Here is a 55,690-nt window from a genome sequence, read left to right on the forward strand (position 1 = left end):
CGACGAGGCCGGCCAGGTCGTCCGTCCCGCCCTGCTCTGGAACGACACCCGGTCCGCCGGCGCGGCCACCGACCTGATCGCCGAGCTCGGCAACGAGCGCGGCGGTGGGGCGGCGGCCGGCCGGCAGGCCTGGGCGGACGCCGTGGGCCTGGTGCCCGTGGCGTCCTTCACCGTCACCAAGCTGCGCTGGCTGGCGCAGCACGAACCGGAGAACGCCGCGCGCACCGCCGCGGTCGCCCTGCCGCACGACTGGCTGACCTGGCGGCTCGCCGGCTCCCCGGGCCTCGACGCGCTGGTGACCGACCGCGGTGACGCCAGCGGCACCGGCTACTGGTCGGCGGCGACCGGCGAGTACCGCACCGACCTGCTGGAGCGGGCGCTGGGCAGTACGCCCGTCGTCCCGCGCGTGCTGGGCCCCGCCGAGCAGGCCGGCACCGTCGGCTGGGACGGCACCGGCACCGGCGCGCTGCTGGGCCCGGGCACCGGCGACAACGCCGCGGCCGCCCTCGGCCTGGCCGCCGAGCCCGGCGACGTGGTGCTGTCGATCGGCACCTCCGGCGTGGTCTCCATCGTCTCCACCACCCCGACCGCGGACCCCACGGGCACGGTGGCCGGCTTCGCCGACGCGACCGGCAACTTCCTGCCGCTGATCGCCACCCTCAACGCCGCCCGGGTGCTGGACGCCACCGCCCGGCTGCTCGGCGTCGACCACGCGGAGCTCTCCCGGCTGGCGCTCACCGCGCCGGCCGGTGCGGGTGGCCTCGCGCTGGTGCCCTACCTCGAGGGCGAGCGCACCCCGGACCGGCCCACGTCGACCGGCGCGCTGCACGGCCTCACCCTCACCACCGCCGACCCCGCGCACCTGGCCCGCGCCGCCGTCGAGGGGCTGCTGTGCGGCCTCGCCGACGGGCTGGACGCCGTGGCCGCCGGGGGCACCCCGGTGCGCCGGGTGTTCCTCGTCGGTGGTGGCGCGGCGTCGGAGGCGGTGCGCCGGCTGGCGCCCGCCGTCCTGGGCGTGCCGGTGCTGGTGCCGCCGCCGGGGGAGTACGTCGCCAACGGCGCCGCCCGGCAGGCCGCCTGGGTCCTGCGCCGCCAGTCCGACCCCTCCGCCGACGCACCGGCGTGGCCGGTGCCCGGCACCGAGGTCTACGAAGCGTCTCCCGTGCCGTCGGTGCGGGAGCGGTACGCGGAGGTCCGGGAGATGACGGCCGAACGCGTGTGAGCAGGGCCGCCGCGACGAGGCGGCAGAACGTCCAGTGCACCACCCACTCGGATCGTCCGGCACGTTCCTGCCGGTAGGAGGACACCATGGCCACCGTCACCTTCGACCACGCCACCCGGCACTACCCGGGTGCCGACCGCAACGCGGTCAACGAGCTGCAGCTGGAGATCGCCGACGGCGAGTTCCTCGTCCTGGTCGGCCCGTCCGGCTGCGGGAAGTCGACCTCGCTGCGGATGCTCGCCGGGCTGGAGGACATCGACGAGGGGCGCATCCTCATCGGTGGGCGTGACGTCACCGACGTCGCCGCCAAGGACCGGGACATCGCGATGGTGTTCCAGAACTACGCGCTCTACCCGCACATGTCGGTCGCCGACAACATGGGCTTCGCGCTGAAGATGGCCGGCACCCCCAAGGAGGAGATCGCCAGCCGGGTCCGCGAGGCCGCGAAGCTGCTGGACCTCGAGCCCTACCTGGAGCGCAAGCCGAAGGCGCTGTCCGGTGGCCAGCGCCAGCGCGTGGCCATGGGCCGGGCGATCGTGCGCAAGCCGCAGGTCTTCCTGATGGACGAGCCGCTGTCGAACCTCGACGCCAAGCTGCGCGTCTCGACCCGCACCCAGATCGCCCAGCTGCAGCGCCGGCTGGGCATCACCACCGTCTACGTCACCCACGACCAGGTCGAGGCCATGACCATGGGCGACCGGGTCGCGGTGCTCAAGGACGGCAACCTCATGCAGGTCGGCTCGCCGCGCGAGCTGTACGACCGCCCGGCGAACGTCTTCGTCGCCGGCTTCATCGGCTCCCCGGCGATGAACCTGTTCGAGCTGCCCGTCGCCGACGGTGGCGTGCTGCTCGGTGACCAGGTCGTCCCGGTCTCGCGGGAGGCGCTGGGCGCCGCCGAGGCGCCGCGGGTCACCCTGGGCGTGCGCCCCGAGGACCTCGACGTCTCCGAGACCGGTGTGCCGATCGAGGTGGACGTGGTCGAGGAGCTCGGCGCCGACGCCTACGTCTACGGCCGCAGCAAGCTCGGCGACGGCGAGCACCAGGTCATCACCCGCGTCGACGGCCGGCGCCCCCCGCTCAAGGGCGACACCATCCACGTCACCCCGCGGGTGGGCCACCTGCACCTGTTCCGCACCACCGACGGCGAGCGGCTCCCCGCCTGAGGAGACCCGTCCGGCCGGCCGGGGCCCCGCGCCCCGGCCGGCCGGACGGCCACCCCGCCGCCGCGGCGGGGGAGTGGCACGCGCTCCGTAGACTCGTCCGAGGTGCACGGCGACCCGTGTGCCGAGATCGAGCGAGGAGAGTCCAGTGGCCGTGCGTGCCATCCGCGGCGCCACCCAGGTGTCCGCCGACGACCGGGACGAGGTCCTGTCGGCCACCCGGGAGCTGGTGACCGAGGTGATGGAGCGCAACGCCCTCACCTCCGCCGACCTGATCAGCATCCTGTTCACCGCCACCCCGGACCTGGTGTCGGAGTTCCCGGCGCTCGCCGCCCGCGAGCTGGGGCTCGGCGACGTCCCGCTGATGTGCGCGACGGAGATCGCCGTCCCGCACGCGCTGCCCCGCGTGCTGCGGCTGATGGCGCACGTCGAGACCCCGCGGGAACGGACCGACATCAGCCACGTGTACCTGCGCGGCGCGGTGGCCCTGCGACGGGACATCGCCCAGTGAGCGGGTTCACGGGCCAGGTGACCCTCGACGGACCGTCGGGCACCGGCAAGAGCAGCGTCGCCCGCGGGGTGGCCACCCGGCTGGGCGCGGCCTACCTGGACACCGGCGCCATGTACCGCGCCGCCACCGTCGCCGTGCTCGACGCCGGTGCCGACCTGGGCGACCCGGCGGCCATCGAGCGCGCCGTCGCCCGGGCCGACATCCAGGTCGGGACGTCGGCCGCCGCCGAGGTGGTCACCGTCGACGGCGTGGACGTCGCCGAGCGGATCCGCGGCACCGAGGTCACCCGCGCGGTGTCGCCGGTGTCCGCCGTGCCGGCCGTGCGCCGGCTGCTCGTGGACCGGCAGCGCCATCTGGTGGCGGCCGCCGACGCGGTGGTCGTCGAGGGTCGTGACATCGGCACCGTGGTGCTGCCGGACGCGACGGTGAAGATCTACCTGACCGCCGCCCCGGAGACCCGGGCGCAGCGGCGGGCCGGGCAGCTCGGGGTCACCGACCCCGCCCGGATCGCGGAGATCGCCGCCGACCTGCGGCGCCGCGACGAGTACGACAGCAGCCGGGAGGACAGCCCGCTGCGCCCCGCCGCCGACGCCGTGGTCGTCGACAGCACCGGGCTGGACCAGGAGGCCGTGGTCGAGCGTGTGCTCGACCTGGCCCGCGCAGCAGTGGGAGAACCGGCATGACCGACATCCAGTCCACCGAGCAGACCGGGCCGCTCCCGGTCGTCGCCGTCGTGGGGCGCCCCAACGTCGGGAAGTCGACGCTGGTGAACCGCATCCTCGGCCGGCGCGCCGCCGTCGTCCAGGACGTCCCGGGCGTGACCCGGGACCGCATCTCCTACCAGGCGCTGTGGAACGGCAAGAGCTTCACCGTCGTCGACACGGGCGGCTGGGAGCCCAAGGCCAAGGGGATGGCCGCCTCCATCGCCCGGCAGGCCGAGTACGCCATGGACACCGCCGACGTGGTCGTGCTCGTCGTCGACGCCTCGGTCGGGGTCACCGACACCGACCTGGCCGCCGCGCGGGTGCTCCGGCGCGCCGACCGCCCGGTCATCGTCGTCGCCAACAAGGTGGACGACGAGCGCTCCGAGGCCAGCGCGGCCGAGCTCTGGCGGCTGGGGCTGGGGGAGCCGCAGTCGGTCAGCGCCCTGCACGGGCGCGGCTCCGGTGACCTGCTCGACGTGATCCTCGATGCGCTGCCCGAGGCGCCGCGCGAGACCGAGGAGGAGGGCGGCCCGCGCCGGGTGGCGCTGGTCGGCCGGCCGAACGTCGGCAAGTCCAGCCTGATCAACCGGCTGTCGAAGGAGGAGCGCTCGGTCGTCGACTCGGTGGCCGGCACCACCGTCGACCCGGTGGACTCGATCGTCACCCTGGGCGGCGAGGAGTGGCGGTTCGTCGACACCGCCGGCCTGCGCCGGAAGGTGAACACCGCCAGCGGCACCGAGTACTACGCCAGCCTGCGCACCGAGGCCGCGATCGAGGCCGCGGAGGTCGCCGTCGTGCTGCTCGCCGCCGACGAGGTGATCAGCGAGCAGGACCAGCGGGTGATCACCCAGGTGATCGAGGCCGGCCGGGCGATGGTCATCGCGTTCAACAAGTGGGACCTGCTCGACGAGGACCGGCACGCCCAGCTGGAGAAGGAGATCGACCGCGACCTGGCCCGGGTCAAGTGGGCCACCCGGGTGAACATCTCCGCGCAGTCCGGCCGCGGCGTCGGCAAGCTGGCCGACCACCTGCGTGCCGCGCTGGCGTCCTGGGAGACCCGGGTGCCCACCGCGGAGCTCAACGCCTACGTGCGCGAGCTGGTGCAGGCCACGCCGCCGCCGGCCCGCGGCGGCCGCGCTCCGAAGATCAAGTACGTGACCCAGGCGGACGTCCGCCCGCCCCGGTTCGTGGTGTTCTCGACCGGGTTCCTCGAGGCCGGCTACCGGCGCTTCCTGGAGCGCAAGCTGCGCGAGCGGTTCGGCTTCGAGGGCACGCCGCTGGACATCTCGATTAAGGTCCGGGACTCGAAGGCGCGCGACCGCAAGGGCTGACCCCGCGACGGGGTGGCGATCCCCGGTGGGGTAACCTGCTCCAGCAGCGATCGAGGGGCCCAGCCCCCCGGAGCTCGGGCTGTAGCGCAGCTTGGTAGCGCACTTGACTGGGGGTCAAGGGGTCGCAGGTTCAAATCCTGTCAGCCCGACAGAGCAGGTCAGGGACAAAGCAGGTCAGAGGCCGTTTCCGGGGCACCGGGAACGGCCTCTGACGCGTCTCGGCACGGTGCGACCACCTCAGGAGCGGCCGGGCCGGCCTGGTCGTGGGCGTCGGCGGAGCCGTCCTCGCCTGCTGGCCGGTCGCGGCAACGTCGACGTGGCAGTCGCTCCTCAGGAGCCGGCCGACGGCCGCGGGCCGGGCGCCGTCACCCGCACCGGCCCCGTCATGGTCGCCGACAGCTCAGTCCCCGCCGGAGCGTGTCCCCCGCTGCAGCGCAGCGGCATCGAGGGAGCCGGTGACGATGCCGGAGGCGATGGTCGTGAGCAGGCTCCCGCTGCGCCTGGCGTGGGTGCGCATCAGGCGGAAGGCCTCTTCCACGCTCGTCCCGGCGCGCTCGGACAGCACACCCTTGGCCTGCTCGATCAGGATCCGGCTCTGCAGGGCGCTCTGCAGCTGCTCCGACAACGCGAGCTGGTCGCGTGCTGCCCGCTCGTGCAGCAGACCGATGGTGGCGATGTCGGCCAGCCCCTGGGCGACGGCGAGATGGTCCGCGCTCAGCGGGGCCGGCCGGGTGGAGAACAGGTTGAGCGCCCCGATCACCTGACTGCGCAACCGGAGGGGCAGCGCGTGCGAGCTCGCGAACCCGAGGTCTCGCGCTGCCGTGGCGAACTGCGGCCAGCGGTCGGTGGTCAGGGCGAGGTCGATGTCGGTGATGCGTTGACCGGTGGCGAAGCAGTCGAGGCAGGGTCCCTCGCCCCGCTGGAGCTCGAAGAGCTCCAGGAGCCGGGCGGACTCATCGGTGTAGGCGACCGGCTGCAGGGTGCCGCGTTGGTCGTCCAGCATGAGACCGGCCGCGTCGGCGTCGACGAGCTCGACACAGCGCTCGGCGAGGGTGTGCAGGAAGTCGACGACGTCGAACTCCTCGATCAGGGTGTCGGCCAGCTCCACGAAGACGTGCACCAGGCGTTGTTCTCGTTCCACGTCGCTCCTCCTCCGATCGGTCCGCGGTTGCCGGCTGGGGCGGCGAGCTGCTCGTCATCCACCCTCGACGTCGTCGTCGAAGTCGACCACCCCGCTCAGCACGTCCCGGGCCAGTGCGTCGATGGGACGTTGCTCGGCGTAGGCCCGGGCCCGGAGCAGCAGCAGCGCCTCCTGGAGGGGCACGCCCGCCTGGACCGAAACCACCCCGGTCGCCTGGTGCACCTCGGCGTGGTCGTCGAGCACGGCCAGGGAGCCCAGCGGCGGACCGCGGCCGGCGGCGCGGGCCTGCAGGTGCAGCAGCACGGCCGTGGCCGCATCGGCGAACGACAGCGCGAGGCCCAGCTCGTCCGCGGCGAGGACGCCCGCCGTCGTCCGGTACAGGTCCAGCACACCGAGGCGGATCCCGCCCACTCGCAGCGGGAACGCGAAGACGGCGGCCAGGCCGGCGTCTGCCGCCGCGGCGGCGAAGACCGGCCAGCGTCGCCCTCCTGTCTGCGCAAGATCGGGTTGGAGGACCGGTCGGCCGCCCTGCGAGGCGTCGACGCAGGGTCCTTCCCCGAGGGAGAACTGCAGGTCCTCCAACGTGCGTGCCCGGGCGTCGGACGCGGCCAGGGTCCCGGCCGGCCCGGCATCGGTCATCAGGGCCATGCCCACACCGCCCACCGCGAGCGACCGAGCGCACAAGGCCACCAGCCCTGCCGGCAGCGGAAGGCCGCCGCGGTCGTGGTCGGACAGCAGCGCGGCGAGGATCTCGGTCACCTGGGTGGGCGTTGCGCTCACCTCTCTCCGGTGCGTGGTGCCTGACCCGGGACGCCCGCCCTGCCCGCTCGACCGGTTGGGGGGCGCTGGGTTCCCCGGATCGTGACCGTGGTGCCGTCGCCACCCGTCGCCACGCTGGTGTCGGTCAACGCGTGCATCATCTGCAGGCCACGGCCGCGGAAGCCGCCCGCCGTGGGCGCGAGCGAGCGTCCGTGCTCCGTCACCGTCGCCTCGTCGACCCAGGCGACGATGTCGAGGAACGCCGCCTCGCGCGGCGCCTGCGCGTGTTCCAGGGCGATGCCGGCGGCTTCGAACACCGACAGGAGCAGGTCGTAGGACTCGTCCTCGGACAGCCGGCTCGTGCGCAGGAGTGCGCTGAGCTCCCGACGCAGGGTGGGCAGCGAGCTCGGCACGGCGGGCACGCGCCACTCGTGCCGGCACGCCCACGGATCGGGTTTCGGAGCGCGCGGGTGGTCCTTCACCAGCGGGCCGGCGCACGCCGACGGGACAGGGCCGCGTGACTCGAAGCGGAGCCTCGTTCGGCCCGGCGGACGACGAACACCAGCGCCAGGCGCACGTGCCGGCGACGGATGCTGGCGAGCACGTGCGGATCCGACCTCGCCCGCAGGGGTGCCGCCGTGGCACTCAGGGACGACGGCAGTGCGGCGCGGACGAGCACCTCGACGTCCGGGTCCGGCGAGGCACCCTCGGTGTCGGCAGCAGATCGGCGCACGTCGAGGAGCGGAACCGCAACATGATCAAGAGCAACGGTTGATGAGGCGGGCACGACCGACTCCCCAGGGAGGTGAGGTCGCCGGGTCCGGGGCCACCAGATGAGCTGGACGAACGCTCCGCCCTCCACGGTAGCCCCAGGGGCCCTACCGTGCCGATCAGGGCCCGTGCGCCGTCACGGCACCCCCGTGTCGCCGTGCCGGGCTCCCCAAGAACCCGGCACCCGGCAGGGGAAGGCAGCCCCGCCCGGACAGGCCGGTGACCGCATCAATCCCGGCCATGGCGTGGATCGCCATCATCGATCACCAGTGCCGAGCCGCAGTCCACGTCGAGGAGATGACGCGCGACCGCCGACGACACCGACGCCAGCCGCAGATCCCCTTGCCGTGAGCGCATCGACGCGTCGGCGTCGTGGATCGGCGCCATCCCCGCGGCATCGACCGTGATGACGGCCGAGAGATCGAGCACCAGTTGTTCCGGGCCGCCCGCACCGGTGAACATGGACAGGAACATGCCGACCCGGCCTGCCGTGTCGGCGTTCAGCATGCCGCCGATGGTGAGCACCACGGACCGCTGGTGGAGACTGAGGACGAGGCGGCGGGTGTCCACGGGCACCGATTCAGCCATCGGGGCCGCGCCGGCCTGGACCACGTGCATGCCGTGCCGTGACCGTCTAGCCATGCGCTGCCTCGTCCCCTGAGCGGTGGATACCTTCGCTGCCGGGTCCGGGGCAGGGGCCGACATGGCGGACCCGCCGCTGACCTTAGGCGCTCAGGTCAGCAGCGCGGGACCGGACCCGCTCCGGACGTGCCACACTCGAGGGACCGAGGACACCCCGCACGTCAGCGACCGAGCCGACGCCGTCCGCGGTCGCAGGGTGCGCCTCGGCGCCCCTGCAAGAGGGGACGACCGCCATGGTCACCGCATCGCACGTGTCCACGACATCCGCCACCGTCCGCGTCCGCGGGCGGTGCTGACCGTGCCGGTCGGCTGGACGTTCGCCGGTGAGCCCCCGGCACTGGGTTCCCCGGGCGGGACCGTCACCCTCGTCGAGGGAGCAGGTTTCTGCGTGTGCGGTCGCACGGGGGACATCGACCCCGACCAGCCGCACGGACTGTTCTTCCGTGACACCCGACTGCTGTCGCGCTGGCGGCTGCTGGTCGACGACGCACTCCCGGAGCCGCTGGCCACGATGGAGGCCGAGCCCTTCGCCACCACGTTCGTAGCCAGGGCCCAACCGCGCGAGGGGCGGGCGGACAGCACGCTCCTGGTGCTGCGGCACCGCTACGTGGGCGATGGCATGCGGGAGGACGTGGTGCTGCGGAACCTCACGGCCGAGCCCGTCACGTGCACGGTCGCGTTGACTGTCGGCGCCGACTTCGCGGACCTCTTCGAGGTCAAGGAGAGCCGGGTCCAACCCCGTGGGGAGCACCGGCTGGACGCCGGCGCCGCCGGACTCCGGTTCCAGCGGACCTGGTTCGGCGACGTGCGTGGCGCACGGGTGCACGCCGACGGGTGGACGGCGCACCCCGACGCGACCTTGACCGTGGACGTCGTCGTGCCGGCCAGGGGGGAGTGGACCAGCTGCCTGCAGGTGCAGCCGACCCTGGACGGGGAGGAGCTGCCCTCGCGCTACCGGTGCGACGAGCCGGTGGAGCGCACCGTCCCCTCCCAACGCCTGCGTGAGTGGCGGCTGGCCCACCCGGTGGTGCACACCGGCCACCGCGGCCTGGCCGCGCTCCTGCAACGCACCGAGGAGGACCTGGGCGCGCTGCGCATCTTCGACCCCGAGCATCCCGACCGGGTCGCCGTCGCGGCCGGGGCGCCGTGGTTCATGACGGTGTTCGGGCGCGACTCGCTGCTCACCGCGTGGATGGCGCTGCTGCTGGACCCCGCTCTGGCGCTGGGCACGCTGCGCACGCTCGCCCGCTTCCAGGGCACCGAGGTCGAGCCCCGCAGCGACCAGGAGCCGGGCAAGATCCTGCACGAGATGCGCTTCGGGCCGGACTCGGCGCACTCGCTGGCCGCCGGGAGCGTCTACTACGGCAGCATCGACTCCAGCCCGTTGTTCGTGATGCTGCTGGGCGAAGCGGGCTCCTGGGGCGCCGACCCGCGGCCGTGGCCGAGCTGCTGCCCGCGGCCGACCGGGCGCTGGAGTGGATGGAGTCCTACGGCGACCGGGACGGGGACGGTTTCCTCGAGTACGAGCGGGCGACCGACCGGGGGCTGCGCAACCAGGGGTGGAAGGACTCCTTCGACGGGTCACCTTCGCCGACGGCCGGATCGCCGACACCCCGATCGCGCTGGCGGAGGTGCAGGGCTACGCCTACGCAGGCCTACGTCGCCCGGTCGCAGCTGGCCGTGCGGGCCGGCGACGAGGTCACGGCGCGTCGCTGGACCGAGCGCGCCGAGGCCCTGCGAACCGCGTTCAACCGGCACTTCTGGCTGCCCGAACGGGGGTGGTTCGCCCTGGGCCTGGACCGGGACAAGCGACCGATCGACAGCCTGGCGTCGAACATGGGGCACTGCCTGTGGACCGGGATCATCGACGAGGACAAGGCCGCCGCGGTGGCCGAGCACCTGCTCTCGCCGGAGATGTTCACCGGGTGGGGGGTGCGGACGCTGGCGTCGTCCATGTCGGCCTACAACCCGATGAGCTACCACAACGGCTCGGTCTGGCCGCACGACAACGCGCTGCTCGCCGCAGGGCTGATGCGCTACGGGTTCGTCGAGCACGCCCAGCGGATCGCCGGGGGCCTGATCGAGGCCTCCAGCCACTTCGACGGCCGGCTCCCGGAGCTGTTCTGCGGGTTCGACCGCACCGAGTTCGAGTCGCCCATCCCCTATCCGACCTCGTGCTCCCCCCAGGCGTGGGCGGCGGCCAGCCCACTGCTCCTGCTGCGCACCCTGCTCCGACTCGACCCAGCGGTGCCCGACGCCCGGGTGTGGCTGGCACCCGAACTCCCCGCCGAGCTCGGCGACCTGACCCTCGAGCGGCTGGCCCTGGCCGGTGCGCGGCTGACGGTCGGCGTGACCAGCGGGGTCGCGGACCTCCAGGGTCTCCCGACTGCGCATCGCGATGATCGCCCCGCCGTGGTTCACGGTGCCGCCGCACGGCTACGGGGTGTCGAGGACGTGTGCGCGGACCTGGTCGACGGCCTGGTCGCCCGGGGTCACGAGGTGACCCTGATCGGCGCCGGGCCCGCCGCCACCCGGGCCGGCCGGGACCTGACCTCCTACCCCGAGCCGCCCAGCGGGCGGCTCGGGGAGCCCCTCCCCGAGGTCCTGCACACCGCGGCCACCGCCCGGATCCTGGCCGAACTGGACGTCGACCTGGTGCACGACCACACGCTGGCCGGTCCGCTGCTGGCCCGCGGTCGGTCCATGCGGACGGTCGTGACGATGCACGGACCGGTGGTCGGCGAGCCGGGGGAGTACTACCGGCAGCTCGGCGACACCGTCTCGCTGGTCGCGATCTCCGCGGCGCAACGGCTGGCCGCCCCGGACCTGGCCTGGCGGGGGACCGTCCTGGGCCGCATCCACCCCCACAAGGGCGTGCACCTGGCCATCGACGCCTCCCGGGCGGCCGGACTGCCCATCGTGGTCGCCGGGAAGTGCACCGAAGCGGTGGAACTCGAGTACTTCCGCAGCGCCATCGAGCCACGGCTGGGCCCCGACGTGACGATGTTCGGCGTCGCGGACGCGACCGCCAAGCGCGAGCTCCTCGCCCGGGCTGCGGTGTTGGTCTTCCCGATCCTCTGGGACGAGCCCTTCGGCATGGTCATGATCGAGGCCATGGCGTGCGGCACCCCGGTGGTGGCGCTGCGACGCGGTGCCGTGCCCGAGGTCGTGGACGACGGGGTGACCGGCGTGCTGTGCGATGACCCGGTGGAACTGCCGGCCGCGATCGCGACCGCCCGCGGCCTGTCCCCGGCGGCCTGCCGCCGGCACGTCGCCACGTGTTTCGACGCCCGGACGATGGTGGCCGGCTACGAGGCGGTCTACCGCGATGTGCTCGCTGCACCCGAGCCCCTCCGGCGTGGCATCGGCACCCCGGCAGCTCGCCGCCCCGTCACCCCCGCCGCGGCCTGATCCCGGGCCCGGCGCGCAGGGTCTGCCGGTCCGACGGGAACGCCCCGACTGATCGGGTGCGGCACGCGGTCTCGAGCGGTCGAGCCGGAGTTCCGAACCCCTCCGGCCTGCGAGCGGATCGACGCCGGGCTACGGTGGTGCCGCTGCCCCGGACCCGGCGGTTCCCCCCGCCGGTTCCCACGAAGGTCGGTACGTGACCACCCAGTCCGATGCAGCAACTCTGCCCACCGACCCCTCACCCGGTCGACCCGTTGGCCGCGCCCGCCCGACGAGCAGCTACACGCAGCTGTCGTCCCAGGTCCTCGCCGCCGGTCTCCTGCAGCGCCGCCTGGGGTGGTACTGGACCCAGATCCTCGTCTGGACCGCGGTGTTGGCCGGCGTGTGCGTGCTGTTCGCCGCACTGGGCAACTCCTGGTCCCAGCTGGGAGTGGCAGCGGTGCTCGCGGTCGTCACCACCCAGTTCGGCTTCCTCGGCCACGACGCCGCGCACCGGCAGATCTTCGCCTCGACGCCCTGCAACGACTGGGCGGCGCGGCTGATGGCGGGCGCGTTCGCCGGTCTCAGCGCCGGATGGTGGTCGCACAAGCACAACAGGCACCACAGCGGCCCGAACCAGGAGGGCCGCGACCCGGACATCGGACCCGGGGTGCTGGCCTTCACGCCGGCGGCAGTTGCGGCCAGGTCTGGCTGGGCCGCCTGGTTCGCCGCACGGCAGGGCTGGGCGTTCTTCCCACTGCTCACCCTCGAGGGGCTCAACCTGCACGTGGCCAGCGTCCGGGAGCTGGTCAGCCGCCGGGACCTGCCGCACCGGCGGGTCGAGCTCGCCCTCGTCGCCGGTCGGCTGGCCGGGTTGGTCACCGCGGTCGTGGTCGTCCTGCCGCCCGGGAAGGCCGCCGCGTTCCTCGCCGTCCAGCTCGGGGTCTTCGGGTTGCTGCTCGGGGGGTCGTTCGCGCCGAACCACAAGGGGATGCCGCTGGTTCCCGCGGAGGCCCGGGTCGACTTCCTCCGGCGTCAGGTCCTCATGTCGCGCAACATCGACGGCGGGCCGCTGACCGACGCGGCCATGGGCGGGCTGAACTACCAGATCGAGCACCACCTGTTCCCGAGCATGCCGCGACCGAACCTCCGCCACGCCCAGCCCCTGGTCCGCGAGCACTGCCGCCAGGAGGGGGTGCTCTACACCCAGACCAGCCTGATCGGCTCGTACGGGATCGTCGTCCGGTACCTCAACGCGGTCGGGCTCTCCGCCCGTGACCCCTTCAGCTGTCCGCTGGTGCAGACACTCCGCAACTGATCGCCGACCTGACGTCGATCACCCGTGCCGATGGTGGAACCGGGCCCTGACCCTGCCCGGCTCCACCAGCCCTCCGCGGGGGTGCCGACGGCGCCGGTGCCGCGACCCGGGGACGGCGGTCGATGCACTGCGCGTCAGGGACCCGCGCTGCGGCTGGTCGCGGTGGCCGAACGGGACGAGCTCGTCGACACGGACCCGCAAGCGGGCCGCGTCGTCCTGCGACGCATCACCGGTCGACCGCGTGGCGTTCGAACCGGCGACCACCGGCGGCGTCACCGCGGTGCCGGGCGTCGCGCTGCCCGCCGGCATGGGCAGGAGGCCGAGTCCCGTCACCAGCACGCACAACGGGCAGCTCGCCGTCCCGTCCCGGCCGGCCCGCGCCCAGTCCCGGTAGACCTGGGCGGTGAAGACGACGTTGCGGTGGGTGTTCATCGCGCCCTCGGGGACGCCGGTGGTCACCGACGTGTACGTGAGGAACGCGACGTCGTCCGGTCCCAGGGAGACCGGTGGCGGCACCTCGCCCCGGTGCGCGGCGAGGAACTCGCCGAGATCGGTCGTGCCCTCGCTGCGCTGCCGGGTGATCCCCGCGAACAACCGCGGGTCGGCGCGGGTCTGGTGCTCCAGCTCGCTGGTGGTCAGCACGAGGCCGACGTCGGTGCCCGGCACCACCGCGGCGCCGACCGCCGGGTGAGCGCGCCGTCGAAGTAGCGCAGCGCCACCGCGCCGGGGTCTCGGGCCACGCCGGCCCGGAACATCTCCAGGGCGCTGCCGAACTCGGGGGTGCAGTCGGCCGGCTGGTCGCCGTAGCGCGCCAGCCACGGCCGCTCGTCGTAGCCGCTCATCGCGTCCCCCTCGCGCCGGCAGGGCCTACTTGATGACGACGGGGTTCACGGGCGAGCCGGCGGCCTGGGCGATGTTCAGCGGTGCGGCGACGTAGAGGAAGTCGTACCGGCCGTCCTCGGCGCAGTCCGCGGCGAGCCGCTCGAGGTCGGCGATCTCGGTCAGCGCGACGCCGAGGTTGCGCATGAGCGCGTTGTGCAGCACGAGCGCGACCCCGTTGTTCGGGTCGGTCGTCACCTCGTTGGCGATCGTGTCGGTGACCAGGTTGGGGATCTCCATCTCCTGGAACCACCGCACCAGTTCGGGGCTGTAGACCAGGCCCGGCTCGTTGAACCCCTCGTAGAAGGCATCGCCCTGCTCGTGGAACAGCTGCAGGAAGTTGGTCCGGATCACCAGGATGTCCCGCGGCCGGATCTCCACGCCCTGCGCCTGCGCGCACGCCAGCAGGTCCTCGTGGGTGAAGGTCTCGCCCTTGTCCAGCGTGTCCTTGCCGCGGAAGCGCGCCATGTCCAGCAGCACGGCCCGCCCGACGACGCCGCGCTCGGCGATGGGCTGGACGCTGGCCCGGTCCAGCCCGCCGACCGTCGTCCGGGCGTCGTAGCCGTTCCAGATCTGCCCGCCGTACCAGAGGTGGCCGAGGGCGTCGTACTGCGTCGAGCCCTGCAGGTAGGCGTCGATCTTGTCGTCGGCGTAGTGCAGGCCGCCGGGGTAGGACGGGCCGCTCCCACCCTCGTCCCAGTTGCTCTCGTCGAGGACCTGGATGCGCTCGGCGGGGGTGCGACCGGGCCAGACCGGGTCGCCCTTCGGGTCGCCGATCACCCGCTGGAGCGTGAACACCTTGCCCGAGCTGACCAGCCGGACCGCGGCGAGGACCTGCTCGGGGCCGAGGTAGTTGAGTGCGCCGACCTCGTCGTCGGGCCCCCACTTGCCCCAGTTGGTGGGCGCGTCCGCCAGCAGGTCGGCGAGGTCGGGGACGGCGGTCGGGTCGGTCACGGGACCTCCAGCATCGGCGGTGGGGGTGCGGGTGACTGGACCCTGGCCCGCACCAGCTGTGCTGTCAATCACCTGCGGGCGCTGCCCGGACGGCGGTCGCGGACGGGTTGCCGTGCCCCTGCCCGGGGTCCTAGCGTCCGGCGCGGGCGGCCGCCCGCGCCGACCGAGGGGGACGTCGATGAGCACCGTGCAGCCCGCCAACCCCGAGTCCGTCTTCACCTACGGGGCGCCGCTGCTGAAGTTCGGCACCGGTGCCTCCGACGAGATCGGGTACGACCTCAGCCGGTACGGCGTGCACCGGGTCCTCGTGGTCACCGACCCGGGGATCGCCGCCACCGGCCACCCGCAGCGGGTCGCCGACCAGATGCAGCAGTTCGGCATCGAGGCGCACGTCTACGCCGGCGCGCACGTGGAGCCGACCGACGAGAGCCTCACCGCGGCCGTCGACGAGGCCCGGTCGACCGGGCCGTGGGACGCGTTCGTCGCCGTCGGCGGCGGCTCGAGCATCGACACGGCCAAGGCGATCAACCTGCTCACCACCAACCCCGGTGAGCTCATGGACTACGTCAACGCACCCGTCGGCGGCGGGCAGGACCCGACCCAGCCGCTCAAGCCGCTGGTCGCCGTCCCGACCACCACCGGCACCGGGTCGGAGAGCACCACCATCTGCGTGCTCGACGTGCTCTCCCAGCGGGTCAAGACGGGGATCAGCTCCGCGTGGCTGCGCCCGACGATGGCCGTCATCGACCCGGACCTCACGCTCACCCAGCCGCCCGGGGTGACCGCGGCGTCCGGGATGGACATCCTGTGCCACGCGCTGGAGAGCTACACCGCGCGCGGCTACACCACCTTCGAGCGCAAGCCGCCGGAGAAGCGGGTGCCCTACTGCGGGGCGAACCCCATCTCGGACATGTGGTCGGAGAAGGCGCTCTCGCTGCTGGCCGGCTCCTTCCGGGTCGCGGTCCGGGACGGCGACGACGTCCGGGCGCGCGCGGAGATGGCGATGGCCGCCACCTTCGCCGGGATGGGGTTCGGCAACGCCGGCGTGCACATCCCGCACGCCAACGCCTACCCGATCGCCGGCCAGGTGCGCGACTTCCACCCGAAGGACTACCCGAGCGAGGAGCCGATGGTGCCGCACGGTATGTCGGTGGCCCTGACCGCGCCGGAGGCCTTCCGCTTCACCTTCGAGGCCTCGCCCGAGCGGCACCTGCGGGCCGCCCGGCTGCTCGCCCCGGACGCGGACACCCCCGCGGACCCCGCCGAGCTGCTGCCGACGGTGCTCGCCGAGCTGATGCGCGACATCGACATCCCCAACGGCATCGCCGCGGTGGGCTTCACCGAGGGCGACGTCCCCGACCTGGTGGCCGGCACGATGAAGCAGCAGCGGCTGCTGGCCACGTCACCGCGCGAGGTCACCGAGGACGACGTCGCCGGCATCTTCCGGCGGTCCATGTCGCTGTGGTGAGGCGTCCGGGCGGACCGCCGGGTCAGTGGCGGATGCGCTCGCGGCTCCTGGTGAGCGACGTGTAGCCGTGCTCGAACGGCTTGCCGTCCGCACCGAGCGCGACGAAGACGACCTTGTCGATGGTGAGGATGCTCTTCCCGGTCACGATGTTCCGGGCCTCGGCCCGCATGGTGAGGGAGGTCCGGCCGAAGCCGGTGGCGACGAGCCCGATCTCGATGATGTCGCCGAGTCGTGCGGAGCTGACGAAGTCGATCTCGGAGACGTACTTGGTGACGACGTTGAGCGTGCCGAGCTGGATCGCCGCGTACACCACGGCCTCGTCGTCGATCCACCGCAGCAGGCTGCCCCCGAAGAGCGTGCCGTGCGCGTTGAGGTCCTCGGGCCGCACCCACTTGCGCGTGTAGAAGTTGATGTCGGGCTCCCGCGCCCTCTCGTCGTCGGATCTCATGACGACTCCCTACCAGGTCGAGGGCGACGCCCGCGAGAGCGCGTGCCGTCCCCTGCCGGTGCGGGCGGTCACCGGTCGGTCGGATACGTTCGCGGCGCAGCGCGACGAGGGCGGGTGAGGGATCCGCGGTCGGGCTCGGCGAGGAGGCAGCGACGGTGATCGACGCCGCCGTGGTCGCGGGCGGACAGGGTTCCCCCGCCGACGACCGGGCGCGCCTGGCCCTGCTGGCCGAGGTCAGCGACACGCTCATCCGCACCCTCGACACCGGGCAGTCGGCGGACCACCTGGCCCGCCTGGTGGTGCCCCGGCTGGCGGACTGGGCGACGGTCACCGTGCTGGCCGAGGACGGCGCCGACCAGCTGACCGGGCGGGCGCACCGGGACCCTGCGCGGCTCGCGGACCTGGACGCCTACCTGTCCGGGCGGGCCACCGGCGTCCGCGGCCAGGCCGCGTTGGCGGCCGCGCTGGGGTCGGGCCGGTCGCTGCGGCTGGCCGGTACCGACGTGGCGCTGGCCAGGGACGCCGCCGGCCCGCGCGTGCAGGAGGCGTTCGACCGGCTGGCCGCGACCTCGGCGGTCATCGTGCCGCTGGCCGCGCACGGGCACGTGTTCGGCGCGCTCTCGCTCATCAACAGCGGCGCCCGGCCGCCGCTGACCGACGCCGAGGTCGCGCTCGCGGAGGAGGTCGCCCGCCGCGGTTCCCTGGCGCTGGACAACGCCCGCCTCTACACCCGCCAGCTCCAGGTCGCCGAGACCCTGCAGCGCAGCCTGCTCACCCCGCCGCCGCAGACCCGGGCGCTGGAGATCGCCGTCCGCTACCGGCCCGCCGGACGGCACACGCTCGTCGGCGGTGACTTCTACGACGCCTTCACGCAGCCCGACGGCTCCACCGTGCTGGTCGTCGGCGACGTCGCCGGCCACTCGGTGGAGGCGGCTGCGGCGATGTCGCAGCTGCGCAGCACGGTGCGCACGTTGGCCTGCGACCGGCCCGGGAGCCCGGCGGACACCCTCTCCCGCACCGACGCGGTGCTCACCATGACCGCCTTCGGCACCCTGGCCACGGTCCTGGTGGCCGGTCTCGCCCAGGCGCCGTCACCGGCCGGCGGGCTGCGGCTGCGCTGGTCGTCGGCCGGTCACCTGCCGCCGGTGGTGCTCACCACCGACGGGCAGGTGCGGTCCCTCGACACGCCCCCGGAGCGGCTGCTGGGCACCGGCTCGCCGGCGGTGCGCACCGACCACGTCACCGCGCTGCGCCCGGGGGACACGGTGCTGCTCTACACCGACGGGCTCATCGAGCAGCGCCACGACGGCCGCCGGGCCACCATCGACGAGGGCGTCAGCCGGCTGCGGGCGGAGCTGGCCGAGCTCGGCGGTGTCCCGGTGGAACAGCTGTGCGACGACCTGCTGCGACGCGTCCTGCCCGGCTCCGCCGATGACGACGTGGCGCTCCTGGCGGTGCGCTGCCGACCGTGACCGTCAGCCGGGGCCGACCGGGTCCCGCAGGTGCTCGTCGAAGAAGCCGAGGATCCGGCGCCTGGCGTCGGCGGCGGCGTCGTGGTCGTACCCGACCCCGGCCACCTTGAGCAACGGCGTGAGCGGCGAGGCCACGCTGATGCGGTTCATGAACCCGTGCCGCGCGTGCGGGTACTCCTTGACGTCCGCCGGCACCCCGGCGGCGTCCGCCGCGGCGCGCAGCTTCTGGGCGGCGCCGGTGAAGCCCCTGTCGCGGCCGCCGAAGCTGGCCACCACGGGGCAGGCACCGCGCAGGACGTCCTCGACGTCGTCCGGGACGGGGCCGTAGTTGACGCCGGCCGCCGACCAGCCCGCCCGGCCGGCGAGCAGCAGGGCGAACCCGCCACCCATGCAGAACCCGATGACACCCACCCGGCCGGTGCAGCGCGGGTCGGCGGCGAGGGCGGACCGGACGGCGTCGAGCCGGTCGAACGCGGGGCCCCGCTGGCGGTGGAGCTGGGCGAAGGTGGCCCTGAGGCACCTGATCGCCGACCTGCCCTCGTAGAGGTCGGGCACGGCGACGACGTGACCGGCTGCGGCGAGCCAGTCGGCCTGCTCCCGCATGTCGTCCCCCAGCCCGAGGACGTCGTGGACGAGCACCACGCCCGGCCACGGCCCGGGCCGGTCGGAGGTGACCACGGGGACGGCGAGGTAGCCGACCTGGTCGGCGAGCGGAGCGGGGTCAGCAGGGGGCACAGGAACTCCACGAGCAGGGGACGACGAGGGTGGTGCGCGACCTGCCGGGCAGCTGCAGGGCTGCGCGCAGGCTGCCAGGCCGTGGCTCCCGGGCTCCCGGGCTCCCGCGAACGGGGCCCGGGAGCAGCGGCTGGGGTCAGTGCGGCATGGTGAGGACGGGCTTCACCACGGCGCCGCTGTAGGAGGCCTCCATCGCGTCCTGGATGCGGTCGAGCGGGAAGTACTCCACCAGCTTGTCGAACGGGAAGCGGCCCTGCGCGTAGAGGTCGATGAGCGCCGCGATGAGCGCCTGGCCGTGGCCGCTCCCGCCGAGGGTGCCGCGGATGGTCTTCCCCCACAGGGTGGTCAGGTGGTCCGCGGAGAACTCGGCACCGGCCGGGGCACCGCCGATGAGCACGGCCGTGCCGAGCATGCCGACCGAGTCGATCGCCTGCCGGACGACGGGGATCGCGCCGGTGCAGTCCAGCGCCGCGTCCGCCGGCCCACCGCAGATGTCGGTGACCGCCTGCACCGGGTCGGTGTCCGTCGCGTCGATCGTGTGCGTCGCGCCCAGGTCCTTGGCCAGCTCGAGCCGGGAGGCGTGCCGGTCGACGGCGATGATGGTGGTGGCCGCGGAGTTGCGGGCGGCCATGACCGCGGCCAGCCCCACGGTGCCGACGCCGTAGACGACGAGCGACGAGCCCGGCTCCGGCCGGACGGTGTTGAGCACCGCACCGGCGCCGGTCGCGAGCCCGCAGGCCAGCGGGCCCATCAGCTCGACCGGCAGGCCCGCCGGGATCGGCACCAGCGAGGACGCGGTCGTCATCGAGTAGGTGGCGAACGACGACTGGCCGAAGAAGTGGCTGGCCAGCGGCGACCCGTCGGTCCTGCGCAGCGCGGAGGCACCGTCGAGCCGGTGGCCCCCGCCGACGAGCTCGCCCATCCGCAGGCAGTAGCGCGGCTGCCCGGCCTGGCAGTTGCGGCAGGCACCGCAGGAGGGCCAGCCCAGGACGACGGCCTGCCCCTCCTGCACGCCGGTGACGCCCGCGCCGACCGCGACGACGGTGCCCGCGCCCTCGTGCCCGAGCACGCCGGGCAGCGGGAACGGGAGGTCGCCGTCGCGCGCGATCCCGTCGGTGTGGCAGAAGCCGGTGGCGGCGACCTTGACCAGGACGTCGCCGGGGCCGGGGTCGTCCAGCTCGACGTCCGTGACGACGAACGGTCCGTGCTGCTCCTCGACGACGGCTGCAGTGATCTTCAAGGGTTCTCCTCGATCGGCTCGGTGTTGTCCTGGCCGGGGTGGACGGCCGGACGATGACCAGGCCGTCGTACCCGTTCACTGCCACCTTGTCGCAGATCTCCGGACCGTGCCGTGGACACCCGGCCCACGGCTGGAGACCCGCTGTCCGGAGGCGCTCGGGCACTCCCGCCGCCGGCGGGTCAGCTCGACGGCTCCCCGGTCGGACGCGGGAAGTCGTAGGTGGGGGAAGGTCGCTGGCCCTCCGCCGCGACCATCGCGTCGACGGTGACCTCCCCGGCGTCCCGGAACGCGAACGTGACCGGGATCGACTGGCTGGAGCGCAGCGGACGCTGCAGGTCCAGCAGCGTGATGGCCGGGCCGCCCTCGGCTCCCACGTGGACGACGTCCCCGGCGGGGACGTCGAGCAGGGCGGCGCCGTCCGCATCGGCGCCGTCGACGGCGACGTCGGTGAACGCATCGCCGCTGATGCCCAGCAGCCGGTCGGCCTGCTCCCCGATGTTGCTGATGCCGAGGAAGAGCCGGGCGTCGTCGCCGACCGCGTAGGAGCCGTCCAGCGGGTACTCGAGCTGCACCTGCAGCAGCTCGACCTGCTCGCTCGCGCTCTCGTCCGGTCCGATGGCGCCACCGGCCATCTCGCCCTCCCCGCGCCCGGAGAGGTTGCCCTCACCGCAGCCGGCCAGGCAGAGGGTGGTCGTCAGTGCGATGGCAGCAGCACAGGCACGCGTGGCGATCAGTGCGCGGGACATCGGTCGTTCCTCCTCGGTGGTCCGTCCTGGACGAGCGCCGGGTCCGGTCGCGGCGCTCCGGCCAGGAGGTGCCCAAGGACTTGCCATCGACCAACAGTTGCGCCATGACGATCGCGTGACGAACCCGGCGCCCTGCCGGCCTCCCCGCCCCCGCGAGCCGGCCGACGGCCGTGGTCTCGTTCCCCGGACGGGGAGGAGGTGAGCCCCTCAGCCCGCCGCGCCGCGGGTCAGCACGCGGACCTGGGTGATGTTCCGCTTCTGCACGAACACCGAGTAGCGCTCTCCGCTGTCGACCTCGTGCACGTCGTCCGGCCCGGCCGTCCGGAACCAGTCGAGGAAGGCGTCGACGACGCGGTCGTCGGCGCTGTCGAGGTCGAAGCTGTGATCGGGGACGTAGATGACCAACTGCCTGGTTGCCATGCCACATCGTCGACGCACCCACGGCGGGTCGGCCACCGACGAGTGGAGCGACAGCCCCGACGCCGCCCAGCGGCACGTCGCGGCGCTCTGCGGTGACCGGCGCGAGGGCGGGGGGCGCGACGACACCACCACCGGGCACGGCCGTGGCCAGCCGCCGCAGCTGACCGGACCGTGCGGTCAGTCCCGACGGGAGGGCGGCGGCAGCTGGGGTCCCCGGCCGGCGCCCTCCGCGAGCAGCGCCGCGGTCCGCTGCGGATCGCGGCGGAGGAGCTCGTCGAGCAGCACCTCGCGGCACCGGACGAGACGGGCCAGCGCCGGGACGTCGGCGACGCCCAGCGCGGCCTCGCTGACCAGCCACTCGGCGACCAGCTCGTCCGTGGACAGCAGACCGACCAGGCGGCGCAGGCGCTCGGGGCGTCGTGCGTCCCAGGTCGCGGCGCGTCCGTCCAGCGCGCACAGCCAGTCACCGGCGAGCACCGCCGCCAGCGTCGTCGTCGCGAGCACGAGCGCCCCGCCCGCCGCGCCCAGCGACACGGCGCCCACGAGGAACGGGACCGACAGCGCCCCGCCCGCGCCGGCGTACACGACGGCTCGCCGGCCGGCCGGGGTCGAGGGGAAGCCGCGGTGGGCCGAGCCGGTGGCGACCGCGCAGGCGGCGCCGACCACCACCGCCACCGCGGGGACGACGGCCGCGCCCCCGTGCAGTGCGCCCGGCAGGGCCGTCCCGACGACCACCGCGAGGAGCACCCAGCGGCCCACCCCGACAGCGCCGGCCCACGCCCGGCCGTGCCACCACCGGGCGGCGCCGGCTCCGGCGGGGGCGCTCACGGCCGGTCCCCGCGGTCGACCCCCGCCGCCGGGAGCGGCGGGGGAGCGGGGCGCCCGTCGCGGGCGGCGCGACGCCACGGGCCGGACGGGGGACGCCGGAGCAGCGGCGGCATCGGGACCTCCTCGTCGCCGGGAGACGCGTGCACCGCGGTACCGCGCGCCTGCTGTTGCTCCACGGTGCCCCGTCGGGGCGGGCCGGGGCAGTCCCCGGGCTGCTTCGTCACGGGACCGTCATGTGCGCCGGCCGCGTGCCGGGACGGACGTCCGGCTCGTGCGCCGCGTCCCTCGGTGATCCCGCGTCCGCGGGGTAGTGAGGGCCCATGTGGTTCGACTCCTGGGCCGATCTGGGGCGCGTCCTCGCCGTGGGCGCGAGCGCCTACGCCACCGTCGTGGTGGTGCTCCGGCTGTCCGGCAAGCGCACCCTGGCGAAGCTGAACGCCTTCGACCTCGTCGTGACGGTCGCCCTCGGGTCGACCCTCGCCACCATCCTGCTCAGCTCCGACGTCTCCTGGTCCGAGGGGGCCGTGGCCCTCGGGCTGCTGGCCCTCCTGCAGTTCGCCGTCGCCCGGGTGACGGCCGGGTCCCCGAGAGCACGGGCGGTGGTCACCGCTCGTCCTGCCCTGCTGCTGAGCGACGGGGTGCTGCAGGAGCGTGCGCTGCGGCAGCACCGGGTCGCACCGGCCGAGGTGCGGCAGGCGGTGCGCGCCGCCGGCCAGGGAGGGCTGGGTGACGTGGCGGCGGTCGTGCTGGAGACCGACGGCAGCCTCAGCGTCGTGCCCGTCTCGGCCGTGGGCGATCGCTCGGCACTCACGGACGTCCCCGGCGCCCAGGGCCCGCGCGGCTGAGCGGCACCGAGGGGGCGTCCGGAGCCGACGACCACCAGCCGGTGGACGGGCACCTCGACGGCGGGTCGTCCGCGGCCGTCCCGGGCCGGGGGCGGCGGCGAGGTGGCGCGACCGGGCGCCGGACCGGACGATGCCCGGGTGGGCGCCGTCGCACTGCTGGGACTCCTCGTGCTCGGGGTGGTCGTGCTCACCCCGCTCGCCGACCGGATCGGCGTCCCGCAGCCGGTGCTGCTGACGATCTACGGGCTGGCGCTCGGGCTCGTCCCGGCCGTGCCGGCCCCCCAGCTGGACCCGGACCTGATCCTGCCGCTGGTGCTCCCGCCGCTGCTGTTCGCCGCCACCCAGACGACCTCGGTGCGGGAGCTGCGGGAAGCGGCCCGGCCGGTGCTCGGGCTGGCCGTCGGCCTCACCGTCGTGACCGCCGGGATCGTGACCGTCGTCGCGCACGCCCTGGGCCTGCCCTGGGCGGTGGCCGCGGTGCTGGGCGGGGTGGTCTCCCCGCCCGACCCGGTCGCGGCCACCGCGGTGGCCGCCCGGCTGCACCTCCCACCCCGACTGGTGACCCTCCTGGAGGGCGAGGGGCAGTTCAACGACGCGACCGCGCTGGTCATCTACCAGCTCTCGGTGATGGCCGTCGTCGCCGGCGGTGTCTCGGCGGGGGAGGTGGGGCTGAGCCTGCTGGTCGCCGTGGTCGGTGGTTGCCTGCTGGGGCTGGTCGGTGGCTGGCTGGCGAGGAGGGCGCTGGGGTTGCTGCACGACCCGGCCGCCGAGACGACGGTGACCATCGCCGTCCCGTTCGCTCTGTACCTGCTCGCCGAGCAGGTCGAGTCCTCCGGCGTGCTGGCCGTGCTGGTCTCTGGGCTGTACCTGCGGGCGACCACCACCCGGGAGGTCACCTCGGCCGGCTGGCTGCTCGGCCGGTCGGTGTGGCAGTACGTCGAGTTCGCCGTCAGCGGGCTCCTGTTCGCCTTCCTGGGGGTCGAGCTCACCGACGTGCTGGGCAGCACCGACGTGCTCGACGACGGCGAGACGATCGGCGTGGCCGCCGCGGTGGTCGGGGTGCTCGTCGTGGTGCGGGCGGCGGCCATGTTCGCCGCCTCCGGCCTCACCGGCCGCCGAGCGCGCCGCGCCGGATCGGCGACCCCGCACGGCTGGCGGGAGTCCGCGGTCGCCTCGTGGGCGGGCATGCGCGGCGTGGTCACCGTCGCCACGGCCCTCGCGCTGCCGGTGACGGTGGACGCCGGCGGGTCGTTCCCCGCGCGGGAGGAGGTGGTGGTGGTCGCCCTCCTCGTCGTGATCGTCACCCTGGTGCTGCAGGGGCTCACGCTCGCCCCGCTGATCCGGCGGCTCGGGGTCGCCAGCGACGCGGACGTGCGGGCCGACGAGCGGCGCCTGCACCGGACGGTGACCGAGGCCGCCCTGGCGCGGATCCGGGACGCCGACGACGTGCCCACCGAGGTCCGGGACGCCGTGGTCCGGCAGTACGAGGCGCGGCTGGGCTACCGCGTCAGCGTGGCGGACCTCGTGGACGGCGACGCCGGCGGCGCGGACGCGGGCCGCCACCTGCGGGAGCTCCTGACCAGGGCCACCGAGGCCGAGCGGGACGCGGTGCTCGATGCCCGGCGCAGGGGGGAGGTCAGCCCCGCGGCCGCGGACGACGTGCTCTTCGACGTCGAGGCCCGGGCGCTGCGCTACGGGTCCTGAGGCCACGCCGGGACGGGGATCGCGCAGCCTCCGGTCACCGTCCCGGCGGGAGCCAGGTCCTGCCCGTCCCGAGGGAGCGGCCAGCGGCGGACCGCTCGTCGCACCCGGCGACCGCGCGGCTGGTCAGGGGACCCGGTCGGTGCCGGTGCGGCGGGCGTCGTGGACGGGGGAGACTGCTGCATGCCGTCCCCCACCAGCACCACCGGACGCCGGGCCGACGCGGTCGTCGAGCGCATCCGGGGCGCCCTCTGGCCGGTCCCGTGCGCGGGAGTCCTCCTGGCCGTCGCGCTGGGCGTGCTGCTGCCTGCCGTGGACGGCCGGCTCGAGGGCCCCGGCGGCCACCCCCTGACGTTCGCGTTCGGGGGTGGCGCCTCCGCGGCCCGCGACGTCCTGTCGGCGATCGCCGGCTCGCTGATCTCGGTGACGGGGCTGACCTTCTCGCTCACCGTGGTCGCCCTGCAGTTGAGCAGCAGCCAGTACTCCCCGCGGCTGCTGCAGACGTTCGTCACCGACCGCGTCGTCCAGGCGACCCTGGCGCAGCTGGTGCTCACGTTCGTCTACGCGCTGACCGTGCTGCGCACCGTGCGGACCGAGAGCGCCACCGACGACGACACGGCGTTCGTCCCGCGGCTGTCCATCACGGTCGGGTACCTGCTCACGCTGGGCAGCGTCGTCGCCCTGGTGCTCTTCCTCGGCCACCTGGCGCAGGCGCTGCGGGTGGAGACGATGCTGCGCGACGTCCACGACGAGTCGAGCAGCACGATCGCCCGGGTGGCCGGCGGCGAGGCCGGGCGCTCCCCGGACGACCGCGCGGCCGAGCGGCGGCCGGCGGCGTCCGGCCCGCTGGTCCCGTTGGCCGTGCGGTCGAGCGGCTTCCTGCGCGCCGTCGACGAGCGGGCCGCCGTCGCGGCCGCGCGGGACGCCGGGGTGGTGGTCGAGCTCGGCGTCCGCATCGGTGACCCCGTGGTCGCCGGGACGCCGATGGCGCACGCCCGGCTGCCCGAGCGGCGGTCGACCCTCGACCCGGTCCCCCTGGAGGAGGCCCTGGACCGGGCGGTGCGGCTGCACTTCGAGCGGTCCGCGAGCGCGGACGTCGCCTACGGCCTGCGCAAGGTCGTCGACATCGCCCTCCGCGCGCTGTCCCCCGGGGTGAACGACCCGACGACCGCGGTGCACGCGATCTCCCACGCCTCCGCGCTGCTCGGGGAGCTCGCCGGCTGCCCGCTGGAGGTCCGCGCCGTTCGCGACGAGGACGGCGTCGTGCGGCTGGTCCTCCCGTCGTGGGACCTGCCGGCGCTGCTGGAACTGGGGTTGGAGGAGCTGCTCCTGTCCTCCGACGGGCAGCCCGCGGTGCTCCGCCGGCTGGCCGCACTGCTGCGGGAGGTCGGCTGGCGCGCCCGCGGCGGTGCGGTGGACGGGCAGCTGCGCGGCTACGCCGACACGGTGGCTGCCGCGGCGCTGCGGACCACCGGCATCTCCGCGGCGGAGGCCGGCCGGTGGCGACGGGACGTGGACGACGCCCTCGCCGGCCGGTGGCCGGCGGGGGACCGGTGACGCTGCCCCGCCCCGCCGACGCAGCGCAGGACCGGCCGGGGAGCCGGATCGACACGGTCAGCGCGACGTCGTGAACCTGTCCGGCCGCACGTCGGTGTAGGTGCGGACCGGCACCAGGAGGGTGACCGTGCCGGCGTCGCGGAACTCGAAGGTCACCGGGACGCTGAACCCGCTGCGCAGGTCGGCGGTGAGCCCGGTCAGCTCCAGGTGCGGTCCGGTCACCTCGCGGACCACGGCGACGTCCCGGGCCGGCACGGGCACGTCCACGCGCGTCTCCCGGGGGGAGTCGCCGTCGCGCAGGACCACCCGTTCGGCGACGTCGCTGCGCACCCCGCGGAGCTCAGCGTGCCGGCGACGACCGCCTCGACGGCCGTGCCGGCCGCGGCCGACGGATCGGGGACCTGCTCGTCACCGGACCCGGTGCACGCACCCAGCGCGAGCAGGCCGGTGCTCAGGCCGGCCAGCAGCCGCCGGTGCCCGACCGGCCGGCGTCGGGGGAGGTGCCGCGAGCCGTCGTCGTCCGGCGGGCTGGTGCAGACGGTCGCGGTGGGCATGCCGGACCCCTCCTCCTGCGCGGCGCTCCACCGCCACCGACCGGCGCCGGTGGTGGTGGCGGTGGCCCACCGTCGCCTCGGGTGAGGGCTGCGACCTCACCCCCTGCGGGCGATGTGCCCGGGGGGACCGACCAGCAGGCTCCGGGGGACGCACCACCACCCGCCGCAGGGGAGGACGCCCGATGACGGCGACCGCCGCACCCGGGACACCACCGGCCGGCCCCCGGAGCGTGCGAGCCGCTGCGGAGGAGCTCCTGCTGTGGATGCTCGTGCCGGCCATCCGGGTCATCGCGGCGGTGGCCGGCCCGCTCGGCCGCGGCTCGTTCAGGCCGCCCGGCGGACCGGGGGTGCGGTCGACTGCGGTGCACGACCACCGCCCGCCTGGGACGTGACCTCCCACCACGTCCCGCCCGCCGGGCCGCTGCCCCCGGGCGCGCCCTCCCGCTCCCGTTCCCAGGGGCCCGTCACCCGACGTCCCAGCGTGACGATCAGTGCGGTCTCGGCGGCCAGCCCGACCAGGACGACGAGCACCCAGCCCATGTGCGCTCCCCCCACGTCCGGGTCCCCATGGTCACGACGTGGGGCGGAGGGGGCCTCACCCGCGCCGGGTGAGGTCGGCGCCGACCGCGGCGCATCCCGGGCGCCCGCCGGACGCGCGGCCGGCGAACCCGTTGTCGCCACCTCGGCGTGCTCCTAACCTGACCCCGGGTGGATCGACACGGGGCACCCGCCGGAGCACGCACCCCAGCGCCGCTGGAGCACCGATGGCCGCACCTCGCGCTGCCGCTCGACCGGTCGCCGCCGACCACGCGTCGCAGGTCCCGCCGCCCCGCGCCCGGCCCGACCCGCCCGGGCCGCCCGGGACCGGTGGCGCGGACCAGGAGGACGGCGTCACGGCGCTGAAGACCCGGCTGCCCCGGCCGCCCCGGCACGTCGTCGAGCGGCCGCGGCTGGACGCGGTGCTGGACCGGGCCGGCGCCCGCGGGGCGGAGGGGCCGGACGTCGTCCTGGTGACCGGACCCGCCGGGGCGGGCAAGACGACCTGGCTGTCGCACTGGGTGGCCCGCGGCCCGGCCGAGTCCGGCGCGTGGTCGGCGGCGTGGGTGACCGTCGAGGACGGCGACGACGCGCAGTCGCTGTGGACCGCCGTCCTCACCGCGTGCCGCGCGGCCGGCGCGCCGGCCGGGAGCCCGACGGCCGGCCCCCCGGCGCCGGACCGCGGCACGCCGCACGGCGCGGTGGTCGCCGCGTTCGCCCAGCAGCTCGCCGGGCTGGACCGGCCGCTGTGGCTCGTCCTGGACGAGATCGACACGCTGGCCTGCCCCGATGCGGCGCGCAGCCTGGACACGCTGCTGCGGTGGATGCCCGAGCAGCTGCGGCTGGTGCTGGTCGGGCGCACGGAGCCGCCGCTGGCGCTGCACCGGCTGCGGGTCGAGGGACGGCTCCTGGAGGTCCGCGCCGACGACCTCAGCCTGACCCGGGGCGAGCTGGTCGAGCTGCTGCGCGGCCACGACCTCGAGCTGGGCGCCGGGGACGTCGACCTGGTGCTGCAGCGGACCGAGGGGTGGGCGGCCGGGGCCCGGCTGGTCGCGATGTCGCTGGCCGCGGGGGACCCGCGCACGGCGCTGACGGCGTTCGCCAGCGACGACCGCGCGCTGGGCGACTACCTGGTCGGTGAGGTGCTGGCGCGGCAGCCGCCCGACGTGCACCGCTTCCTGGTGCAGACGTCGGTCTGCGACCAGCTGTGCCCGGACCTGGCCACCGCCGTGTCGGGGCGGGAGGACGCCGGGGTGCTGCTGGAGGAGCTGGCCCGGGCGAACGTGCTGACCGTGCGGTTGACCGGGCCGCAGCCCTGGTACCGGTACCACACGCTGCTGCGCAGCCACCTGCTCGCCGACCTGGCCCGGCGCCCCGCCGCGGCGCCCCGCCGCGGCGCGTGCCGAGCTGCACCGCAGGGTGGCCCGCTGGGCGGTCGCGCACGGCGACCTGCTCCCCGCCATCGACCACGCGTGCCGCTCAGGGGACCCCGACCTGGTGGTCGACCTGGTCGGCCGGTGGGGTCTCGCGCTGGTCCTCGGTGGGAGCGGCCAGGCGCTGGCCAGGCTGCTGCGCCGGACGCCGCTGGAGGTCCGCAGCGAGCCCGCCGTCGCGCTGGTCGCCGCCGCCGGCGCGCTGGACGCCGAGGACGTCGCCGCCGCAGACGACGCCCTGGCTCCAGTGCCCCCCGCCGCCGCCCCGCGGGCCGACCCGGCGCTCGCGGCGACAGTGGCCCTGCAGCGGGCGCACCTGCTGGGCACCACCGCCGCCGAGCTGGAGGTGCTCGAGGGGACCGACGCCGGTGCCTCGGGCCGCCCCGAGCTCGACCTGCTCGCCACCGCCGGCCGGGGGCTGGCGCGGCTGAAGCTCGGCCGGCTGGACGCGGCGGAGGCCGACCTCCGGCGGGCCGCGGCCGGCACCGCGGCGGCCGGGTACGACCAGCTGGCGCTGCACTGCCTGGCGGCGCTGGCGGGGGTGGCCGCCAGCCGGGACGACGCGCCGGAGATGGGCAGCCGGGCCGCCGCGGCCCTCGCCTTCACCGCCGCCCGCGGCTGGGAGCGGTCACCGCGGTGCGCCTTCGCCCACGTCATCGCCGGCTCGGCCGCCTACCAGCGCCTGGACACGCCGACCGCGCGCCGGCACGCCCGGGCGGTGGTCGACCTGCTCGACGGGACCGTCGAGCCGTCGCTGCGCTTCGCCGGGCTGGTGCTGGAGTCGGCCCTGGCGTTCGACGCCGGCGAGGAGCCGCCGGCCCGGTACCGCCAGGTGCAGCGGGGGTGGCCGGCCGGGGACGTGGGCCTGCCGCCGGTGCTGGTCGCGCACGCCGGGCTGGAGCAGCAGCGGATGGCCCTGGCGCTCGGCGAGCCGGCCTGGACCCACGAGGCGGTCGACCGGGTCGAGCAGCGGCTGGGGGCCGGCGGTGAGCTGCAGTACCTGCGCGCCTCGCTGGAGGCCCACCGGGGCCGGGTCCCCGCAGCCCGGCGGCTGCTGGCCGATGTGTGCGACGGCGCGGTCCCGGCGGAGGCCGGGCGGACCGTCGTGGAGGCGCTGGTGCTCGACGCCGTGCTCGCCGACGACAGCGGCGACGCCGATGCCGCCCACCGGCGGCTGACCCGGGCGCTGGCCAGCGCCGAGGGACGGCAGACGGTGCGCTACCTGACCCTCGCCGGGCGGCCGGTGCAGGAGCTGCTCATCCGCGACGCGGGCCGGTTCGGCCGCCAGGAGGCGTTCGCCGCCCAGGTGCTGCGGGCCTTCCCGCGGGCGCCGGCGGCGCAGGGGAGCCGGCTCACCGAGCGCGAGCGCGCGATCCTCGTCGAGCTGCCGTCGCTGCGGACGGCCGAGGAGATCGCCGAGCGGCAGTTCGTCAGCGTGAACACCGTCAAGACCCACATCCGGGCGATCTACCGGAAGCTCGGCGTGGGCAGCCGGCGCGACGCCCTCGCCGCAGCCCGCGCCCGGGGGCTGCTCTGACCGCGACCGGACCGAGCAGGGGCAGCGCCGGGGACTACCAGCGCAGCGGCTGCACCGAACGTGACTGGGCCGTGCGGCACGCCCGGCAGTTGCCCCAGGTGACCAGCTGCAGGGGCGGGGTGGGCCGGTCGCACTCGGGGCAGGCGACGAGGGCGTCGGCCTGGGCGCGCGCCTCGCTGCGCTGGTGGGCCTCGCGCTCGTGGACGCGATCGTCCCCTCGGCAGCCGCACCCGAGGTGGGTCTGCCCGCAGTCTCGTGCGGAGGTCGTCATGGCGTGCTCCCTGGCTGTGCGGTGGGCGGGGGTCCTAACCGGTCGGCGAGCACGCGGCTGGGGCGTCGGTCGTGACTGTACGGGCCGCGACGCCGCCCACCCCGGTGTGCGGGCCGCCGCACGGACCTCAGCCGAGGAAGCGGCGGACCGGCTCGGCGATGAGGTGGAGCGCTCCTCCAGCGGGTGGTCGGCGATCAGCCCGGCGCCGGCTGACGTGCGCGCTGCCGACGTCCGCCGGGGTCCCGGGTCGCCCACGCGAGCAGCACTGCCGCACCGAGCAGGCCGAGGACGACCTGCCCGGTAGTGGAGGTCCACGGCCACGCCTGCCGGACGGGTGCCGGGAGCGTCGCCTGCAGCACCGTCCCGCCGCCCAGCAGGACGGTCGCCGGCAGCACACCGGGCAGCCCCCGGCGGCTGCCCGCCGCGCCCGCGGCCAGCGCGAGCGCGGCGAGCACTGCCCACGTCCGGACCAGTCCCCAGCCGGGTGGGGCCCCACCGGCGGTTGCGAGGAGCGCCACACCCCCCAGCGCCACGGCGGATCCCGGCACGGCCAGCACCGCCCGGGCCAGCAGCCGCCGGCGGACCGTCACCGGGGTCGCGGTCGTGAGCGCCGCGGTGCGGTCGTCCGCCGCCGCGCCCAGCCCGCAGCCGAGCACCAGCACCGCCAGTCCCGGCAGCTGGACGGCTCCCGACGGTGGCAGGACGCCGATCGGGGCGGCCAGGCCCAGCGCGGCGACGCCGGACCCGCCGAGCGCCCGCCAGGCGAGCACCGGCCGGGTCGCGGCGAGCAACGCCGGCCACGGCACGGTGCTCACAGCGGGTCCAGCCAGCCCAGGTCGGTGCTCAGGGTGACCAGCTGGCCGACGAACCCCGCCACGACCAGGACCAGTCCGGCGGCCCCGACCACCCGCGTTCGGGGGTCCCGGCCGCTGCGCCGCAGCGCCAGCGCGGCGAGCGCGGCGGTGACGCCGAGGACGAACACCAGGTGCAGGCCGTACGAGGTCAGGTCGCGGTCCAGCCCGAGGTACCCGGGGACGAGGTCCCCGGGGCTCCCGGCGGCCTGGTGCGCCGACAGCTGGACCGCGGACGGGGTGCCACCGAGGTCGGTGGCCACCACCGACGACCGGGACAGGGCGACCAGGCCGAACGGTGCGTAGAGGAACGTGTAGAAGTCGAAGGAGAAGACCGCCCACCACAGGAAGCCGAGCACGGCCCCGGCCGTGCGCGAGCGCACCAGCCGGGCGGCCAGGACCCCGGCGACGGCGGAGCAGGCGACCAGCAGCGGACCGCCCACCAGCTCCAGCAGCGCCGGGTCGGCCACCCGCACCCACGGCGCGCTGCCGAGCACAGCGCCGCCTCCCGCCAGCACCGCGAGGTCCTGGCCGCCGAGGACGAGCAGCGCCATGACCGCGGGTACCAGGGCGGCGGCGAGCACCGCTCCCGTCCGCTCCCAGCTGCGTGCCGGGGTGCTGGCGAGCAGCTCCGCGGCCGGCGGTGGACGGTCCCGCAGCGCGGCGCCGTTCGCCACCAGGAACGCGGTGAGGACGAGCGGTCCCACCGGGAAGTCCCACGCCGCGAGGTGCTCGCCGTACGGCCCGGGCTCGGTGAACGCGCCGTCCGCGGTGAACCAGCAGACGATCGCGACCGAGCCGGCCGTGCCGGCCCAGAGCAGCCGGCTCCGGACGGCGCGCCGGAGCTCTGTCCTGACCAGCGCGCGCACGGTCGCCGCCCCGACGACGGCCGGCGGCGCCAGGCGGGTCGCGGCGGTCACCGGACCTGCTCCCCGGGTGCGCCCGAGCCGGTCAGCAGGAGGTACCCGTGGTCCGGTCCGGCCGGCCGCAGGTCCGCCCCCGGCGGCGGTGTGCCGACGTTGCGGATCCGACCCTCGGCGGTGCGCCAGGAGACCGCTGCGTGCGGGTCGGGCGCCGCCGCGTCCCACACCCGGCCGTCGGCGAGCGAGGCGAGGGCGGTGGTGTCCCCCTGGAACACCACCCGGCCGCGGTCGAGCACGACCACCCGGGGGCAGAGCGCAGCGACGTCCTCGGTCAGGTGGGTGGACAGCAGGACGCAGGTGTCCGGGGGCAGCCCGGCCAGGACCTCGCGGAACCGCAGGCGCTGCTCGGGGTCGAGCCCGGCGGTCGGTTCGTCGAGGACGAGCAGGTCCGGGTGGCCCAGCAGGGCCTGCGCGAACCCGACCCGGCGCCGCATCCCGCCGGACAGCGCGCGGATGCGCGTGTGCGCCCGGTCGCCCAGGCCCACCACGTCGAGCACGCGGCGCACCTCGGCGTGCCGAGCGGCCCGGTCGGTCATCTCCTTGAGGACGGCGACGTAGTCGACGAAGGCGAAGGCGGTGAACCCGGCGAAGGCCGCGGGCTCCTGCGGCAGGTAGCCCAGCCGCCGGCGGATCGCCAGCCGGCCCGCCGCGTCGCCCGGGTCGCAGCCGAGCACCTGCACCGAGCCGCCTTCCGGCGACAGGGCGGTGGCGACGATGCGCAGCAGGGTGGTCTTGCCGGCCCCGTTGGGGCCCAGCAGCCCGGTGACGCCCGGGAGCAGGTCGAGCGAGACGTCCTGCAGCGCCGTCGTGCCGCGGAAGCGCTTGCCGACGCCGTCGAGCGTGACGGTCGACGTCATCTCCGGCTCCTCTCCTCGAAGGTGGTGTGGCGCACGACCGCGAGCACGAGCGCGAGGGCGGCGACGCAGAGCAGCGCCGCCTGGCCGGGCGGGCGGAAGGCGACGGAGCGATCGAGCACCTCGCGCAGTGGCAGCGAGGACGGGGGCGGACGCAGCGCGGCCCACGAGGCGGCCAGCCACAGCAGCGTCAGCACGGCGGCCACGCGGCGGGAGTCGACCCGGGCCGAGAGCGCGAGCGTTAGCGCGCACATCGCCAGGGCGGGCGCCAGCCAGAGGGCCGCCGGCCGCGCCCCGCCGGGCAGCGCGAGGGCGAGCAGGGCGGTGACCGGGAGGGTGCCGGCCGCCACGGCCGCCGTCCGCATCAGCAGCAGCCGGAACCGCGAGAACGGCGTGGTGCGGGCCACCTCGCCCGCGACGTCGTCGACCGCGGCGTAGGCCAGCGCCACCCCGACCAGCGGCAGCAGCGGCGCAGACACCACGAAGACCGCCGTCCCGGTCGTGCCGCTGCCCAGCCGGGCGGCGAGCAGGCCCAGGACCAGCAGCCCCGTCCCGGCCGCCCACCAGGCACGCTGCACCGCCGGGGCGGCACCGAGGAGCCGGACCACGTGGGACGGCAGCACGCGGGCCAGCAGCTCCTCGGCGGCTGATGCCGGCTGCGCGTCGACCGTCCGGTCGATCGCCGCCCAGGTCCGCTCGTGGGCCGACCTGTCGACGGGGGGCACGGCGGCGGCCAGCGCGTCCCGGCAGGCGCGGCACTGCATCAGGTGGGTCTCGACGGCGGTCGCACCGGCGTCGGTCAGGGCGCCGGCCCGGTAGCCGGCCGACGTCCTGGGGTCCACGTGCCAGGTCATGCGAGCGCCTCCTGCATCTGGGTCCGGGCGCGGGCCATCCGGGTGCGCACCGTCCCGGCCGGCACACCGAGCAGCCGGCCGGCCTCGCGGCTGGTCAGCCCGTCGAGCACGACCGCCCGGACGACCGCCCGCAGCTCCGGGGACAGTCCGTCCACGACGGCCGCCAGGTCCCCGTGCTCGACCGCGAGCAGCACCTCGTCCTCGGCCGACGGCGCTGGCTCGGCGACGAGCAGCCGCAGCGGGAGCGGGCGCCGGGGCCGCACGGCGGCCAGCAGCCGGCGGATCCCGATGCCCCACAGCCAGGCGGGCACGTCGCCGGTGCCGCGGTAGCCGGTGGGGGTCCGCCACACGGCGAGGAAGGTGTCCTGCAGCACCTCTTCGACGACCCCCTCGTCGCCGCAGCGGCGCGAGAGGCGGGCGCGCAGCCACGGCGCGTGCCGGTCGTAGAGCTCCCGCAGCGCCGCGCGGTCCCGGTCGGCGACGGCCGTCAGCAGGTCACCGTCCGAGCGATGCTGCTGCCTCATGCTGCACCTGTAGCTCCGGGGTCCCTGAACTGTTCACCGGCACCCCTGCGGCCGGCACCGGCACGGACGTGCCCGGCTGAACTGGTCGGGCCTCACCCGGGCGGGGCCGGTGCCGCCATTGCGGCGCGCAGCGTGGCCAGCGCGCCGGCCTCGATCTGCCGCACCCGCTCGGCGGTGACCCCGAGCTCGGCAGCGATCCGGCCCAGGGTGCGGGCCGGCTCGCCGAGCCCGAAGTGCGCCCGGACGACGGCGCGCTCCCGGTCGGGCAGCCGCGCGGTGACCTCCTGCAGGCGGCGCAGCTCGATCCGGTCCAGCACCGCGTCGTACGCCTGCTCCGCGGCCGGGTCGGGCACCCGGTCGCCCACGGTGTCCCGGCCGCCGTGCGGGTCGGCCGGTTCGTGGACGCTGCGGGCCGCCCGCTCCGTGCCCTGCAGCGCCTCCACCTGGGCCCGGCTCAGCCCGGTCGCCCGGCTGAGGTCCGCGGTGGTCGGCGCGGCACCGCGGGCGTGCAGGTGGTCGAGGTGGGCCGCCCGCACCGCGGCCAGGGCGCGGACCGCCCGGTCCGACAGCGCCACGGGCCGGGTGAGCTCGGCGAGGAGCTCCTGCATCGCCTTGCGCACCCAGAACGAGGCGTAGGGCCAGAACGGCGTCCGCCGGGCCGGGTCGTAGTGCCGGGTGGCCAGCAGCAGCCCGGCCACCCCCTCCTGCACCAGCTCCGCCCGCCCGACGCCGCCGGCGGCCGGGAACGAGGCGGCCACCGCGGTGATCCGGGGCAGGAAGGCCGTCACCAGGTCGGCGCACGCCGCGACGTCCCGGCGGGCCGCGGCGAGGACGAGCCGCCGCTCCCGGCCGGCGGGGAGGGGGTCTCCACGGGCTCCCGCGGCTCCGGTGCCGGGCGCGGGGCGCAGCGGTGGTGCAGCCATCGGCCTCCCCTTCCGGGCGCACGGGCACGGCGATCCTGCCACCGGCGGCACCGCCGGCGAACGGGTCGGAAGACCCCTTGTCCCCGGCCCGCGGCGGCTTACCGGTACCCGTGGCCACGACCCCAGGAAGGACCCGCCATGGCGCTCGACCCCGACCCCACCGCGACGACCACCACCGCACGGCCCGGCCGGCCCGACGCCGTCCGGCCGTTCCAGGTGCACGTCCCGGAGGAGGAGCTCACCGAGCTGCGGCGGCGGATCGCCGCGACCCGCTGGCCGACGCCGGAGCTGGTCGCCGACCGCTCGCAGGGGGTCCAGCTGGCGACCCTGCAGGCGCTGGCCCGCTACTGGGCCGACGAGCACGACTGGCGCGCCGCCGAGGCACGGCTCAACGCGCTGCCGCAGTTCGTCACCGAGGTCGACGGGGTCGACGTCCACTTCCTGCACGTCCGCTCGCCGCACCCCGACGCGCTGCCGCTGGTGATGACGCACGGCTGGCCCGGGTCGGTCGTCGAGCTGCTGGACACCGTCGGCCCGCTCACCGACCCGCCCGCGCACGGCGGCAGCGCGGCGGACGCCTTCGACCTCGTGCTGCCCTCGCTGCCCGGCTACGGCTTCTCCGCCGAGCCCACCGAGCTCGGCTGGGACGTCGCCCGCGTCGGCCGGGCGTGGGCGCAGCTGATGGAGCGGCTCGGCTACCGCCGCTACGTCGCGCAGGGCGGGGACGTCGGCGCCGGCGTGACCGACGCGATGGGTCGCCAGGCGCCCGAGGGCCTGCTGGGCATCCACCTCAACCTGCTGGTGTCCGCGCTCGGGGACGTCGGCGCGCTGCCGCAGGACACCGAGGAGGAGCGTGCCGCGCTCGCCCAGATCCGCACCTTCCAGTCGACCGGCAGCGGCTACTTCCAGGAGCAGTCCACCCGGCCGCAGACGATCGGCTACGGGCTGCAGGACTCCCCGGTGGCGCTGGCCGCCTGGATGATCGACCACGACACCGACGCCTACGAGAAGATCGCCCGCGCGTTCGCCGGGGGCGCACCGTCGGGCAACCTCACCCGCGACCACGTGCTGGACAACGTCGCCCTCTACTGGCTGACCGGCACCGGCACGTCGGCCGCCCGCTCCTACTGGGAGAGCTACGGCGCCGACGCCCCCGCCGCCGCGGCGGCCGCGGGGCACCCCCAGCCGCCGGTGACGGTGCCGATGGCGTTCAGCGCGTTCCCCGGGGAGATCTGGCGGACGCCGCGCAGCTGGGCCGAGGCCTGCTACCCGACGCTCACCTACTTCTCCGCGGTCGAGCGGGGCGGGCACTTCGCGGCCTGGGAGGAGCCGGAGCTGTTCGCGGCGGAGCTGCGGGAGGCGTTCCGGCCGCTGCGGCGCCCGCAGGTGCCGGAGCAGCGCCGGTGACCGGCCCGTTCGGGCCGCTCCGGCAGGTGACCGCCGGACCGCTGGACGTCGGCTACGCCGAGGCGGGCCCGGCCGACGGGCCGGCCGCGGTGCTGCTGCACGGCTGGCCCTACGACGTGCACGCCTTCGCCGAGGCGACGCCGCTGCTGGCCGCCGAGGGCTTCCGGGTGCTGGTGCCCTACGTCCGCGGGTACGGCACCACCCGGTTCCTGGACGACGCCGCGCCGCGCAACGGCCAGCAGGCGGCGGTGGCCTGCGACGTGCCGGCGTTCCTGGACGCGCTGGGGATCGAGCAGGCGGTGCTCGCCGGGTTCGACTGGGGTGCCCGCTCGGCGGCGGTGGTCGCGGCGCTGTGGCCGGAGCGCTGCCGCGGGGTGGTCGCGGTCAGCGGCTACCTGATCGGCAGCCAGGCGGCCAACGCCGCGCCGCTCCCACCGGCGGCCGAGCACGCCTGGTGGTACCAGTTCTACTTCGCCACCGAGCGGGGCCGGGCCGGGTACGCGGCGCACCGGCGGGAGTTCAACCGGCTGATCTGGCGGCTGGCCTCGCCGCGCTGGGAGTTCGACGACGCGACGTTCGCCCGCACCGCCGCGGCGTTCGACAACCCCGACCACGTCGACGTCGTGGTGCACAACTACCGGTGGCGCCTGGGGCTGGCCGCCGGGGAGCCGCAGTACGACGAGCTGGAGCGGCGGCTGGCCGAGGGGCCGCCGGTCGAGGTCCCGGCGATCACGCTGGAGGGCGACGCGAACGGGGCCCCGCACCCCGACCCGGCCGGCTACGCGGGGCGGTTCACCGGCAAGCACGAGCACCGCACGGTGACCGGCGGGATCGGCCACGCGCTGCCGCAGGAGGCGCCGGCGGAGTTCGCGGCGGCCGTCGCCGAGGTGGGGAACTGGTGACCCGCACCGCGCCGCCCGGCGTCCGGATGCCGGAGCTGGACGGCGCCACCGGCTGGCTGAACACCCCGCCGCTGACCACCGCGGCGCTGCGCGGGCGCGTCGTGCTGGTCGGCTTCTGGACCTACACCTGCATCAACTGGCGGCGCACCCTGCCGCACCTGCGGGCGTGGGCGGTGAAGTACGCGGACGCCGGGCTGGTCGTGCTGGGGGTGCACAGCCCGGAGTTCGGCTTCGAGGGCGACCCGGCGAACGTCCGGCAGCAGGTCGCCGACCTCGGCATCGGGTACCCGGTCGCGCTGGACGCCCGGCACGAGGTCTGGTCGGCGTTCGCCAACCACTGGTGGCCCGCGCTGTACTTCGTCGACGCCACCGGGCGGATCCGCGAGCAGCAGGTGGGGGAGGGCGGCTTCGCCGAGGCCGAGCTGGTGCTGCGCCGGCTGCTGGCCGAGGCGGGCGGCGCACTGCCGGACGAACCCCTGGTCCGGGTCGAGGCGACCGGCGCGGAGCTCCCCGCCGACTGGGACACCCTGATGTCCGGGGAGACCTATCTCGGCACCGACCGGACGACGGACTTCGCCTCGTCGCCGCACCTGGCCGTCGACGAGCCGGTCCGGTACACGCCACCGCACCGGCTCCGGCTCAACACCTGGGCACTGGCCGGCACCTGGCGGGTCGGCCGGGAGGCCGCCGTCGCGGTGGGACCGGGGAGCTCGCTGGCCCACCACTTCCGGGCCCGCGACCTGCACCTGGTGGCCGGGCCACCGGGCGCCGACCGGCCGGTGCGCTTCCGGGTGACCCTCGACGGCCGGCCACCCGGGCCGGACGCCGGGGTGGACGTGGGGCCCGATGGTGCGGGCGTGCTGAGCACGCCGCGCATGCACCACCTGGTGCGCCAGCACGGCGCGGTCGCCCAGCGCCGGTTCGAGATCACGTTCCTCGACCCGGGGGCGCACGGCTACGTGCTCACCTTCGGCTGAGCGCGGTGCCGGACCAGGGCCGGACCGGAGCCGGCGCTGGACGGGCCGGCGCTGCCGGGGGCACAGTGGAGGCTCCGCCGCGAGCGCCTGGAGGCCCCCCGTGCTGACGTTGCTGACCGTCCTCGCCGTCAGCGTGCTGCTGGTCCTCGGGGTGCTCACGACCGCCGTCTGGACCGGGGTGCGCCGGGTGCGCCGCAGCCGGCTGGTGGTCACCGGGCGCGACCTGGCCTCCGACGGCGCCGCCGTGCTCGCCGCCTGCCGGCCCGGCGCCACCCCGCACCGCGGCGCGGCGGTGCGCGCCGTCCGGATCGCCCGCGAGCAGCAGCTGCTGCGGCAGCGGGTCGACTCCGCCCGCCGGGCCGGGGCGCACCTCGGCGACGTCCCGGACCTGCTGCCGCGGCTGGAGGCCGAGGGCCGCCGGCTGCGCACCGCGCTGGGCCAGCTGGTCGGCGTGCCGGTGGCCGGCGACGAGCTGCTGGCCCGGGCCGACCGGCACCTGGCCACCCTGGCCGACCTCTCCGCCGCGGTCGCGACGGCCGTCGTGCCGCCGGCCGACGAGGACCTGGCGCAGGAGGCCGCGGACGCGGCGCGGGGGCTGCGGGCGCACCGCGCGGCGCTCGACGAGCTGCTCGGCGACGGCCGGCGGACGGCGGACCCCGCCTGACCGCGCGGCCGTGACCAGGACCTTGGGCCCTGGGGCGGGCCGCACGGCCCCGGCAAGACTCGGCGCGGCACCCGTGCGCACCCGCGTCGGCGTGCGCCTGCAGCGGACCCGGAGGCCAGCATGACCGCAGCACCCGAGCCGGGGCCAGTCCGGGTCTTCCTGCTCGACGACCACGAGATCGTCCGCCGCGGGGTCGCCGACGTGCTGCAGACCGATCCGGGGATCACCGTCGTCGGGGAGGCCAAGAACGCCGCGGAGGCGCTGGCCCGGGTGCCGGCGCTCCGCCCGGACGTGGCGGTGCTGGACGTGCGGCTGCCCGACGGCGACGGGGTGGCCGTGTGCCGGGAGCTGCGGTCGAAGATGCCCGACCTCAAGGTCATCATGCTGACCAGCTACAGCGACGACGAGGCGCTGTTCGAGGCGATCATGGCCGGGGCGGCGGGGTACCTGCTCAAGCAGATCCTGGGCACGGACCTGGTCGCTGGCGTGCGCACGGTGGCCGGCGGGGGCTCGCTGCTGGACCCGATGGCGGCGGCCGCGGTGATGGCGCGGATGCGGCGGGCGGCGGAGCCGAGCGGCCCGCTGGCCAAGCTCAGCGAGCAGGAGCGCACGGTGCTCGAGCTCATCGGTGAGGGGCTGACCAACCGGCAGATCGGCGAGCGGATGTTCCTCGCGGAGAAGACGGTGAAGAACTACGTCTCCCACCTGCTGGCCAAGCTGGGGCTGGAGCGGCGCACCCAGGCGGCGATCCTCGCCACCGAACTGCGCCCGTCGGCGGGTCCGGCGCCCCGGGCGACGCCCCGCTGAGGACCGGACCGGGGTCCCGAGGACCGGACACGACGGAGGAGGGGCCCGATGCCCGAGGTGCCGGACTGGACGGGCGTGGTCGAGCTGGCCACGCGCGCGCCGTCGATCCACAACACCCAACCCTGGCGGTTCGCCGCCGCAGCCGACCGGTTGGAGGTGTCCTACGACCCGCAGCGGGCGCTGCCGGCGCTCGACCCGACGCACCGGCAGCAGGTGATCAGCTGCGGGATCGCCGTCGAGTTCGCCGCGGTGGCGCTGCGCGCCACCGGGCACGAGGTCGACGTCGACCTGGCGCCGGCGGCGGACGAGGGCGACCACCTGGCCACGCTGCGGACCGGCTCCCCCCGGGAAGCCTCGGACGACGACCGGGCGCTGGCCGCGGCGATCGCCGACCGGCACACCCAGCGGGCGCCGTTCCTCTCCCGGACGGTCCCCGTCGACCTGCTCGACCGGCTGCAGGCCGAGGCCGGCGGGTACGGCGTCTGGTGGTCCCGGGTCAGCGACCGGGACGCGGAGCTCACGACCGTCTTCCTCATCGACCGGGCCGAGCAGGTCGAGCAGGGTGACGCCGCCTACCGCGAGGAGCTGCAGCGCTGGGTGCGCACCGACCCCGCCGCCCTCGACGGCGTGCCGGTGGCCGCGCTGCCCGACGAGGCGCCGGGCAGCCGGCCGTCGAACTGGACGATCCGCGACTTCCTCGTCGGCCGGCACGAGCCCACCGCCCCAGCGGTGCCCGTGCGGGACGACGACCCGCCCCCGGCCGTCGAGCGCCCCGCGGTGGTCCTGCTGGGCACCATGACCGACGACCGCCCGGCCTGGGTGCAGGCCGGGCGCGCGCTCGGCCGGGTGCTGTTGCGCCTCACCGCCGCCGGGCTCGCCGCCTCGCCGCTGACCCAGGCGCTGGACTGGCCGGCCACCCGCACCCGGCTGCGCGTCGAGCTCGGCCTGGTGGGGCACCCGCAGATGCTGCTGCGGCTGGGCTGGCCGTCGGCTCCGGGGGTGGCCACCGGTCGCCGCCCGGTCGCGGAGGTGCTCACCGCCGCGGGCTGAGGAGGGGCCGCTCAGACCGAGGCCAGCAGCTCCGCCAGCGTCTGCCCCCAGCGGCGGGCGCGCTCCTCCTCACCGTCGGCCAGCGGGCCCTCGGTGTCGACCACCGAGAAGTGCTCGGCCGGTGCGACCACGGCGGCGCCGAGCCGGTCGAGCAGCTTCTCCTCGGTCCGGGCGGCGTGGTCCATCCGCGTCAGCACCGGGTGCGCGCCGGCGCGGGTGTCAAACGCCGCCGCGCGGGTCCCGGCGGGCACCCGGACGGATTCCAGCCACTCGCGCAGGCCGACGAACGTGTCGGGCACGTCGGCGTTGTGCTGGTGCACCGCGCTGTCGCGGGTGCCGGGCTTCGGCATGCCGAACGCGTGGTTCGGGCCGCCGACGACCAGCAGCGCCACCTCGGGTCCTATCTCCGCGGGCGCCTCGGCCGCGGGGACGACGTCGGCCGGGACGGTCGCCGACAGCCCGTCGGCGATCGCGCGGGCGATCGCGCGGGCGTCACCGAACAGCGACTCGTAGACCACCAGGGCACGGGACATGTGCACTCACCACCTCGGACGGGGACCGGTCGGACCGGATGCGGGTTCAGAACTGGACGACGAGGCGGGCCGGCACCCGGCCGGCCAGCACGTCGGACATCGCGTCGGACATCGCGTCGTCGACCTCGTCGAGGTTGCGGTCGACGGCGGCCTTCATGGTGGGGTTCCTCTCGCCGGAGGGTGGGGCCGGCGGATCGGCACCCAGCCTCCCGGGGTCCCGACGGGCGTCGGCAGGGGCGGACGTCCCCCGCGGTCAGGTCCCTCGCCCCGCCGTGCCGGGCCGGCTCAGCGGAAGGACGCGGCGGTGGTCCGGGCGCGGGAGAACTCACCCTCGTCGGCGCGGGTCGGTGCCCGCCCACCAGCCGGCGCACCGCACGGCCGGGACGGTCACCTCGGCGCAGCACCTGCGCCCCGAGCAGCCGGTACGCCGGTGCGGGGGCAGCTCGGCGGTCTCCTGGGCGCCGTCGACGGTCCAGGTCGTGCGCGCGTGCTGTCCGCGCCCGGCGTGCGCCGCGCAAGGACGTGGGCAGGGGGACAGCCTCCCCGGGGAGCCGCCCGAGCCGGATCTCGCCGGTCGTCGACAGCTCGACCGACGACCACGACGGGGTGCCGGGCGCGATGGCGTGCCGCAGCCACTGCTGCGCGGCGGCCGGCAGGTCGGCGACGTCCCCCGGGTCGAAGGGGGCCGGGTCGGGCGTGGCGCGGCCCAGCTCCGCCCAGGCCCGCTGGACCCGCCGGACCCGCCGGACCCGCCGGTTCACGTCGCGCCGGGCGGGGCGGGGAAGCAGGTGCGGTCCTCGACCACGTCGACGGCGCGGCGCCGCGGGGCCGGTTCCACCGGGTCGGCGCGCCCCACGCGGACCAGCACCTGGGGGTGCAGGTCACCGGTGAGGCCCTCCTGCAGGAGCGTCCGAGCGGCCGGCACCTCGGTGGGCCGGCTGAACGGGGCGGCCTGCCAGCCGTGCCGGACCACCTCCAGCAGCACCCGCTCCAGCGCCTCCCCGGCGCGCAGCCAGTCCCGGGGCGAGTCACCGGGGGTGGTCAGCACGAACCAGGCCGCGCCGGGCGCGGACCGCGGGGTCACGTGCTCGGCGGGCCCGGTGGCCTCGAGGTGCGCGGCGACCGTCCCGGCGGCCGGCGGCGCCTGCTCCAGCACGGCGCCCGCGAACCGGGTGGCCCGGTCGACGAGCACCCGGTCGCGCTCGCCGTGCACGGGCACCAGCACCGCGCCCTCGGCGGCGGCCGCGGCCTCGAGGTCGGCCCGGACGTCGGGCGGCGGGCCACCCAGTTAGGGCCGCCGGTTGCTGTGCCGCAGGTCGACCGCCGGCGCCAGGGCCGTGAGGCGCCGGTCGGGCACGCCGGGCTCGGCGCGCAGGACGGCGGCCAGCTCGGGCCGGGCCGGGTCGGGGAACCGCCGCACCGCGTCGACCAGGTGGCTGCCCGCCACGCCCACCCGGGCGTTGAACAGCGCTGCCCCGGCGCTGAGCACCAGCTCCCGGCCCACCGGGTCGCGGGGGAGCGCCTGCCGGCTGCGGTCCAGCAGCACCTCCAGCCGGTCGCGGAACAGCGCCAGCCGCCACGGCTGGCTGTTGGCCACCGACGGCGCCCGCATCGCGCGGTCGGCGGCCAGCCGGAGCGCGTCGGCGGCCGGCCCGCGGGGGCGGGTCACCGCGGCTCCGCCCCGCTCAGCAGCCGCCCGGACGGCGGTGGACCGCCCTCCGGCGGGGGCAGCGGCACCACCAGCACCGGGCAGGCGGCCCGGTCGACGACCGCGCCGGTCGTGCGCCGCAGCGGCCCGGTCCGGCGGGCCCGGCCCAGGACCACCAGGTCCGCGCCGCGGGAGAGCGCGGTCAGCGCGCCGCCCGGCGCCCCCTCGACCACCCGCAGGTCGACCCGCAGCCCCGGGTGGTGCCCGCGCAGCCGGTCGACGGCGTCCGCGAGGCCGCGTCCGGTGCCCGCCCCGGCCGGCCGGCGGCCGGGGCCGGGCGGGGAGAGCCGCGCCGCCGGCCCGGACGCCTGCCGGGCCGGCGCCGCGTGCACCACCAGCAGCGAGGTGCCGCGGCGCCGCGCCTCTGCGGCCGCGGCGGTCAGCAGGTGGTCCGCGGCACCGTCGTCCACCCCGACGACGACCCCGCCGGTGTCCTCGGCGGGCGCGCCGGGGACGCCGCGCAGCCCGTGGCCGTCGGTCGGGCAGCCGTCGCGGCGCGTGCGGTCCACCAGCACCGGGCACCGGGCGTGGCAGACGACGTCCCGGACCACGGGGTCGTACCCGGGGGGTGCCCCGCTCGGCGCGTGGGGGCGCAGCACGAGCAGACCCGCCGTCCGGGAGGCGGCGACCAGCGCCCGGGCCGGGGCGACGGTGGTGAGCTCCGCGGTGACCGTGCTCCCGGGGACCGCGGCCGCCACCGAGCGCACCCGTTCCAGGTACCGGGCCTCGGCGCGGCGGCCCACCGTGCGCACGGCGTGGCCGGCCGGGGGGCAGGGCCACAGCAGGTGCAGGGGGAGGCCTCGGCGCCGCGCCTCGGTGAGCGCGGTCCGCAGCCCCGGCTCGTCGGCCGGGGTCCCGGTGAGCCCCAGGACCACGCCGGCGGGCAGGGCGGGGGCGGCGTCGGCCGGCTCGGTCATCGGGGCTCCCTCGGTGGTGGTGAGCGGAGACTCCCACCGGGCCGGCGGCGCGCGCCGGGGTCGCCGGTCACCGGGGCGGCGGTCCTTGGACCCCGGCCGCGGGGTGCTCTGGGTGCTCGGGGTGCTCGGGGTGCTCGCTGCCGTGCCGGTGCAGCTCCACCCGGACACCGCCCCGCGGGTCGAACCGGTGCTCGGCGTCGCGCACGCGCAGCGGCAGGACGTCGGTCCGGGCGTCCCCGCCGATGGTCAACGTCGTGGGGGTGATGGTCACCGCCAGGTCCGGCTGCCCGCGGTAGGTGAGCCGGAAGCGCAGCCGCCGCAGCCCCTCGGGCAGGCACGGGTCGACGCCCAGGACGTCCCCTCGGGTCTCCAGCCCGGTGAACCCCCGGGTGAGCAGGTCGACCGTGCCGGCCATCGCCCCGAGGTGGATGCCCTCCCCGGTCGTGCCGCCCTGCACGTCGGCGACGTCGCTCTCCAGCGCCTGCAGCCAGTAGTCCCAGGCCCGCCGCCGGTTGCTGCGCGCCAGCACCCAGGCGTGCACGACCCGCGACAGGGTCGACCCGTGGCAGGTGCGGTCCAGGTGGTACCGGACCGTGCGGGGGATGGTCTGCCGGTCGTGGGCGTAGCCCAGCCGGTCGAGCACCGCGTAGAACTCGTCCGCCGTCAGCAGCTGGAACAGCATCAGCACGTCGGCCTGCTTGGACAGCCGGTACCGGTTGGTGGAGTCGCCCTCCGCCTCGAGGATGCGGTCCAGCCGGCTGAGGTCGCCGTAGCGCTCGCGGTAGCCGGCCCAGTCGAACTCCGCGAGCTGCTCGTAGCCGCGGAACTGGCCGAGCACCCCGTCGTCGTGCCAGCACAGCCGCAGCTTGCGCGACACGTGCTCCCAGCGGACGAGGTCCCGCGGGCCGACCCCGAGCTCGTCGAGCAGCTCCTGGCGGCGGGTCGGCGGCAGGACGTCGAGGCAGTCGGCCGCTCGCGCGAGCACCCAGGCCGCCATCACGTTCGTGTAGGCGTTGTCGGCCAGCCCCGGCTCGCTGCTGCCGGGCAGGGCGTCGTGGTACTCGTCCGGACCCATGACACCGGCGATCGTGTAGCGGTCGTCGGCGCGGTCGTAGGTGGCCAGGTCGGCGAAGAAGGTGGCCACCTCCACGATCACCTCCGCGCCGTGCCCGGCGAGGAAGTCCAGGTCCGCCGTCGCCTCGTAGTAGCGCCAGGCGTTGTACGCGACGGCCAGCCCGATGTGCCGCTGCAGGTGCGAGTGGTCCGGGACCCAGTGACCGGAGCGGGGGTTGAGGTGCAGCGCCTGCGACTCCTCGCGTCCGGTCGACCCGCTCTGCCAGGGGTACATGGCACCGCGCCTCCCGCAGGCCCGGGCGGCGGCCCGGGCCTGCGGGAGGCGGCGCCACCGGTACAGCAACGCCGCCCGGGCCACCTCGGGCAGGCGCATCGACAGGAACGGCAGGACGAACACCTCGTCCCAGAACACGTGCCCGCGGTAGGCCTCACCGTGCAGACCCCGGGCGGGGATCCCCACGTCGAGGTCGGCGCTGTGCGGGGAGAGGGTCTGCAGCAGGTGGAACACGTGCAAGCGCAGCACCAGCGCGGCGCGGGGCGAGCCGTCGATCTCGACGTCGCAGCGGTTCCAGAGCCGGCGCCAGGCGAGCACGTGCCGCCCGAGCAGCTGCTCGACGTCCCCGGCGGCGCCGACCTGCTCCCGCGCCGCGTCCCCGGGCTCGGCGAGCGCGTGGTCGCGTGAGGTGCACAGCGCGACGGTCTTCTCCACCGTGGCGCGACCGCCCGCGGCGAGCTCGACGGTGAGGTCGACCGCGGCGGAGTCCGGCACGGCGACCGGGGCGGTCGCCGGCTCGGCGAGCCGCCCGTCGACGGTGACCCGGTGGCGGGCGGCCAGGCCGATGCGGGTGCGCGAGGTCGACGTCTCGACCACCAGTCCCAGCACGCCGTCCGCACCGTCGGGCACGCACGCGCGCTCCGGGACCAGGTGCCGGCTGCGCAGCCCGGCGTACCTCGGCACCCCGCGGTTCTCCACCCGTCCGTCCAGCCCGGACCGCACGGTGAGCCGGCCCGACCAGTCCTCCGCGACGACCGTCGTCTCCAGGACGGCCAGGTACGGGTCGGCCATGGAGACCAGGCGCCGCTGGGCCACGGTGGTCCGCCGCCCGGCCGGGTCGGTCATCCGGAAGCGGCGGGTGAGCACCCCGCGGCGGAGGTCCAGCTCCTGGACGTAGCCGCTGACGGCCACCCGGCGCAGGTCGAGCCACTCGCCGTCGTCGATCCGGAAGGTGAGGGACTGCCAGTCCGGCAGGTTGACGACGCTCTCGTTCTCGACGCGCTGCCCGGCCACCTGGTCGGTCAGCCGGTTGAACACGCCGGCGGCGTACGTGCCGGGGTAGTGCACGGCGTCGGCGCGCCGCTCAGGCGCGGCGGCGCGGGTCACGAACCGCCCGTTGCCGACGGCGCAGAGCGCCTCGCGCAGCCGCTCCGCCGCCGGGTCGAACCCCTCGTAGCGCAGCAGCCAGCCGCCCACCGGCTCAGCCCCCGGTCGGCCGGGCGTCGTTCCACATGTCCAGCAACCGGTCCAGCTCGGCCAGGCAGGCGGCGACCTGCTGGCGCGCGGCCGGGGTGTCGCCCAGCTGCTGCACCAGCCGGGCCGTGGCGAGGTCCTGGCGGGCGGCCACCAGGTCCAGCTGGATGGTGTCGGTGAGCGCACCGCTGCCGGCCACCCGAGCCTGCCGGGGTCTCCTCACGTCCACCGGGTGCCTCCCCGACCGTCCGGCAGCGGACCGTGGCGCACGTCCCGCGGTGGCTGCGGCGCGGGTGCCCGGCCGGGCTCGTGCACGTGCCCGACGCGGAGCATCGTCTGCGGGTGCGCGTCCGCGGTGAGCGCCGCGCGCAGGTGGTCGCGGGTCGCCGGCACCTCCATCACCTGGGTCACCGGGGAGGCGGCCCAGCCGCGGACGGTGAGCAGGAGCAGCAGCCGCTCGAGCGCCTCGCCGGCCCGGACCCAGGCCACCGGGTCGTCCCTCCGGCTGGTCAGCAGGAGGAAGGTCTCCCCGGTGGACGCGGGGACGCCGGACCGCCCGGGGCGGAACGGGTCCGGGGTCCAGCGGCGGGGCCGGTCCGCCCGATACGGGTCGGGGGTGAGGACGGCGTCCGCCTGGTGCGTGAGCCGGCCGAGCAGCCGGAGGACGGCGTCGCTGACCACCGCCCGCAGCTGGGTGTCCTCCGCCGCGGCCGCGGCGGTGAGCTGGGCGAGGAGGTCGGCGGGCAGCCGTTCGGCACGGTAGGGACGCCGCTCGCTGTGGCGCCGGGGGACCGCGTCGGCGAGCCGGGCGAGGTCCGGGTCGGGGTCTCCGCGCACGGGGCGGACGACGGCCACCAGGTCGGGGTCGCCGCGGTCGGGGAACCGGTCCACCTCGACGGCGCACCCCGCCGCCGCCAGGAACGCCCGGACGTTGAGCAGCGCCGCGCCCAGGCTCACCAGCAGCTCGCGGCCCTCCGGGTCGGTGGCGGGCAGCTGCCGGGACCGGTCGGCCAGCAGCTCCAGCCGGTCCGGGTGGACCACCAGCGTCCAGGGCCGGGTGTCCTGGACCGAGGGGGCCCGCGCGGCTGCCTCGGCCGCGTCGGCGAGCGCCTGCCGGACGCCGGCGGCGGAGCCGGGCGCCGGGCTGCGGTGGACGTCCATGGCACCCCTCCCGTCTGCGTCTCCCCAGCGTGCGCCGGTGCACCGCCGCCCAGGAGAAGACGGCGGTCCCGGGCACGAGGGCCCAACGTCACTGCCCCCGCCTGCGGGCCCGCCGGAGCCTGACGTCATGGACAGCACCTCGCAGGCAGTCCCCGGTGCAGCGGGGACGCCGACGCCCGTCCCGGACGACGGGCCGATGATCATCGACGACGCCCTGAACCGGTTCGACACCACCCACGCCGAGCACCTCGTCGTCGACGCCGACGTGGCCTCGACCTGGGCCGCGCTGCTGGCGACGGACCTGATGACCGTGCACACGCCGCTGCTGGACGCCGCCTTCTGGGCCCGCGGCCTGCCGGCCCGGCTCCGCGGCACCCGGGACCGGCCGGAGCCCGTGAGCCTGGTGGTGGGCGGGGACATGGCGATGGAGGGCTGGCTGGACCTGGGCCGCCGCGAGCAGCGGGAGATCGCCTTCGGCGCCGTGGGCCGGTTCTGGCAGCCGGACATCACCTGGCGCGACGTCGGGAGCGCCGCGGAGTTCGCGGCGTTCGACGAGCCGGGCTGGGGCCGGATCGCGGCGAACTTCTCGCTGCGGCCCTACGGCCGGGGGCGGACGCTGCTGAGCTACGAGGCCCGCACCGCGGTGCCGGACGAGGACTCCCGGCGGCGGTTCGCCCGGTACTGGACGGTCGTCGAGCCCTTCGTCGGGCACATCATGCGGGCCACCGGACGGGCGGTCGCCGACCGCGCCACGGAAGCGGCCACCCCGGCCTGACCCCGGTCGTCAGCCGGCCGCGACGTCCCGCCGGCGGACGGCGGCGAACGCCACCGCCAGGAAGCCGGCGGCGACCGCGGCCAGGGCCAGCAGCGGTGCCGCCGACCAGGCCTGCGCGGGCACCGTCGGGGTGCGCAGCAGCGGGGACAGGTCGCCCACCCAGGCCGGCCAGCCGAAGCCGTCGGCGAACAGCGTGACCACCAGCAGCCCGCCGAAGGCCGTCCACGCGGCGGGCACCGCGGCCGCGGGGACCGCGCCGACCAGGGCCGCGGCGAAGCCGGCCGCCACCCACACGGCCGGGACGTACCCGAGCGCGGCGCCGGTGAGCCGGCCGACCTCGCCCGCCCGGCCGGTGGCCACCGCCCGGCTGGCGCCGGTGGCCAGCCCGTCCAGCACGAGCAGGGCGGTGGCCCCGCCCAGCGCGACGACCAGGTGGCTGCCGAGCCAGCGCGCCCGGCCCACCGCGGCGGCCAGCAGCGGTTCGGCGCGCCCGGCCGCCTCCTCGGTGCGCGCCCGGCAGGTGGCGGAGACCGCGTAGGCGGTCACCAGCAGCGCGGCGATCCGGACGGTCACGCCGAGGTAGGAGTCCACGAGCTCGGCCGTCGAGCTGCCGCGGAAGAACACCTGGGCGTCGGGGTTGTCCGCCAGCAGCGTGCGCACCGACTCCGCGAGGCCGCCGTACACCAGGCCCAGCAGCGCCACCCCGACGGCCCAGGCCAGCAGCGCGCCGCGCTGCAGCCGCCAGGCCAGGCCCAGCGGGGAGCCCAGTGCGCGGGAGGCGGTGGCCGGTCCGGGACGCGGCTGCAGGAACCCCGCGCCCAGGTCGCGGCGGTCCAGCAGCGCCCGGGCCCCGGCCAGCGACAGCGCGGCGGCCGCCAGCGGGAGCAGCAACGGCCACCACCGGTCGTCGGACCACGGGTGGGTCGCCTGCGCCCAGCCGAGCGGGGAGGCCCAGGACGCGCCGTCCCCGGTGACGTCCCCGAGGGCGCGGACCACGAAGGCGACGCCCAGCAGACCGCCGACCAGCCCGTACACGCTGCGGGCCCCGCCGGCCAGCTGGGCGCAGACCGCGGTCGCACCGGTCCAGACCAGCCCGGCCGAGGCCGTCGCCGCGCCGAGCACGACCGCGCCGTGGCCGGGCAGACCGCTGAGCGCGGCCGCGGCGGCGATCCCGGCCCCCAGCAGCGCGCAGGCGGCCGCCGACACCCCGGTCGCCGCCAGCAGCGGGGCGTGCCGGCCGAGCCGGCCCGCCCGCAGCAGCTCGGTGCGCCCGGCCTCCTCGTCGGCGCGGGTGTGCCGCACCACGGTGGACGTCGCCATCAGCGCGGCGAGCACCGCCAGCACGCCGGAGATCTCGAACGCGACGGTCCCGGCAACGGTCCCCAGCCCGACGGGGGGCCCGGAGAAGGCGATGCTCGCCGCGTTGCTGCCGGCCGACGCCCGGTAGGCGGCCAGCGCCGCCGGGGTCCGGTAGAAGGACTGGTTGGACGTCGACTGCGCCCACATCAGCGCCGACCCGGCGAGCACCCAGACCGGCAGCCGCACCCGGTCGCGGCGGACGGCGAACCTCAGCAGGACGCCGGTGCCGGCGACGTCCCGGCGCGGCGTCACGGGAGCCGTTCCAGGTCCCCGGCGGCGGCCAGCTCGTCACCGTACTGGCGCAGGAACAGCTCCTCGAGCGTCGGCGGTGCGCTGGTGAGGCTGCGCAGACCGGCGTCCACCAGGGGACGCAGGGCGTCGTCCAGGTGGGTGCTGTCGACGTCGAAGCTCACCCGGCCGCCGGTGCGCCGCACACCGTGCACCCCGGGCACGTCGGCCAGCCCGGGGACCGGGCGGTCGGTCTCGGCGGTCACCGAGGTGCGGGTCAGCCGGCGCAGCTCGGCGAGCGAGCCGGTCTGCACCGTGCGGCCCCGGCGGATGAGGCTCACCCGGTCGCACAGCGCCTCGGCCTCGGCCAGCACGTGGCTGGACAGCAGGACGGTGCGCCCCTCGGCCCGGACCTCGCGGACGCAGCTCTGGAAGGTGGCCTCCATGATCGGGTCCAGGCCGGACGTCGGCTCGTCGAGCACGAGCAGCTCCGCGTCGGAGGCGAGCGCGGCGACCAGCGCCACCTTCTGCCGGTTGCCCTTCGAGTAGGTGCGGGCCTTCTTCCGCGGGTCCAGGTCGAAGCGCTCCAGGAGCTCGTCGACGCGCCGCCGGTCAGCGCCGCCGCGCAGCCGGCCGAGCAGGTCGATGACCTCACCACCGGTGAGGTTCGGCCACAGCACCACGTCCCCGGGCACGTGGGCCAGCCGGCGGTGCAGGGCCACCGCGTCCCGCCACGGGTCACCGCCGAGCAGCCGGGTGCGGCCGGCGTCCGCGCGCAGCAGGCCCAGCAGCACCCGGATGGTCGTCGACTTCCCCGACCCGTTCGGGCCCAGGAAACCGTGCACCTCGCCCGGGGCGACCTCCAGGTCCAGCCCGTCCAGCGCCCGGGTGCGCCCGAACGACTTCACCAGCCCCTGGACCTCGATGACCGCGGCCATGCCCGCCCCCGCCCCCCGCGCCGGCTACCGGCGGGCGGCGAGTGCCTTGGCCAGCGCATCGGCCAGCAGCACCGCGGGGACGGCGAGCACGGCGACGGCCAGGCCGAGCAGCGACGGCACGCGCTGGTCCAGCAGGTCGGCCACCGGCGGGATCCCGACCATGCCGGCGAGGACCAGCAGCTCGACGCCCACCGCACCGACCAGCAGCGGGTTGGTGCGCCAGCCCAGCCGCCAGGCCGGCCGGCTGCTGCTGCGGCAGGCGAAGGCGTTGGCCGCCTGGCCCAGCACGATGGCGGTGAACGCGGCCCCGGACGCCGTGGCCAGCACGCGGGCGCCCGGCTCGTCGCCGTAGCCCCAGCCGGAGGCGACGAGCACGGTCAGGAAGGCGCCCAGGGCGACGACCGCCTCGACCGGGCCGAGCACGCCGAACGCCCGGCCCAGCAGCCGCCGGTCGACCAGCCGCTGCCGCGGTGGCGGGCCGTCGAGGACCCGGGGTGACGGCGGTTCGGCGCCCAGCGCGAGCGCAGGGAGCAGGTCGGTGGCGATGTCGAGGCTCAGCACCTGGAGCACGCCGATGGCCAGCGGCACCGCTCCGGCGGTCACGCTGAACACCACGAACGGGGCGAGCTCGGCGACGTTGTCGGTCAGGTGGTAGGTGAGGAACCGCCGGATGTTGGCGAAGGTCGTCCGGCCCTGCCGGACGGCGGCGACGACGGTGGCGAAGTGGTCGTCGAGCAGCACGAGGTCGGCCGCCTGCCGGGCGACGTCCGTCCCGCTGGCCCCCATGGCGATGCCGATGTCGGCGGCCCGCAGCGCCGGGCCGTCGTTGACCCCGTCGCCGGTCATGGCCAGCACGTGCCCGCGTGCCTGCAGCGCCTGGGCGATGCGCAGCTTGTCCTCCGGGGCGACCCGGCACACGACGGCGCCGTCGCGGTCCAGCAGCGCGCCCAGCGCGGCCGGGTCGCCCGGCAGGTCCCGCCCCTCGACCACCACGCTGCCACCGGCCTGCCACAGCCCGACCTGCCGCGCGACGGCCGCGGCGGTGGCCCCGGCGTCGCCGGTGACCATCGCGACCGCGATCCCGGCCCGCCGGCACTCGGCGATCGCCTCGGCGACGCCGTCGCGGGGCGGGTCCTGCAGCGCGACCAGCCCGAGCAGCCGGAGCTCCCGCTCGGCGGTGTCCGCGTCGGGTACGTCCGCCGGGGGCGCAGGCCGCTCGGCCACGGCGAGCACGCGGAGCCCGTCGGCGGCGAGCCGCTCGGCCTCCTCCCGGGCGCCGGGCGCGGCGGCGCAACGGGGGAGCACGGTGTCGGGCGCGCCCTTGACGCACAGCACCCCGCCCGCGACCACCGACATCCGCCGCCGTCGGGGGTCGAACGGGAACCGGCGGCCGGTGGGCACCGCGAGCTGCGCGTCCGGGACACCGGCCCGGCCGGCCAGCGCGTGCAGCGCCGCCTCCATCGGGTCCCCGACCGCGGTCCAGCCCTCACCGGTGCGGCGCACCCGCCCGGTGGAGCAGAGGACCGCGACCCGGGCCAGTTCCCGGGACGCCTCAACCGCCGGTCCCGGCCCGGTGACCCGGCCGGTCGGCTCGTACCCGCTGCCGTGCACCGCGACCGTGCCGGCCGGGGTCCACACGGCGACCACGGCCATCCGGTTCTGCGTCAGGGTCCCGGTCTTGTCGGTGCAGATGAACGTGGTGGAGCCCAGCGTCTCCACCGACTCCAGCCGCCGGACCAGCGCGTGCTGGTGGGCCAGCTGCTGGGCGCTGCGGGCGAGGGAGAGGGTGACCGTGGGCAGCAGCCCCTCGGGCACCAGCGCGACGGTCACCCCGACGGCGAACAGGAAGCCGTCCCGGGCCGGCATGCCCAGCAGCAGCCCGGCGCCGAAGCAGACGGCGCCGAGCCCCACCGCCAGCAGGCTGATGGCCCGCACGACCCGGTCCAGCTCCCGGCTCAGCGGGGTCTTCGCCCGCTCGACCGTGCGGGTCATCGTGGCGATCCCGGCCAGCCGGGTGTCGCCGCCGACGGCGGTCACCGCCGCGGTCGCCTCGCCCTCGGTGACGAAGCACCCGGCGTAGACGCTGCGGCCGGGCTCGGCGTCGACCGGCTGGCTCTCCCCGGTCAGCAGCGACTCGTCGACCCGCAACCCGTGCACGTCCAGCAGGTGCAGGTCGGCGGCGATCCGGTCGCCCGCCTCGAGGACCACCAGGTCGCCGGTGACCAGGTCGACGGCGTCGACCTGCTGGCGCTGCCCGTCCCGCACCACGGTCACCCGGTGGGGCACGAGGTCGCGCAACGCCTCGGCCGCCCGGTCGGCGCGGTATTCCTGGACGAAGGCGAAGACCCCGTTCAGCACCACCACCGCCGCGATGGCGATCCCGAGCTGGGGCATCCCGCCGACCACCGCCAGCACCGCGGCGCCCCACAGCAGCAGCGCGAAGAAGTGCACCAGCTGCGCGGCGAGCAGGCGGACCGGGGAGGGGGGCCGCTCGACCGGCAGCCGGTTCCCGCCGGGGACCCGGCGCCGGGCGGCCTCAGCGGTGCTGAGCCCCCCGGCCGGTGCGGTGACCGGCCCGCCGGCCAGCTCGGTGCCGCTCACGTGCCCAGGGCCGGCCGGGTCACCGGCCGGCCGGTGCGGCGGGGTCGTCCAGCAGCCGGATCGTCTCCTCGACCGGCCGCCGGCCGGTGCGCGGCACGGGTTCGGCGCTCACCGGCGGCCAGCCGACCCGGACGACGACCTGGGGCTCCCCGCCGCCGACCAGCGCACGCACGCCCGCCCGGGTGGCCGGCACCTCCAGCGGCTGGCTGACCGGGTCGCCGGCCAGGCCGTCACGGGTGGCCTGCAGCAGCACGGCGCTCAGCGCCTCGCCTGCGACCAGGTGGTCCAGGGGCGAGTCGCCCGGCGTGGTCAGCACCGCCACCTCCGCGCCGTCCGTCTCGTCCCGGCCCAGGGTGTTCTGGGGGAGGTCGCGGCCGGCGAAGTGCCGCACCGGCAGCGACCCGTCCGGCAGGGTGGGCACGTTGCCGGACGGCACGCCCTCGGCCGCTGCCCGGCTGCGCCCGGTCCACTCGGCGGTCTCGGTGCCGATGCCGGGCGTCAGCGCCTGCTCGACGGCCGCGTGCTCGGCCAGGGCGGCCAGCCGGCGCACCGCGGCGGCGTGCAGCACGTGCAGCGTGCCGCCCTGCCGGGCGGCGGCGGCCACCAGTGCCTCCAACCGGCCGGCGGGCACCGGCCAGGTCGACATGGCCCGCCGGTCGCTGCGCCGCCGCTCGATCGCGGCGGCCAGGGCGAGGTCGTCGGGCAGCGGTTCCCCGGGCCGCAGCTCGACGGCGGCGAGGTGACCCGGGTCCGCCCGGTCCGGCAGCCGGTGCACCCGGGTCGCCAGCCCGGCGGCCAGCAGCGCGACCCGCAGGTGGTGCAGCGCCGCGCCGCAGCTGATCCGCAGGTCCCGGCCCTCGGGGTCGGTCGCCGGCAGGGCCCGCGCGGGGTCGGCGTGCAGGTGCACAGTCCGGTCGCCGAGCACCCACAGCCACGGCTGCGAGTTGTGCACCGACGGTGCCTGGTTGGCCAGCGCGACGGCGGCGCGGACGGTGGCGTGGGTCTGGTCGACGGCGAGCACGGTGCCTCCTCGGTGGCGGGTCAGCTGCGGGCGGCGCGGTGCGCCGGTGGGGTGGGGGAGACGACGGCGTCGCTGCCGGGGAAGACGACGCTGGTCCGGTCGTCGTCGGTCCAGCGCACGACGTAGGGCGGCGAGCCGTCGGCGTGCGCGACCTCGACCACCTGGCCGATCCGCACCTGCTGGTCCAGCAGCCGGCCGCGGACGACCAGCCAGTTCCCCACCTCGGCGCGCACGCCGCTCACCGCCCGTCCGCGGCGACCGGGACGACGGCGACCGGGCTGACCGCCCGGTGCAGCACCCCGTGGGTGGTCGAGCCGAGGGTGGCCAGCCGGTTGCGCCGGCGGTGCCCGACGACCAGCAGCTCGGCGGTCAGCGAGGCCGCCAGCAGCGCGTCGACCGGGCGCTGGCGGACGACCACCTCGCGCAGCTCGACGTCGGGCTGCTTCTCGGCCCAGCCGCCGACCGCCTCGCCGAGCACCCGCTGCTCGTCGTCGGCGGCGCCCGCCCAGTCGACCAGCGGGGACGTCGACCGGTAGGCCACCTCCACCACGGCGTCCTGCCAGGCGTGCACGGCGACCAGGTCGGTGCCCAGCACGGCGG

The 55,690-nt window shown here is 76.3% G+C and carries 53 protein-coding genes, 1 tRNA gene and 4 pseudogenes (1 of these 58 cut by a window edge); 23 read left to right on the top strand and 35 right to left on the bottom strand.

Annotated features, from left to right (window positions below; all coding sequences use genetic code 11):
• The 6 genes from AB0J00_RS16550 to AB0J00_RS16575 form a co-directional block, all read left to right on the top strand.
• Positions 1–1,222 (top strand): FGGY-family carbohydrate kinase (locus tag AB0J00_RS16550; RefSeq protein WP_357746581.1); only part of this gene is annotated, 1,222 nt, incomplete at its 5' end.
• 86 nt (positions 1,223–1,308) lie between these two features.
• Positions 1,309–2,385: a sn-glycerol-3-phosphate ABC transporter ATP-binding protein UgpC gene (gene ugpC / locus AB0J00_RS16555; RefSeq protein ID WP_357746583.1), complete on the top strand. Its 1,077-nt coding sequence runs from the start codon at positions 1,309–1,311 to the stop codon at positions 2,383–2,385.
• Between the two features lie 145 nt (positions 2,386–2,530).
• The gene (aroH, locus tag AB0J00_RS16560; RefSeq protein ID WP_357746586.1) at positions 2,531–2,893 is read left to right on the top strand and encodes a chorismate mutase; all 363 of its coding nucleotides are present in this window, start codon (positions 2,531–2,533) and stop codon (positions 2,891–2,893) included.
• Positions 2,890–3,576, top strand: a complete 687-nt coding sequence (gene cmk / locus AB0J00_RS16565) for a (d)CMP kinase (protein ID WP_357746589.1) — start codon at positions 2,890–2,892, stop codon at positions 3,574–3,576. Before aroH ends, cmk begins: the two co-directional genes overlap by 4 nt.
• Complete coding sequence (gene der / locus AB0J00_RS16570; RefSeq protein WP_357746591.1) at positions 3,573–4,928, top strand: ribosome biogenesis GTPase Der; 1,356 nt, start codon at positions 3,573–3,575, stop codon at positions 4,926–4,928. The genes cmk and der overlap by 4 nt, the downstream gene beginning before the upstream one ends.
• 75 nt (positions 4,929–5,003) lie before the next feature.
• Positions 5,004–5,077: transfer RNA gene (locus tag AB0J00_RS16575), tRNA-Pro, on the top strand.
• Between the two features lie 251 nt (positions 5,078–5,328).
• Here AB0J00_RS16575 and AB0J00_RS16580 read toward each other — a convergent pair.
• The 4 genes from AB0J00_RS16580 to AB0J00_RS16595 form a co-directional block, all read right to left on the bottom strand.
• Complete coding sequence (locus tag AB0J00_RS16580; RefSeq protein WP_357746594.1) at positions 5,329–6,036, bottom strand: GAF and ANTAR domain-containing protein; 708 nt, start codon at positions 6,034–6,036, stop codon at positions 5,329–5,331.
• An 87-nt stretch (positions 6,037–6,123) separates the two neighbouring features.
• The gene (locus AB0J00_RS16585) at positions 6,124–6,849 is read right to left on the bottom strand and encodes a GAF and ANTAR domain-containing protein (protein WP_357746596.1); all 726 of its coding nucleotides are present in this window, start codon (positions 6,847–6,849) and stop codon (positions 6,124–6,126) included.
• Positions 6,846–7,250, bottom strand: coding sequence for an ATP-binding protein (locus AB0J00_RS16590; RefSeq protein WP_357746599.1), 405 nt, complete (start codon positions 7,248–7,250; stop codon positions 6,846–6,848). The genes AB0J00_RS16585 and AB0J00_RS16590 overlap by 4 nt, the downstream gene beginning before the upstream one ends.
• 577 nt (positions 7,251–7,827) lie before the next feature.
• Positions 7,828–8,217, bottom strand: coding sequence for an STAS domain-containing protein (locus AB0J00_RS16595; RefSeq protein WP_357746602.1), 390 nt, complete (start codon positions 8,215–8,217; stop codon positions 7,828–7,830).
• 85 nt (positions 8,218–8,302) lie between these two features.
• On the opposite strand from AB0J00_RS16595, the pseudogene AB0J00_RS16600 reads away from it, so the two are divergent.
• The 3 genes and pseudogenes from AB0J00_RS16600 to AB0J00_RS16610 all read left to right on the top strand — a co-directional run.
• Positions 8,303–9,139, top strand: a pseudogene (locus AB0J00_RS16600) (glycogen debranching N-terminal domain-containing protein); the annotation flags it as partial.
• Between the two features lie 539 nt (positions 9,140–9,678).
• Positions 9,679–11,652 carry a glycosyltransferase gene (locus tag AB0J00_RS16605; RefSeq protein ID WP_357746605.1) on the top strand — a complete coding sequence of 658 codons (1,974 nt, stop codon included), beginning with the start codon at positions 9,679–9,681 and terminating at the stop codon, positions 11,650–11,652.
• 193 nt (positions 11,653–11,845) lie between these two features.
• Positions 11,846–12,946 (top strand): acyl-CoA desaturase, encoded by a 1,101-nt coding sequence (locus AB0J00_RS16610; RefSeq protein WP_357746607.1) that lies wholly within the window; start codon positions 11,846–11,848, stop codon positions 12,944–12,946.
• Positions 12,947–12,964: 18 nt separating this feature from the next.
• Here the strand turns inward: AB0J00_RS16610 and AB0J00_RS16615 are convergent, their stop codons facing one another.
• The 3 genes from AB0J00_RS16615 to AB0J00_RS16625 are packed head-to-tail and all read right to left on the bottom strand — an operon-like array spanning position 12,965 to position 14,779.
• The gene (locus tag AB0J00_RS16615; RefSeq protein WP_357746609.1) at positions 12,965–13,588 is read right to left on the bottom strand and encodes an AMP-binding protein; all 624 of its coding nucleotides are present in this window, start codon (positions 13,586–13,588) and stop codon (positions 12,965–12,967) included.
• Positions 13,582–13,788 carry a hypothetical protein gene (locus tag AB0J00_RS16620; protein ID WP_357746612.1) on the bottom strand — a complete coding sequence of 69 codons (207 nt, stop codon included), beginning with the start codon at positions 13,786–13,788 and terminating at the stop codon, positions 13,582–13,584. Before AB0J00_RS16620 ends, AB0J00_RS16615 begins: the two co-directional genes overlap by 7 nt.
• Before the next feature lie 25 nt (positions 13,789–13,813).
• Positions 13,814–14,779 (bottom strand): cyclase family protein, encoded by a 966-nt coding sequence (locus AB0J00_RS16625; protein WP_357746615.1) that lies wholly within the window; start codon positions 14,777–14,779, stop codon positions 13,814–13,816.
• 178 nt (positions 14,780–14,957) lie between these two features.
• Here AB0J00_RS16625 and AB0J00_RS16630 point away from each other — a divergent pair, with 178 nt between their 5' ends.
• Positions 14,958–16,247, top strand: coding sequence for a hydroxyacid-oxoacid transhydrogenase (locus tag AB0J00_RS16630; RefSeq protein ID WP_357746618.1), 1,290 nt, complete (start codon positions 14,958–14,960; stop codon positions 16,245–16,247).
• 22 nt (positions 16,248–16,269) lie between these two features.
• On the opposite strand, the gene AB0J00_RS16635 is transcribed toward AB0J00_RS16630, so the two are convergent.
• On the bottom strand, positions 16,270–16,695 hold the full coding sequence (locus AB0J00_RS16635; RefSeq protein ID WP_357746620.1) for a hotdog domain-containing protein: 426 nt from the start codon (positions 16,693–16,695) through the stop codon (positions 16,270–16,272).
• Between the two features lie 155 nt (positions 16,696–16,850).
• Here AB0J00_RS16635 and AB0J00_RS16640 point away from each other — a divergent pair, with 155 nt between their 5' ends.
• The gene (locus tag AB0J00_RS16640) at positions 16,851–18,167 is read left to right on the top strand and encodes a GAF domain-containing SpoIIE family protein phosphatase (protein WP_357746622.1); all 1,317 of its coding nucleotides are present in this window, start codon (positions 16,851–16,853) and stop codon (positions 18,165–18,167) included.
• Positions 18,168–18,170: 3 nt separating this feature from the next.
• Here the strand turns inward: AB0J00_RS16640 and AB0J00_RS16645 are convergent, their stop codons facing one another.
• The 5 genes from AB0J00_RS16645 to AB0J00_RS16665 form a co-directional block, all read right to left on the bottom strand.
• The gene (locus AB0J00_RS16645; protein ID WP_357746625.1) at positions 18,171–18,902 is read right to left on the bottom strand and encodes a dienelactone hydrolase family protein; all 732 of its coding nucleotides are present in this window, start codon (positions 18,900–18,902) and stop codon (positions 18,171–18,173) included.
• Between the two features lie 136 nt (positions 18,903–19,038).
• Complete coding sequence (locus AB0J00_RS16650; protein ID WP_357746628.1) at positions 19,039–20,142, bottom strand: NAD(P)-dependent alcohol dehydrogenase; 1,104 nt, start codon at positions 20,140–20,142, stop codon at positions 19,039–19,041.
• A gap of 179 nt (positions 20,143–20,321) precedes the next feature.
• A complete protein-coding gene (locus AB0J00_RS16655; protein ID WP_357746630.1) occupies positions 20,322–20,888 on the bottom strand; it encodes a copper chaperone PCu(A)C in 567 nt (188 codons plus the stop codon).
• A gap of 207 nt (positions 20,889–21,095) precedes the next feature.
• The gene (locus AB0J00_RS16660; RefSeq protein ID WP_357746634.1) at positions 21,096–21,308 is read right to left on the bottom strand and encodes a hypothetical protein; all 213 of its coding nucleotides are present in this window, start codon (positions 21,306–21,308) and stop codon (positions 21,096–21,098) included.
• A gap of 177 nt (positions 21,309–21,485) precedes the next feature.
• Positions 21,486–22,136 (bottom strand): hypothetical protein, encoded by a 651-nt coding sequence (locus AB0J00_RS16665; protein ID WP_357746637.1) that lies wholly within the window; start codon positions 22,134–22,136, stop codon positions 21,486–21,488.
• Positions 22,137–22,456: 320 nt separating this feature from the next.
• Between AB0J00_RS16665 and AB0J00_RS16670 the strand changes: the two genes are divergently transcribed.
• From AB0J00_RS16670 to AB0J00_RS16680, 3 genes are all read left to right on the top strand, one after another.
• The gene (locus AB0J00_RS16670; protein ID WP_357746640.1) at positions 22,457–22,981 is read left to right on the top strand and encodes a YetF domain-containing protein; all 525 of its coding nucleotides are present in this window, start codon (positions 22,457–22,459) and stop codon (positions 22,979–22,981) included.
• Positions 22,982–23,119: 138 nt separating this feature from the next.
• On the top strand, positions 23,120–24,685 hold the full coding sequence (locus AB0J00_RS16675; RefSeq protein ID WP_357746643.1) for a Na+/H+ antiporter: 1,566 nt from the start codon (positions 23,120–23,122) through the stop codon (positions 24,683–24,685).
• Positions 24,686–24,865: 180 nt separating this feature from the next.
• Positions 24,866–26,239 (top strand): DUF2254 domain-containing protein, encoded by a 1,374-nt coding sequence (locus AB0J00_RS16680; RefSeq protein ID WP_357746646.1) that lies wholly within the window; start codon positions 24,866–24,868, stop codon positions 26,237–26,239.
• Between the two features lie 57 nt (positions 26,240–26,296).
• On the opposite strand, the pseudogene AB0J00_RS16685 reads toward AB0J00_RS16680, so the two are convergent.
• Both AB0J00_RS16685 and AB0J00_RS16690 read right to left on the bottom strand, forming a co-directional pair.
• Positions 26,297–26,575, bottom strand: a pseudogene (locus tag AB0J00_RS16685) (hypothetical protein); the annotation flags it as partial.
• Between the two features lie 542 nt (positions 26,576–27,117).
• The gene (locus AB0J00_RS16690) at positions 27,118–27,333 is read right to left on the bottom strand and encodes a hypothetical protein (RefSeq protein ID WP_357746648.1); all 216 of its coding nucleotides are present in this window, start codon (positions 27,331–27,333) and stop codon (positions 27,118–27,120) included.
• A 224-nt stretch (positions 27,334–27,557) separates the two neighbouring features.
• Between AB0J00_RS16690 and AB0J00_RS16695 the strand changes: the two are divergent.
• Together AB0J00_RS16695 and AB0J00_RS16700 are read left to right on the top strand one after the other, a co-directional pair.
• A pseudogene (locus AB0J00_RS16695) lies at positions 27,558–28,184 on the top strand (AAA family ATPase); the annotation flags it as partial.
• A gap of 565 nt (positions 28,185–28,749) precedes the next feature.
• Positions 28,750–30,300 (top strand): helix-turn-helix domain-containing protein, encoded by a 1,551-nt coding sequence (locus tag AB0J00_RS16700; RefSeq protein ID WP_357746649.1) that lies wholly within the window; start codon positions 28,750–28,752, stop codon positions 30,298–30,300.
• Between the two features lie 465 nt (positions 30,301–30,765).
• Here AB0J00_RS16700 and AB0J00_RS16705 read toward each other — a convergent pair whose 3' ends face one another.
• The 6 genes from AB0J00_RS16705 to AB0J00_RS16730 all read right to left on the bottom strand — a co-directional run bounded on the left by AB0J00_RS16705 (position 30,766) and on the right by AB0J00_RS16730 (position 35,500).
• The gene (locus tag AB0J00_RS16705) at positions 30,766–31,386 is read right to left on the bottom strand and encodes a hypothetical protein (RefSeq protein WP_357746651.1); all 621 of its coding nucleotides are present in this window, start codon (positions 31,384–31,386) and stop codon (positions 30,766–30,768) included.
• Positions 31,383–32,342, bottom strand: coding sequence for a hypothetical protein (locus tag AB0J00_RS16710; protein ID WP_357746654.1), 960 nt, complete (start codon positions 32,340–32,342; stop codon positions 31,383–31,385). Before AB0J00_RS16710 ends, AB0J00_RS16705 begins: the two co-directional genes overlap by 4 nt.
• Positions 32,339–33,202, bottom strand: coding sequence for an ATP-binding cassette domain-containing protein (locus tag AB0J00_RS16715; protein ID WP_357746656.1), 864 nt, complete (start codon positions 33,200–33,202; stop codon positions 32,339–32,341). Before AB0J00_RS16715 ends, AB0J00_RS16710 begins: the two co-directional genes overlap by 4 nt.
• Complete coding sequence (locus AB0J00_RS16720; protein WP_357746659.1) at positions 33,199–34,053, bottom strand: hypothetical protein; 855 nt, start codon at positions 34,051–34,053, stop codon at positions 33,199–33,201. The genes AB0J00_RS16715 and AB0J00_RS16720 overlap by 4 nt, the downstream gene beginning before the upstream one ends.
• Positions 34,050–34,577, bottom strand: coding sequence for an RNA polymerase sigma factor (locus AB0J00_RS16725; RefSeq protein WP_357746661.1), 528 nt, complete (start codon positions 34,575–34,577; stop codon positions 34,050–34,052). The genes AB0J00_RS16720 and AB0J00_RS16725 overlap by 4 nt, the downstream gene beginning before the upstream one ends.
• A 92-nt stretch (positions 34,578–34,669) precedes the next feature.
• A complete protein-coding gene (locus tag AB0J00_RS16730; protein WP_357746664.1) occupies positions 34,670–35,500 on the bottom strand; it encodes a sigma-70 family RNA polymerase sigma factor in 831 nt (276 codons plus the stop codon).
• 138 nt (positions 35,501–35,638) lie between these two features.
• Here AB0J00_RS16730 and AB0J00_RS16735 point away from each other — a divergent pair, with 138 nt between their 5' ends.
• The 6 genes from AB0J00_RS16735 to AB0J00_RS16760 all read left to right on the top strand — a co-directional run bounded on the left by AB0J00_RS16735 (position 35,639) and on the right by AB0J00_RS16760 (position 41,307).
• Positions 35,639–36,907, top strand: a complete 1,269-nt coding sequence (locus tag AB0J00_RS16735; RefSeq protein ID WP_357746667.1) for an epoxide hydrolase family protein — start codon at positions 35,639–35,641, stop codon at positions 36,905–36,907.
• Entirely contained in the window at positions 36,904–37,809 is a 906-nt protein-coding gene (locus AB0J00_RS16740) for an alpha/beta hydrolase (protein ID WP_357746669.1), read from the top strand. Before AB0J00_RS16735 ends, AB0J00_RS16740 begins: the two co-directional genes overlap by 4 nt.
• Complete coding sequence (locus tag AB0J00_RS16745; RefSeq protein WP_357746671.1) at positions 37,806–38,786, top strand: redoxin domain-containing protein; 981 nt, start codon at positions 37,806–37,808, stop codon at positions 38,784–38,786. The genes AB0J00_RS16740 and AB0J00_RS16745 overlap by 4 nt, the downstream gene beginning before the upstream one ends.
• 100 nt (positions 38,787–38,886) lie before the next feature.
• Positions 38,887–39,450 carry a hypothetical protein gene (locus tag AB0J00_RS16750; RefSeq protein WP_357746674.1) on the top strand — a complete coding sequence of 188 codons (564 nt, stop codon included), beginning with the start codon at positions 38,887–38,889 and terminating at the stop codon, positions 39,448–39,450.
• A gap of 120 nt (positions 39,451–39,570) precedes the next feature.
• Positions 39,571–40,257 (top strand): response regulator transcription factor, encoded by a 687-nt coding sequence (locus AB0J00_RS16755; RefSeq protein WP_357746677.1) that lies wholly within the window; start codon positions 39,571–39,573, stop codon positions 40,255–40,257.
• Positions 40,258–40,305: 48 nt separating this feature from the next.
• On the top strand, positions 40,306–41,307 hold the full coding sequence (locus AB0J00_RS16760) for a hypothetical protein (protein ID WP_357746679.1): 1,002 nt from the start codon (positions 40,306–40,308) through the stop codon (positions 41,305–41,307).
• A gap of 11 nt (positions 41,308–41,318) precedes the next feature.
• Here AB0J00_RS16760 and AB0J00_RS16765 read toward each other — a convergent pair whose 3' ends face one another.
• The 8 genes and pseudogenes from AB0J00_RS16765 to AB0J00_RS16800 all read right to left on the bottom strand — a co-directional run bounded on the left by AB0J00_RS16765 (position 41,319) and on the right by AB0J00_RS16800 (position 48,168).
• Positions 41,319–41,840, bottom strand: coding sequence for a hypothetical protein (locus AB0J00_RS16765; protein WP_357746681.1), 522 nt, complete (start codon positions 41,838–41,840; stop codon positions 41,319–41,321).
• A gap of 563 nt (positions 41,841–42,403) precedes the next feature.
• A pseudogene (locus AB0J00_RS16770) lies at positions 42,404–42,601 on the bottom strand (DUF6544 family protein); the annotation flags it as partial.
• The gene (locus AB0J00_RS16775) at positions 42,598–43,065 is read right to left on the bottom strand and encodes a hypothetical protein (RefSeq protein WP_357746683.1); all 468 of its coding nucleotides are present in this window, start codon (positions 43,063–43,065) and stop codon (positions 42,598–42,600) included. The gene AB0J00_RS16775 and the pseudogene AB0J00_RS16770, both read right to left, overlap by 4 nt.
• Positions 43,066–43,128: 63 nt before the next feature.
• Positions 43,129–43,509, bottom strand: a complete 381-nt coding sequence (locus tag AB0J00_RS16780) for a hypothetical protein (protein WP_357746685.1) — start codon at positions 43,507–43,509, stop codon at positions 43,129–43,131.
• On the bottom strand, positions 43,506–44,465 hold the full coding sequence (locus tag AB0J00_RS16785) for a universal stress protein (RefSeq protein WP_357746687.1): 960 nt from the start codon (positions 44,463–44,465) through the stop codon (positions 43,506–43,508). Before AB0J00_RS16785 ends, AB0J00_RS16780 begins: the two co-directional genes overlap by 4 nt.
• Before the next feature lie 67 nt (positions 44,466–44,532).
• Positions 44,533–47,010 carry a glycosyl hydrolase family 65 protein gene (locus tag AB0J00_RS16790; protein ID WP_357746689.1) on the bottom strand — a complete coding sequence of 826 codons (2,478 nt, stop codon included), beginning with the start codon at positions 47,008–47,010 and terminating at the stop codon, positions 44,533–44,535.
• Between the two features lie 4 nt (positions 47,011–47,014).
• Positions 47,015–47,206: a hypothetical protein gene (locus AB0J00_RS16795; RefSeq protein ID WP_357746691.1), complete on the bottom strand. Its 192-nt coding sequence runs from the start codon at positions 47,204–47,206 to the stop codon at positions 47,015–47,017.
• Between the two features lie 20 nt (positions 47,207–47,226).
• Positions 47,227–48,168, bottom strand: a complete 942-nt coding sequence (locus AB0J00_RS16800; protein WP_357746694.1) for a hypothetical protein — start codon at positions 48,166–48,168, stop codon at positions 47,227–47,229.
• A 127-nt stretch (positions 48,169–48,295) separates the two neighbouring features.
• Here AB0J00_RS16800 and AB0J00_RS16805 point away from each other — a divergent pair, with 127 nt between their 5' ends.
• Entirely contained in the window at positions 48,296–48,943 is a 648-nt protein-coding gene (locus AB0J00_RS16805; RefSeq protein WP_357746697.1) for a hypothetical protein, read from the top strand.
• Between the two features lie 9 nt (positions 48,944–48,952).
• Here AB0J00_RS16805 and AB0J00_RS16810 read toward each other — a convergent pair whose 3' ends face one another.
• The 6 genes in view from AB0J00_RS16810 to AB0J00_RS16835 are tightly spaced (at most 24 nt apart) and all read right to left on the bottom strand, a layout consistent with a single transcriptional unit that may run on beyond the window.
• Complete coding sequence (locus tag AB0J00_RS16810; protein WP_357746700.1) at positions 48,953–50,554, bottom strand: ABC transporter permease; 1,602 nt, start codon at positions 50,552–50,554, stop codon at positions 48,953–48,955.
• The gene (locus tag AB0J00_RS16815; RefSeq protein WP_357746703.1) at positions 50,551–51,468 is read right to left on the bottom strand and encodes an ABC transporter ATP-binding protein; all 918 of its coding nucleotides are present in this window, start codon (positions 51,466–51,468) and stop codon (positions 50,551–50,553) included. The genes AB0J00_RS16810 and AB0J00_RS16815 overlap by 4 nt, the downstream gene beginning before the upstream one ends.
• Before the next feature lie 24 nt (positions 51,469–51,492).
• Positions 51,493–54,069 (bottom strand): cation-transporting P-type ATPase, encoded by a 2,577-nt coding sequence (locus tag AB0J00_RS16820; RefSeq protein WP_357746705.1) that lies wholly within the window; start codon positions 54,067–54,069, stop codon positions 51,493–51,495.
• A gap of 19 nt (positions 54,070–54,088) precedes the next feature.
• Positions 54,089–55,090 (bottom strand): hypothetical protein, encoded by a 1,002-nt coding sequence (locus tag AB0J00_RS16825; protein WP_357746707.1) that lies wholly within the window; start codon positions 55,088–55,090, stop codon positions 54,089–54,091.
• 20 nt (positions 55,091–55,110) lie between these two features.
• Positions 55,111–55,332: a DUF1918 domain-containing protein gene (locus AB0J00_RS16830; RefSeq protein ID WP_357746709.1), complete on the bottom strand. Its 222-nt coding sequence runs from the start codon at positions 55,330–55,332 to the stop codon at positions 55,111–55,113.
• Positions 55,329–55,690, bottom strand: partial view of a universal stress protein gene (locus AB0J00_RS16835; protein WP_357746712.1) — the end only. The gene runs 541 nt beyond the window's last position; the window shows 362 of its 903 coding nt (coding positions 542–903); its start codon lies beyond the right edge, outside the window; it ends in the stop codon at positions 55,329–55,331. Before AB0J00_RS16835 ends, AB0J00_RS16830 begins: the two co-directional genes overlap by 4 nt.

Source organism: Modestobacter sp. NPDC049651 (genome assembly GCF_040659695.1).
Classification (GTDB): domain Bacteria; phylum Actinomycetota; class Actinomycetes; order Mycobacteriales; family Geodermatophilaceae; genus Modestobacter.

Coding starts and splice junctions, on each gene's coding strand:
- AB0J00_RS16730 (WP_357746664.1), bottom strand. CDS start 35,500: ATGGCTGCACCACCGCTGCGCCCCGCGCCCGGCACCGGAGCCGCGGGA.
- AB0J00_RS16630 (WP_357746618.1), top strand. CDS start 14,958: ATGAGCACCGTGCAGCCCGCCAACCCCGAGTCCGTCTTCACCTACGGG.
- AB0J00_RS16690 (WP_357746648.1), bottom strand. CDS start 27,333: ATGGGCTGGGTGCTCGTCGTCCTGGTCGGGCTGGCCGCCGAGACCGCA.
- AB0J00_RS16755 (WP_357746677.1), top strand. CDS start 39,571: ATGACCGCAGCACCCGAGCCGGGGCCAGTCCGGGTCTTCCTGCTCGAC.
- AB0J00_RS16815 (WP_357746703.1), bottom strand. CDS start 51,468: ATGGCCGCGGTCATCGAGGTCCAGGGGCTGGTGAAGTCGTTCGGGCGC.
- AB0J00_RS16785 (WP_357746687.1), bottom strand. CDS start 44,465: ATGACCGAGCCGGCCGACGCCGCCCCCGCCCTGCCCGCCGGCGTGGTC.
- AB0J00_RS16720 (WP_357746659.1), bottom strand. CDS start 34,053: ATGACCTGGCACGTGGACCCCAGGACGTCGGCCGGCTACCGGGCCGGC.
- AB0J00_RS16765 (WP_357746681.1), bottom strand. CDS start 41,840: ATGTCCCGTGCCCTGGTGGTCTACGAGTCGCTGTTCGGTGACGCCCGC.
- AB0J00_RS16670 (WP_357746640.1), top strand. CDS start 22,457: ATGTGGTTCGACTCCTGGGCCGATCTGGGGCGCGTCCTCGCCGTGGGC.
- AB0J00_RS16800 (WP_357746694.1), bottom strand. CDS start 48,168: ATGGACGTCCACCGCAGCCCGGCGCCCGGCTCCGCCGCCGGCGTCCGG.
- AB0J00_RS16735 (WP_357746667.1), top strand. CDS start 35,639: ATGGCGCTCGACCCCGACCCCACCGCGACGACCACCACCGCACGGCCC.
- ugpC (WP_357746583.1), top strand. CDS start 1,309: ATGGCCACCGTCACCTTCGACCACGCCACCCGGCACTACCCGGGTGCC.
- AB0J00_RS16660 (WP_357746634.1), bottom strand. CDS start 21,308: ATGGCAACCAGGCAGTTGGTCATCTACGTCCCCGATCACAGCTTCGAC.
- AB0J00_RS16655 (WP_357746630.1), bottom strand. CDS start 20,888: ATGTCCCGCGCACTGATCGCCACGCGTGCCTGTGCTGCTGCCATCGCA.
- AB0J00_RS16635 (WP_357746620.1), bottom strand. CDS start 16,695: ATGAGATCCGACGACGAGAGGGCGCGGGAGCCCGACATCAACTTCTAC.
- AB0J00_RS16620 (WP_357746612.1), bottom strand. CDS start 13,788: ATGAGCGGCTACGACGAGCGGCCGTGGCTGGCGCGCTACGGCGACCAG.
- AB0J00_RS16760 (WP_357746679.1), top strand. CDS start 40,306: ATGCCCGAGGTGCCGGACTGGACGGGCGTGGTCGAGCTGGCCACGCGC.
- AB0J00_RS16595 (WP_357746602.1), bottom strand. CDS start 8,217: ATGCACGTGGTCCAGGCCGGCGCGGCCCCGATGGCTGAATCGGTGCCC.
- AB0J00_RS16805 (WP_357746697.1), top strand. CDS start 48,296: ATGGACAGCACCTCGCAGGCAGTCCCCGGTGCAGCGGGGACGCCGACG.
- AB0J00_RS16725 (WP_357746661.1), bottom strand. CDS start 34,577: ATGAGGCAGCAGCATCGCTCGGACGGTGACCTGCTGACGGCCGTCGCC.
- AB0J00_RS16680 (WP_357746646.1), top strand. CDS start 24,866: ATGCCGTCCCCCACCAGCACCACCGGACGCCGGGCCGACGCGGTCGTC.
- AB0J00_RS16715 (WP_357746656.1), bottom strand. CDS start 33,202: ATGACGTCGACCGTCACGCTCGACGGCGTCGGCAAGCGCTTCCGCGGC.
- der (WP_357746591.1), top strand. CDS start 3,573: ATGACCGACATCCAGTCCACCGAGCAGACCGGGCCGCTCCCGGTCGTC.